Origin of the sequence: Flavobacterium sp. GSP6, assembly GCF_003984855.1 — a bacterium.
Lineage (GTDB): Bacteria > Bacteroidota > Bacteroidia > Flavobacteriales > Flavobacteriaceae > Flavobacterium.
The window spans coordinates 115,343-173,013 of the sequence record NZ_RYDO01000001.1; the positions used below are offsets into that span (position 1 = coordinate 115,343).

Consider the following 57,671-nt stretch of genomic DNA (forward strand, 5'->3'; position numbering starts at 1 on the left):
CTTAGGAGAAATTTTGGCATATCGGAAAAATATTTTTGCTAATTTACTTAATTATAATTCTTTTGTACCCATTTGGAACACTATAAGGAAAAGAAAGTTCTTCATTGAAAGTTACCGTATTGTAATCTAAACTGATTTCGGTAGTTCCTTTCTTCTGAAACGTATTAATTAAAACACTTGTAGGCAATGTTGTCTCGTTGTATACTTTGTTGTCTGTGTATGTAACTTTGATCGTTCGCTCTTCGGCAGTTTGTGTAATTTCTTGCTTTTGAACTAAAAATTTATCGGCATCTAAAAAGAATGATTTTTTCGTGTTTTTGTTCGATGTATCATCTAATCGATAGGTTTGTTCCAATAATGTTCCTAGATATTTTCCTTTAGTCAAATCATCAATAGCCTGACCTAATAACATGTTCTGGATTTTATTATAATCCAAATCCGTTCCTAACCACTGGCTTAAACTGCTGAAATCCCCTTCAAAATAGTTTCCGTTGATTTTTTCGTAATAGCTCACCGTGGAAGGCGTAATCAATGCTTTTGCCATTGTAATTCCAAGAAAACGAATGCTTACTAAAATTTGTTCGTCTTTCTTGATTTTAATTTCTGCGGTAACGTTTTGGGTCTGCTTGTCATCCGCATAACGCGCGCTTGACTTAATGTATAATGTAGAAAATTCATTTTTATTGTTATAATGATTTTCTATTATTTTTTTGGCTGACATATACCCCGCTTCAGCAACGGGCTCATTACTGGCAGCAACCACAATGGCTTTAGATTTACAAGAAATCATAAAAACAGTAAGTAGAACTACTATTGAAATTTTTTTCATTATTTTTTTTCTTTTAATAATTGATTGGCTTTAGAGAAAAACAAGTCTTTTTTCTTGAAATCTCCCAAACCATTATACGCTTCTCCAAGTTGAATATTGAAATTGATTTCCAACTCTTTATTCTCCACTACATAATCCATGCCCATTTCTAAAAAACCCTTCGCCTTTTTAAATTGTTGCAGCTGATTGTTGGCTAAACCCGCATAATAATAAAACTGAGGCTGCGTTGGAAAAGTCTCCATAAGTGCCGAAGCTTTCCTAGCTACTGTATCAAATTGTTTCATCTCCGTATGCGCTTGAAGCAAAAGTAAATTCGTTCCGACGGCATCATCAGATTCCTTATTTGCTGATTTTTCATAATACATAATTGCTTTGTTCCATTGTTTTTTAGCATGGAAAAACTTCCCAATTTCTTTGGCAACATCAACGGAAGTATCCTTGTCAAAATAGCCGACAGCCTTCTCTAAATCAGCCGAATATTGCGGATTTTTATCGGTAAAAACCAGAAACTCATTCAGAATTCGGTGTTTAATTTTCGGATCAATTTTGGCACTGGCCAAAACAATATTCATTGCTTTAATGGCTTTTGGTGCGTCATTAGCATCCAAGTAATTTTTGAATACACTTACTTGTGCCCACTCCGAATCTGGGATTGCTTTTTCGAGTTTTTTGACGGTTTCAAACGCTTTTGACTCTTCATTATTTTTCGAATACAAAAAAATTAAACTGATATAATTGAACTCATCCTGTGGGTTTTTAGCAATCAGATCTTCCAGATTGGTAATCTCCATATTCTGAAATTTTCCTACAGACAGAATCTGGCTTTTGTATAATTCCCTTCTATCTGTTTTTCCGATGGTTTCATTAAGTTCCTGAATCAGTGCCAAAGCTTTCTCATACTGATTAGTCCCCATATAAAGTGAGGTCAAATCTTCTTTGTACTTGGGATCAAATTCAATCAACTTATTGATGACGGTAATTCCCTGAGTAAAATTTTTAGTTTCGTAACTCACATCATACATTCCTATCCAGAACCACTTGTTTTTAGGATCAATTTTAGTGGCGTTTTCAAAGTAATTATAAGCACTTTTATACTCTTTTAATGCTAAATAATTCTTCCCTAACTCATAATATACGGCGGCATCATTGGGTTTAATTTTATTGGCTTTATCCAAAGCTACAATTGCTTTATCATAGTTCTCAATCCCTTTTTGCAACAACGATTCATAAAAAAGTTCCTGAAACTGATCCGTATCGAGCTTTATTTCCTCAGGTTCTGTTTGTGCCCACAGCAAAGCCGAATTGCATTGCAAAACGAGAAATAAAATTATGAAAGCGCTTTTTTTCATGCTGTATTTTTAATCCTGAATCTTTTTTATATAATACCACTTAACATTACAAATAATAACATTTCGTCGCATACTTGTTTAAACATATAAGTCATATAAGTTTTGAATTAATTCAAGTAAAACCAATAGTTCATTTAAGCGAAGCCACATAGCCTTGCAAGACTCGTATGTTTAAAATTAAATATTTTTATTTTTGATTATAGCATTTAAGTAGTTGGACCTATTTAATGTCATACTAAAAAATGAGTGAAATACTATTTGATATATAAGTCATATAAGAATTAAACCTTAAATGACCTTATGATTGTTTAAGTTACATAAGGCCAACACAATTGAAACTTAAACTTACATGACTTATATGGTAAAAAAATGCAACATTGTTTTATTCTTATTTCTTAGTGCATTAATTGAATTTTTTTATTCTAAAATCGAATAATCCCCAATGCTAATACTGGAAAAATTCCCATCAAAACTCGCGTGATTCCCAATCATTGCATTGTCTAAATTCGCATTTTTGATATGAGAGTGCGTTTGTACTAAACTGTTTTTTATCGTGCTGTTTTGAACATGACATCCATCACCTAAAGATACATTCGGTCCAACAGTTGCGTTTATCAAAATTACATTTTTACCGATATAACAAGGCGGAATTATAGTCGAATTCTCTAATTTGACATCAAAATCCACTAAATGTTCGCCATCATTGTGCAAGAATCCTAACATTCTGGAATTGGTTTCCACGGTTACATTCTTGTTGCCACAATCCATCCATTCGTCCACTTTACCGGGAACAAATTTCATGCCTTTAGCCATCATTTGTTTGATACCATCATTTATTTGATATTCGCCACCGTGGATAATATTGTTATCTAATACTAATTGTAATTCGTTTTTCAGCACGGCCACATCTTTAAAATAGTAAATTCCGATAACGGCAAGATCTGAGACAAAAGTTACCGGTTTCTCTACTAATTCTACTATTTCATTTGCTTCATTCAGTTTTACAACACCAAAAGCTTCTGGCTGATCTACTTGTTTTACCCAAATCACGCTATCCGCAGTTGCATCTAAATCGAAATCAGCACGAATTAACGTATCTGCGTAAGCAATAACTGCAGGTCCGCTCAAAGAATCTTTGGCACACATAATAGCGTGACCCGTTCCTAAAGCTTCGTTTTGGTAATAAATAGTGCCTTTGGCGCCTAATTTTTGTGCAATAGCAATTAGTTCCTCTTCTATTTTTTTGCCAAAACTTTCATGAATAATAAAGGCTACTTCTTCGATCGCTTGATTTAATACGCCTGCAATATCCTCTACTAAACGGTGAACAATCGGTTTTCCTGCAATAGGAATTAAAGGTTTAGGAATGGTTAATGTATGTGGGCGAAGGCGTGAACCACGGCCTGCCATTGGGACAATTATTTTCATGTTTTTTTATTGAAAGATTAAACGATTGAAAAATTTAAAGAGTATCGCAAATCTTTAAATTTTTCAATCTTTAAATTATTAAATCTATTTCACTCCCGTACTACCAAATCCGCCTTCTCCTCTGGAGGTTTCTGTCAGCTCTTGTACTTGAATCCACTCTGCACGTTCGTGTTTTGCGATGATGAGTTGCGCAATGCGTTCTCCGTTTTGGATAACAAAATCTTCATTGGATAAATTTACTAAAATAACTCCGATTTCACCCCGATAATCGGCATCTACTGTTCCGGGAGCGTTCAACACCGTAATTCCGTTTTTAGCAGCGAGACCGCTTCGAGGTCTTACTTGCGCTTCGTACCCTATGGGCAATTCGATGAAAAGACCTGTTTTTACAATCGCTCTTTCCAGTGGCTTTAATGTTATGGGTTCCGTTAAATTGGCACGTAAATCCATTCCTGCTGAGGCTATGGTTTCATAGTTAGGCAAGGCATGTTGTGATTTGTTGATTATGTTTATTGTCATTGTTTTTTTCGATTAATAATTTTGATTAATAATTCTTTTTCATTGTGGTATATAAAATACATAAACACCAGTAATAACGTGATTCCTACGTAATAATTCTCTCTGAAACCATAAAAGGAAACTGCCGAAAATCCTACTGAAATCAATAGATACATGAAGATTTTATTGGTATCATACGGAATAGGATAATATTTATTCCCAAAATAGTAGGAAATACACATCATACTTCCATAAGCCGCAATGGTGGCAATTGCAGAACCGTAATAACTCATTGTAGGAATTAAAAGAAAGTTTAATGCTAAGGTAATGATGGCTCCCACTATAGAAATGTATGCACCAATATGGGTTTTGTCGATCAGTTTGTACCAAACGGAAAGATTGGTGTAAATTCCTAAGAAAAAGTTGGCCAAAATAATTAATGGTACTACTTTCATGGCTTCCCAATAGGAATCATCTCGGATCATAATAACTTTGAGCACATCGGCAAAAACGATGACGGACAGTAATATAAACGACCCGAAAATGACAAAATATTTGGTAATTGTAGCGTAGGTTTGTGGCGCATCCTGACTATTAGAATGGCTAAAAAAGAAGGGTTCGATTCCCAAAGTATAGGCCGTACGGTACAAGACCATGAACAAACCGAGTTTGTAGCAGGCGGAATAAACGCCCACTTCGGCATCAGCAATGTCAGGAGGCAATAAGTATCCCAGTAAAATTTTGTCGAATTGTTCGTTGATGGCAAATGCGATTCCAGCGACCATTATGGGCATACCGTATTGCATCATGCGTTTCCAAAGCGAATAATCAAACTGCCATTTGAGTTTGAAATAATTGGGGGACAGCAGTATAAATGTAAGTAAGCTCGCCGCGATATTGGACACAAAAATATATCCTATTTGGAAATCTTCCAGGTACAAAGAGCGTAAAATACTGTCCGGATTTGATTCTGCAATCGCGGGTAAATAACTCAAAAAGAAAAGGTTCAGAAAAAGATTGACGGCTACATTTCCTATTTTGATTATGGCATATCTTACGGGTTGCTGGTTGACCCTTAATTTAGAGAACGGAACAATAACCAATGCATCGAGCACTAAAATCCAAATGGTGTATGTAATATATTGTTCATCAATTCCTGACCAAAGCGCTAATGTGTTTCGAAAAAGTAATGCTATGAATAAAAAGGTAAGTGAAGTCCAGAAGATCGACACTGAGGTTGTTTCAACTACTGAATTTTTGTTGGTTTCTTTATTATAAAACCTAAAAAAAGCGGTTTCCATTCCGTACGCAAGAATGACATTAAAAAAAATCATGCCGGCAAAAATGATCGAAACCTTTCCGTATGCTGCTTTTGGAAGTAAATCAGTGTATAAGGGCACCAAAAAAAAACTGAACATTCGCGGGACAACCGTTGCTAACCCGTAAATCGCAGTCTGTTTAAAAAGATTTTTATATAATCCCAAAATGGTGTATTTGTTTAAATTGATATCGACAAAAATAACCAATTCTTTGGTTTAAATGACCTCAGTACCTTTTTGTTTTTACTGCTGTTTCGTCTTAGAAATATTTGATTTGAAGATTTTAATTAGAGCGGTTTTTCGAAGACATTGGAGATTTTCAAATAATACGTTTTGTTTTTTAGCTTGTATTTTAATACTGCTTCAGTGGATTTGATATCGAATTTGGTCTTTGAAATTATAGGTGCTTTGTTGCAATATTCTTTGGTGGGATTTATATCCATAATCAAATCTTCTTTTTTATTGCTTTGTAAAAATGAAGATTTAAAGTCTTTTGGTGTAATTTCCTGAACTAGAGATTCTTGATTGTGAAAATAGATTTTCTCCAATTTGATGTTTGCCGCAAGCGGTTTTTTGAATTCGATATAAAAATTGATCACGCTGCTTTCCGTATCTTTTTTCACTTTTTGGTAGAATACTGATTGTATTTCTTGAGGGAATTCCGTTTGAAGTTCGTGTTTCATAGCACAAAAAGTAAGGCTGATAGCGGTAATCACAGAGAAAAAAATTATTTTATATCCTTTCATAATTTTCTCTTTAACTTAGACCTTCTTCGTTTAAAATTTTAAGAAAGTGAAACCCTTTGGGTACGTAACCTTGGTTGTAATAAAAGCGATGTGCGGTGAAATTTCCGGTAAAGGCATCTAAAACGATCATCGTACAGCCCGTTTTTTTTGCCAAAGCATCAACATAATCCGTCAACATTTTGCCAATTCCTTTTTTGCGGTGATCTGGGTGTACAATAAAATTATCAATTTCTAAATACTTGCCAGACCAGAGTTTAGTTCCTGACCACAATCCAGAGAGTCCAACACATACATCACCTTCAAAAACGGCAATTTGCTTGTAGTTGTGTGGGATCATCTCTGTGAGATACGCATCGTATTTGTCTAAAGTGAAATTCGTATATAAATGTAGCATAACTTCATATTGAGCTAACATTTCCTGTTTAGTGGTCAGTTCTCTAATTTCTAATTTCATATTTGCTTTTCAAAAATGTAAAATTAGAGAAAAAGGAATGAGATTGAAAGTGATGATAGGGTAAATTTTTGAGAAATCTAATTGAAAATTTTGAAGTTTAATAAGTGTCATTTATCGCGCAACACCTAAAATTAGAGCTTATAGCTTAAATTCATAGAAAAAATCATGTTTTCAAATTATTGATGTTCAGGTATTTTAAAAAAATATTCACGGAATTAAGACACGGAATTCCGTGAATTCCGATAACAAGTGTTTGTATGTTAAAATATATGAGGGTAGTTTTGGAGTCAAGAAAAACAAATAAGTTCTTAGTAAGACGTTATTTAGAATTAAGTTTTTTTTCTAAAATGATATTGTAGCTACTTATCTAAAATTTATCAATTTAAAACAATTAAAACAATCTTAAATGAGAACAAAATTTATAATGAGAAAAAGTATATTCCTACTTTCCTTCTGCCTCTTGGTAATCAGTTGTTCTACTGAAAACAATAGTGAAACACTAGAAAAAACAAATTTAAATTCAAAACAGAAGTTAGTACAAGAAACTGCTATTTTGTTAGGCAAGTTATTAACTGACTCTGAAGTCAAAAACGCTTTAAATAACAAAATGAAAGAAGTTGACAAAGATGCAAATATTGTATCTTTTGCATACTTACTTGAACAAGAAGAAGGTTTAAGAAAAAATGAACAAGCTACGTTCAAAAACCAAATAAATAATTTAAGAAAGCAAAATATTTTTAAAAATGCTTTAAGAAAAGAGTTTGAAAATAATTCTAATGATTATAAAACAATTAAAGAAATTTTGGACAAAAACTTAACTTCTAAGAACAATTTTAGATCTACAGCGTTTATTGCAGATGAATTAACTAATCTTCTTGTTTCACAGGAATTACAAATTTTTTTTCCATTTGATCCTGAATATGAAAATGATGATCAAAATGCACAAGAATATTATGTTTCATTCGATCCGCTAAACAATTCGCAAACAAACATCGGATTTCAATTTAATACAGGCTACAGTGATTATGAAATTATTAATAATCTTGATAACAATTTTTTAGATAACAATCCCGTTTATGTAATCGTACCTATAGATCCATGTGATATTGCTGGTAGACCTTGTAATTTTATAGAACTGTTACCTACACCTTTAGACCAAAATAATGAACTGATAACTAGTGAGAATCAATTCATGGTTTACAATCCTAGTGGATTTACTAATAATAACAATACAATACCAACAACAACATTACTGACAACAAATACCAATCATAATAATATTCCCGAAACAGATGGTATCAGTTCCTATATCCCAAGAATAAGAATAAATGGAACTGGTTACATGGGGTTTGGTGGCACACATCAAAAGTTGAGATTTTACCGCGGCACAACTGATGGTTCTGTCACACAAAACGCAGATGGCACAATAACAGCTTCTCCAAAAGATTATATTGTAAAAGAATTCAGATGTAAAAGAAAACATGTCAAAGATAAAAATTGGGTTGATTTTGGTGCTGAATTTGACCAAGATTGGAACATGAGCGAAAATACACAGGATTTCGCTATTTTTTCCATACATAACTTGAAGGCTACAGCATCTTTTGAACTTTCCATGAAGTCAGGTTTTAAACTTGAAGATGGTAAAATTAAACCAAATGCCGAGGCAAGCGGTTCAGCTAAAATTAATGTTTCAGTCGGTAATGCAAAGTTTAGGACAAATGCAGAAATCTCACGTAGAATTGTTTTAGCAACTATTGTAGGTCTTGGCGCTACTGGTGAAACAGTCAGTGATGGTGGTGTGGATTATAATGTGAAGAAAAATGGCATTGTAGATTACTACTTTAAACACTATTATACCGACCTTTAATTATTAATTAGATGCTGTATCTTTGGTACAGCATCTACATTTATGTTGTTATGAAAAAAAATTTTACAGTTTTATTTATCTTTATTTTTACAATCTCATCTGCTCAAAACGAAAGCGTTTATGTGTCAATTGGCAAACCTTGGTTTCCTGATAAAGAAAGCAACTTAAATAATTTTTCACTAGGTTTAAATTATCAAAATAGATTTTCTCAGTCTTTTGCATTTGATTTGTATTTAGAATACAATCAAAGTAATGATTTTCCTCGTTTTTTTGATGATGCAACAGCAGTCGATAATTATTTAATGGATCAAACCTACTCAGGTGTATATTTTAATTCGCTTTGGTCAAAAATAAATACTGTTACTGTAGGAACTAAGATAGATTATCTATTTGTTAATAATGATCGGTTTTTATTTAATTTTAATTTAGGTGCTGGCTATTTGTTTTCATATTCTAGAGCGCATGATGTAAAAAATTGGACTTATGATTTTAATAATGGACAGATACTTACTTATGAAAATGGAACCACTTCAGGTAATTTAAATACTTTTTATTATACCTTAGGATTACAATTTCAATGTACATTTTATAAGAATTACTTTGTTGGTATCAGTCCGTACTATTTAATGCCTATTGGCGAAAAAAAAATTAACTCAATTCCGGTGTATCCTAACCACTATAACCTTACTTTAAATATTGGTAAAAGATTCTAATTATCATAAAATTATTTTTAGAAAAATGATTCAATAAAACATTCATTAAAATTAAAAAACAGTTACTTATAAAATCTAATCCTATGAAAAATAGACTACTATTAACTATATTTTTTCTTTCAACTTCTTTATTTGCTCAAGAAAACAAAGAACAAAAAATTGAAATTTCGTTCTCTTATGGTCTATCCTACATCGAGTACTCCAAATCCTTTTTAGATGATCCCGTACCTTTTGAATTGCCAAATATTGGCTCGTTTTATGAAATAAATTTTGATTTTAAATTACCTAAAGACCGCTACATTGGATTAGGTTATTCTAGGTTACAGCATGCAAAAAATATAGATGATGGTGTAATACTTACTTCAACCAATACTGGTTTGGTTTTACAAAACTATAGAAACATTCATACCAAAGACTTTTATGATGTTCATTTTAGAACCGTTTTTAAAAACAATTTGCAGTTTACGCTTGGAGCATACTATTTTATTGAAAATATGAACAGAAGCGATATTACTAATATTGATAACAATACTGTGTTTGTGTTAATAAACGAAAAAAATCGAGCAGACAATTTGGGTTTATTTGGATCTTTAGAATATTATTTCAAACTCAATAGTTATGCTGAACTTGGTTTAAAAAGCAAGTTGTATTATTCATTAAATGGTGTTGAAACCATAGCTATATTACCTACTTTAAGAGTAAAATTATAACGTAATGATTGTTACTTGTTATGTAGCAAATCGAATAGAAATGTTCAGTAATTTTGCTATTTTCCAACATAAAAAATGATGGTGCTAAAGTCAATTTTTAAAGGATGCTTACAATGTTTGGGAAGGTACTGCATCAGAGGGTTGGCAAAGAGACAACATCTATTATGGATTGACTCCTAGCAAGCAAAAAGGAGCAATTAGTGGTGGGAAGTATAGAGAATACATAACCTCTTTCAAAATGTCGGGAAATGATGCACAAGGAGCATTTAATACTATTTCAAACACAGATGACCCAAAACAAGTAACTGATTATAGACTCAATAGCTCCTCCGGATGGACAGACGGACAATTTGAATTTATGATTTATTGCTTTTATGGATCAAAAGCATCAAACACTGGTGAATCAGATAAAAAAGGCTTTTTTGCTAAACCGTCTGATTTATTTGAATTAAAACATGAAGCATACAGCAGATTTAATTGGCCTTTCAAAAAAACTTACATTCGTACAACTATAATTGGCTTAAAAACTATAAATTTTTTGAATAATAATTACGGTACAGTGTTAGAATTTCAAACGTGGGATTTAAATAGATTTTCAAATGAATGGAAATTTTCTTTTGAAGAAGTAGATGATCCATTAATAATTGAAACTAAACAATCAATAAGCTCAAAATTCAATGCTAACTTTTCTACCGAATTAAGCGGGACAATTTTTGAGGTTGTTAAAGTGAACACGAAATATGGAGCGTCAATTGAAGAATCAAAATCAAATGATTATATCGTCAAAAGAACAACGAAAAGCAACAATTTATTCGACTCTGTAATTCCTTTTTACGATAATGTAGTAAATAAAAATCCTAATACTGGGCAATTTGCTACAAGAACATATTATACTGGTAAAGTAGAGTTTCAAGTAAGACCAATTCAAGTTCAATGGTAGGCACAAAAAAAAACATATCCACCTACGGTAAGTACTGTAGGTGGTTTTTAATAAAAGCAAATAGTTTGCTTTTATTCCTTTTTATAGCATCTTGTGAAAGAGAAGAAGTTCTTAAAGAAGAAGTTGTGAATTCTCTAAATATTAAAATTGACAATGAACAGTTAAATTTAATAAATAGTCGCATCGGCTCCAACGAAAGTTGTGAAAGTTTATTTTTTAGTTGTAGCTATCAAAACAATAAAAATCCAGGTTTTAGAATTGAATTCTCGCTATTGAAAAATGGTACGTTAAAAAATATTACACTTTTTGACTATAGAAATCAAAATGCACATTTTGAATCTGCCGATTTTAACCCTAAAGGCTTAATGACAATATCAAATTTCAACTACGATGAAACAAAAAAGTACCTTCATTTTGATTTTAAAGGATATCTATTAGAACAATCTTACTATGATGAATTAGACATTGATAAAAAAAGAAAATATATCGAAGGGTCGGTAACTAGTAATAATGTAAGAACTACCGAGTGCCCATATACTTTTACAAATATGAATTTTAAAGGAACTGCTTTAAGTTTTTTTACCGCATTTCATTTTGGCGAATATGATCCGAAACTATTAAATAATCCATATCAAATGTACTTTTACACAGATAACGGATTTAGAGCTTTAATTAAATCTAAAATTAAATTGCCAAATTTAGCAGTAGGCACGTATAAATTTGACCAAAATACAATAGAGAACAGAATTGATTTTGATCAATATGTTGGCATATTTAGAGCTACCCAGTTATTGTGGATTAGAGATATTGATTGGAAAAAATACCAAACAGCTGGCAGTTACACAATTCTTGAGCATACAACTATAAATGAAGAAAAAGTAACTAGAGGCGAAATGAATCTGCAAGTTTATAATAAAGGCGCTTTGATTCACAATATTACAAATGGTAAATTTGTTGTCACTGATTTTTAACTAAAACATTCTATTGTATTATAGAGCAAAAGGGCTTAACTCAAAAGTCAATCCCAATTTTTAATGCCTTCTGAGCTCCTGAGTTTTATAAAACCGATACAAATGGTCGTATATCAGGAGCTCATATTGTCGTTGGCGGGAGGTAAACTGACGATTAACCATCATGTGAATATGGCTGCTTAAAAAATCAAAAAGAGGAATCTCCAACTGACTTTTTATGTTGGAACTTAACAAAGCAATTTCTGATATTTTAGTTTCTATGAAGGGAGTTAATACTTCAAATGGCAAGTCCGTTTTGCCTAGTAGCAAGGCAGTAATTTCTACTTCACGCTTGCGGTATTGGGTATCTAGTCCCTTATTTGTGGCCGCATCGGCATTAAATTCTTTTTTAAAATTCATTTGTAACCGGCGCATCAATTCATGTTTTTCAGACATTGATAACTGAAAACTTTCTAAAAAATGATGAATTGTAAACAGTCCAAACAATAGCTGTGCTGCTACCTCAAAATTGGATTTATGCTTTAAATAGGCTACAATCAACTCACTATGATACCCAAACAAAGTCTCAGAATCTACCATGGTAGCCTCTCCGTACCGCTCCAATTCTCTCTTATAAGTATCCGTTTGTACTTTCCAAACTAAATGGTTGACCAATAACTTCTCAAAAACAGGATGGAATGAACTGATAATGGTAGCTATTGCTTCTGGTTTGGTTACTAAAAAACGAAGACGAAGATGCGAATCAGGATCGTTATACCGAATAAAAAACCATTTGGCAATTATCTTTTCCTTTTGTAAATCTAAAATTAAGGGATACAACTTTTCAGATAATATAAGATCTGCTGTTTTTACTCCAGTGTATATTTTATAATACAGCCATTCACTTCCTATGCAAAAATCCCTTTTCATACTTTACAATTGGTCTTTATAATAGGATAGAATGAACTGATTGGCAAAATTTTCACCTTTTGCGTTTTTCACCACAGATTCCTCTGTAAATAGAAATTCTTCTAAAGTGATTTTAACATGATTTACAACTGATTTCAAAAATAATTGAATCCCTATATTTGTCTCAAAATCAAGTAACAATGTGTTGTCAAAATGAGCCCAATTTACAAGACTAGGAATGCTTCGTTGTTTTCTCCAAATCGAAAAAGCTTCAAATAATAGAATGCCATCCATTTTATAAAAAGGCATAATTTCAGTTTTACTTACGATCCATTTTGATTTTGAAAGTAGTACTCCGTTATATTCAACCCTTGGAAAAAAATCATAATGCGTTTCTAAAACACCCCAACTGAAACTGTAAATAGGCTTTACATCTTGCGACTGTAAATCACATAAAAAATGATAAACAGGCAGCGATTTAGTAACATAATTATGGGCATTTGACAAACAAGGAATAACTTCTTTATTGTGTTTCTTAGATCGCAAAATAATTTTGTTGTTGCGTATCGAAATCATTAAATCATTTAAGTCAATCGTGTAGTCTTTAGTTGCTGCCGAATTAGCCAAATAGGCAATTTCAAATGCTCTTAAAACAGGTCTTCTTAATATATTACCAGTTCTTGATTCCGGAATATGAACAATCTCTGCTAAAATTTTATCAGAATGATAGGTCGCTTCTTTGGCTACAACTTCATTGGTTAAATTGAAAATAGCATCATTTCCATTACAAAAACGCCCTAATAGTTTGGCGGCACTAACATCCCCCGAAGATTCAATTGATATGATTTCTTTTTCTTGATGCAATGCAATTTCAATCATTACCGAGAAAGTAGCTGGTGCATTATTCCAACTAGGATCAAAATCCGGAAAATCCTTTTCAGAAAGCGATACTGCTTCTTCATTTTTAAGAATACATTGCTGAAGTTTCTTCTCCATTATAAAATCATAAGCCGTCCAAGGTTCGAGGATTGTTTCTTGAACTTTACTTTTAAAAGAAAAATGCTCCAAAATCTCATGCGTATCATTCATTTCAGAATTTTGAAGATACCCAATTCCCGTTTCAGTATCTAAAACAGTTGTCAAAGGCATTTCTCTTGATTCATTCCTTTGTGTGAATGCTTTTATAAAATTAGTATGGTTTTCAGACTTCTTTTGCTTTTGAATTCCGTTTAAAAAACGAACCGCTTGGAAGACTTTATTTTGTGAACTAGTACTCAAAGTATTTACGGAAGCGGTCGTATTTAAATCAGTTTGAAAAAGATATTTTTCATCAAACTCCACACCTGTTTTCTCAATTAAATCCTGTATCGCTTCATAGTCTTTTTCAGAAGGAACAAGCGTTTGGTCTAATACTAAAAATTGAGTTCTTATACTTTGCAAAAGTTGAGAATCTTTTTTTAAGTTCGGAATTTTATCGATGATAGAAAAAACGCGTCCCCATTCATCACTACCTGTAACTGTTGCATCCAATTCACTTACAAGAAACTGAAAATCGATAAGCTGATTAATATATTCTAAAGCTTCTGCGGTTTCAGAATCATCATCGGCAAGAAGACAAACCATTTCATCAACAGTCATCCCTGATGTTGCTTTAAGCACTAATTCACTTAAAAGGGCTGTTTTTCGCAATGCTGAAATGGTATGGACTCTTTTTGTTTTTACATAGTTGTAATCAACATAGCGGTAAAAATCCCCAAGAGCATAGATCGAATTATTAGGATAATATTTAAGATAAGGTATAACTTCTTCTCTTTTAGCAAATTCTCGTAATAATGCCACCCAAAATTGCATGTCAAATTGTGTAAAACGACTAAAATTTTCAGTTGAATTGAGTATAATGTTCGTTTCAGAAGCTATTTTTCCAACTGAACAACCCGCAAATAACCCGAAAGGAGTACAACGAGTTGATATTCGCGCAATGTATTTCAGTAAACTAAGCTGCAAACTCTCCCTTTTTTTAGGTGATACACTGGAAGGATCAGCTTTCCATTTTTTTAAAGCTGTTAGTAGTTCCGGTGAAGCCATACGAATGGCTTCTCTAACATAAGGGTTTTCAAACTGCAGCAATAAGGCCTCTTCGGAATAATTTTCCAATAAATCAAAATAGAAAGGCAATGGAAATAAAGGGGTTCTTAAAACATAGTGCGAGAAAGGACGAACTTGATAGTGGTGCATTATCGTTTCTTTTTACTCACTTTCTCAGCGAGTTGCATCGCGTTATAGACATTTAATACTTTTCCTGATTTAGATAATTCACTAAATTTGATTTTTTTGCCCTCTCCACCAGGGACCAAAACGTCTAAATCGTAAGCCGTTCCTGATTCTAGAATAATTTGTTTAACCTCCTTAGCTGTTAGTTTAGGATAATACGACCATATTAAAGCCGCTGTTCCAGAAACCATGGGTGCTGCAAGTGAAGTACCTGAATCATAGCCATAACTATTGCCTGCGGTTGTGGTATAAATTTTATCTCCAGGAGCAAATAAATCTACATTCTTCTTGCCGTAATTTGAATAAGAGGCCACAAAAGTACTGTCTGCTTTTGCAGTAGTGGCGCCTACATTGATAAAATTATCTACGACTTCTTTTGCATCATCCTTAAATTCTGTATCTGACGGATAATAAGGGTTTTCGTCAATATTGAATTTATTGTTACCCGCAGAATGTACAATCAATACATCCCTTTTCATTGCATACTTTAATGCTTCTATTACCAATTCTTTATATAAAGAAAATTCTTTACCAAATGACATATTGATAACCTTTGCACCATTATCTACTGCATAATATATCGCATTAGCTATATCCTGATCGTATTCATCACCTGATGCCGAAATTACTAACGGCATTATCTTGAAATTATTTTTTGCAATCATCGATACAATACCTGATACCTTAGTTGAATGATTATGCGTAGATCTTTTGCCTGCCTTGTTTTCTGAGATAGTCGCATTTCCATATCCTTTACTAACTAAATAAGGATTGCCTTTAATATATATTCTTTCATCAAAATTTACATTTAGATTTCTGTTGACTATCGAATCTATTCGAACCCTTGTATCTAAAGCTTCCTCAATTGTATTCTCTCCTGCTTGCAATCTTGACTTTATAAAACCTATCATTGCACCAATATCATAATCCTTGTCTTCACGTCTTTGTTTAAAAGTTTTATCATTAATTTTATGCTTGAGATACAAACTATCTAATTCCTTGATTGAATACTTTTCATTAGGAAAATATCTTTTTAAGCTATCTTTTGCTATTTGATAATTATCAACAATGTATTGTTGTGATTTTAACCAGTTGTCATAAGCTCCAAATTGCTTGTTATAAGTGTTGATTATACGTTTATATTCATCACCGCCTAGGTTTTGAATAGTTAATTGAGGATTAGAATTAGCGTTCAAAATTTTCAAAAATCTTACAAATTCAAAATTAACCCAAACTAAATAACCATTATCTCTTGTTCCTATAAAATTCCAACCATTAATATCGTCTACATAGCCATTTTTATCGTCATCTATACCGTTAGAAGGAATTTCATGTTTATTGAACCAAATATTATTCTTTAAATATTCATGATTAGTATCTAATGGAGTGTCAATTATAGCAACCACAACATTATTGTTTCGAACTTTACTTTTAGATGTTTTTTTGACTTGAATAAAATCAATGATAAAAGCATTTTGATCTTTATTGACTTTATGAAACCAATTTAAAGAATCTAAACTTCGCCAACCAGAGCTAATTGATTCATTTTTTAAAACATAAACTCCATTTTTTTTTGTGGCACAACTTAAAATTATACAGACTAAAAAAATTAAATAAATATTTTTCATTTTTTTAAGTTAAAGTTATTGGGAGGAGGCATTAAAGAGTCAGTTACAGTTTCAATGTCACCAGTCAATTTTAAAAAACCACCATTTATTAAATGTAAGTTATCCAATTGAGCTACTTTCATTTTTTCTAAATTGAACTTTGATTGCGTTTTTGTTTGTTTTTTTTCTGTTTTCATGTGATAAAATTATTTATTTATTATACAAGTTGCAAAAGTAAAAGCTTGGCCTGATAATAGCTAAAAAAAATTAAAAGTTATTGGCGGAATTCCGTGAATTCCGATAGCGCTATATAAAATAATTAACTGAAAACGAAATAGTTATGAATATTTTTCATTTTCTAGTGCTTTTAGAAAAAAAGTAGGCTTAATCTTGTTTTTCTTATAAAAAGCCGCAGCAAAAGCTTCGGCAGAATTGAATCCAAACTCCTTCGCTAAAAAAGGCATGGTGTAATTTCGTAATTTCGTTTGGGCTTGCAATTGGTCAACCGCATGTGTAATTCTCAAATCGTTAATATAATGCACAAACGTTTTTCCTTTATGTTCATTAATAACATTAGACAAATATTTTGTATTTGTATTTAACTGCAAAGCTACTTTTTGAATGGTAATCGTATTCTCTAAATATCCCTTATTGCGTTCAAAGTAGACTAACTTCTCTAATAATTGCTCCACAACCTCTATTGCTATACCTCGTGATTCTTGTGATTTACTTTCTTGTTTAAAATCATCTTCCTTTTTTATAGCACCAGAAGGCTGAAAATCAACTGATGTAGGACGAATAATTGCTTCAAATCGTTTTTGATATTGTTTTTTTGAATAAAATTGGTAGCCTATTAAGCCTCCAATACCTACTATTAGAATCAAAATCCATATAAAATATCTAGATTCATTGTTTTGCAAGGATTGTACAAGGGATTCTTTTTCTGCAAGTAAACGAGGAGTGTCATATTCTTTGACTAAAACTTTATTTAAATGCTTATAGTTTCTTTGTAATATGCTATCAATACTCATAAACTTATTCAAGAATTTTAATTGATTTTCTTTGTCTCCAGTTTTTTTGTAATATTCAATTAAATAGGAATACCCACTTATAAACTCTGGTGTAATTCTTTTATTTAATAAATACATGGAATCTACTTTGATAAAATTTTGAATCGCTTTCTTTTCACTACTCATACCAGCGTACGACTTTCCTAAATAAAAATAAGACGCCAGTATATTACCAAAATTTTTATCTAATATTATTTGAGGCAATGCCTTATTTATACTATCTAAAGATGCTTTGTAATTTTTCTTTAACATTTCATTTGCACCTTCATTTAAAATAAAATATGGTATATAAAACTTATCGTTGGTTATAATCGATTCTTTGTACCCTAATTTGTTATAAAAACTAGCAGAGTCTAAATTCTTTAATGATTTGTGCGCATCGGCAATCACAAATAAAAGATTGTGATAATCGCTACTGTATTTTAAAGATGATATGTCTTTTTTTCTTATGTAACTTAAACATTCACGATATAGTAGCAATGCCTCCTCTACTTCACCTAATTCCTCTGACCTTAAAACACCAATTGACCGCTTGATATAAAAATTTAAATCTTCATTATTGTCTTTAGCATATTTTTCTGCTTTGAAATAATTAGCTAAAGCCTTGCTATACTTAAATTGCATTCTTAACTCATATGCCTTTCTAGAATAAGACAATGCTGGAAAATTATAATCATTTTGATTAGTTGAATAGGCAATAGATGAATCAAGGTATTGTATTGCTTTATTTCCTTTGTATAATGTTGATAAAAGATAAAAACCCCGTGAAAGACTTAAATTATTTTTTCTAGAATAAGATTTAGAAATGATTTCCGAAATAAATGTTTTCTTATTATTATCACTTTTCTGTAAAATAAACTCTTTTTTTAAATCTTCATACGAATCTTTTCCGATAAATTTATCAGCCGTTTGCGCCAATAAACAATAAGGAAACAGTATTAAAAGCACTATTTTAATAAAACGTTGGTTAGTCATTACAGTAGATTTTGCACAAAAATACAGCAACATCACTAAAATAATCTTAAAAATAATGATTTTTTTACATTATTTAAATAGCATATTTTCAGTGATTTATAAAATACAATTTGTGGAATTCCGTGAATTCAGTATCGGAATTCAGGAATTCCGATAACAACAGTTTGCTTAGAACCTCTTCTTACTCTAGTTTTGGCACAAAGAAAGTGAAAGCGTTTGGAGTAAGACGTTACTTTTAAATGTAGATTACTTTCCTAAATCAATTGGCCAATTACAAGGGAATAATTCAGCTGTACTGTAACCCTTTCAAAAAAAACAGAGCATGAGGTTTTATGTAAAGGTATTTGTTCCTCAAAAAACAAAGCATAAGGGAATAATTCAGCTGTACTGTAACCCTTTCAAAAAAAACAGAGCAAGGAGTTTGAAAGCTATGGTCTCTAAAAAAAACCAAGCACAAAAGTTCTCGAGAAACTTTTTATTGAAATGAAATGTGTAATTTTAAAAACTTAAAAAATGAATTTAGATAATTTGAATTTAGTGGAGCTTAATGCTCAAGAAGTTAAAGGAACAGAAGGTGGGTTTATACCTCTTCTAATATGGGGAATAGCAATATCTGCTGAAACTGTAGCTACTGCATTTTGGGTAGGAGTTGGTGTAGGTGCAGCAGTTGCTCAAGGACAAAAATAATGTTAAATATCAAAAAATTAAAATATGAATTTAGAAGCGTTGAATTTAAAGGAAATTAGTATCCAAGAGTCCAAAGAGACTGAAGGAGGTTATCTTGCTCCAGCAGTGATAGCCGTGGCTGCTGCAGGGGCTACAGTTGTTGGCGTTGTTGTTGTAGGTGCTTTAGTTGGATATGGCGTCTATAAATTTGTAGACTGGGCAACATCATAAAATTAACACAATGACTTATCATAAAATAATGCAATACTTAGCTCCTTATTGGTTTAAGATATTTATCATAGGTATTGCTTTAGGAGCGTTAATTGCTCATATTCAAAAGTTAAAAAATAACTTTTAAATCAAGATTTTTATTGTGAGACTGCCTATTTTATTAGGCAGTCTTTTTAGTATTGAAATAGTAATCAGTTAAAGGAAATTTGTTTGTTGGATTGCAGGTTCTCCATGTTTTTATTATCTATACAAACGTGTCTTATAAATTCACTAAAAAAAATGAACTTCAGTCAAGATCCCATAAACACTCTCGAAAACCTTATCGCAAAAAACAAAACCAAGAGTATTTCTATTTACTTGGTCTTGATTCTGGCTATACTTATTTTTCTGGCACTATTGCCTGTCATCAAAATAGACATTAGCAGTCAGAGTCGCGGTATCGTGCGAAGTACTACTGACAATGTTCCAGTAAGTAGCTTAGTGAATGGCAAAGTAACTTTTATAAAAATAAAGAATAACCAAGTAGTGCAACAAGGAGATACCCTGATTGCCATTACCCAAGAAAATTTAAATACCGAGAAAGCCAATAATCAAGTGACGGCGGCTACTATTCAGGATCAAATTCATGATTTAACTCAAGTTACACAAGGCAGGGCTACGGGTTTTAAAACACTTGCTATGCAGCAAGAGTGGCAGAGTTACAATAATAAAAGAGAGGAATTGCAAAGCAAAATTGCCCAATCAAAAATAGTATATGACCGAAACAAACAGTTGCATGATAAGGGCATAATTGCCAAAGCTGAATTTGAGAAATATAGTTTTGATTATACGTATGCTCAGCAAGCACTTTCTGGTTTAGAAAAAAACCAACGTAGCCTTTGGCAAAACAGCAAACGAGAGCTACAAATGCAACTTCAAAACCTAAACGGCACCCTAGAAAAAATAAAAGTAGAAGCGCAAAACTATTATATAACAGCACCATTATCTGGAACTATAGAAAATTTCTCAGGAATTCAAGCTGGTTCTTTCTTGAACGCCTCTCAACCTATAGCCTCTATTTCGGCAATAGATCAATTGATTGTAGAAAGCACCGTTTCACCAAACGATATAGGTTTAATTAGAAAAAATCAAAAGGTGAAATTTCAACTCGATGCTTTCAATTACAACCAATGGGGTTTGCTAGAAGGAAAAGTAATCGATATTGACCGTAATATTACCATTCAAGGGGAACAAGCTTTTTTTAAAGTACGATGCGCACTGAATACTACCGCAATGCAATTGCAATCCGGTTACAAAACCCAAATTACAAAAGGAATGACCCTAACCACACGATACATCATTACAAGAAGAAGCTTATTTGATTTATTGTTTGACAAAGTCGATGATTGGCTCAACCCGAAACAATTAGAAATTAGCAAGTAGTAATTAGCAATTGCTGAAATTTCTACTTTCTACTTACTAATTACTAGTTCTCTAAGCTTTCTTTCAATTTTTTAGTTATGGCGACCAATAGTTTTAGTATTTCAATACAATCCGCAGACAATGAATCAAATTCCATTTTTGTAATGTATTCCGTTTCAAACAATAGTTCAATCCAATACTGGGTTTCGTTTGCTTCCTTTAAAGCAATGTACAATTTGTTCAGAAAATCTTTTCTGCTTTGGGCAAATTCACTTTCTTTAATTAAAGCACCAATTGCTGTTCCACTTCGAAGCATTTGTTTAGACAAAACAAATTCTTTTTTCTCTGTTTGTAAATACTTAAAAGTATTGATAATTCTAATTGCAAATTTTTTTGACTTTACATGGATAAGATTATCGTTTTTCATAAAGAAATTAATTTATAGAAAATCAAAATTACTAATTTCTAACTACTAATTTCTAATTATATAATGGCCTCTATAAAAATAAAACAACATGATATCAAAGATTGTGGCGCTGCTTGTCTCGCTTCTATTGGCAATCATTACAAAGTTAATCTGCCTATAGCCCGAATTCGTCAATTTGCCAATACCGATAAACGAGGTACCAATGTGCTGGGGATAATTGAAGCTGCAGAAAAAATGGGTTTTTCTGCCAAAGGAGTAAAAGGAGGTATCGATGCTATTGATAAAATTCCGCTCCCTGCTATTGCTCACGTGGTGGTAAAAGAACAATTGCATCATTATGTTGTTATTTATTCTGTCTCCTCCCCTTCGGGGAGGTCGGGAGGGGAAATTACAGCAATGGATCCTGCTTACGGGAAAATGCAAACCTACACTTTTGAAGAATTTCAAAAAATCTGGACTGGCGTATTAATTCTTTTTGCCCCGAATGATGATTTTAAGGAATACAACGAAAAAGTTTCTCCTTTAAAACGCTTTTGGCATTTGGTACAGCCACACAAAACCATTTTAATTCAGGCTTTGGTGGGTGCCATACTTTTTACCGTTTTAGGATTGGCCATGTCCATTTATATCCAAAAAATTACCGATTATGTTTTGGTTGAAGGCAACAGAAACTTACTCAATTTGCTGAGTGTTTCCATGATTTTTATCATCATATTGCAAGCCTACATCGGTTCTCAAAAGAGTGTTTTTGTTATGAAAACGGGGCAATTGATTGATGCCAAATTAATTTTAGGATACTATAAACATTTACTCCATCTTCCGCAACGTTTTTTTGACACGATGCAAGTTGGAGAAATCACATCCCGGATTGGCGATGCGGTAAAAATTAGATCTTTTATCAATGAAGTGGCGATTGATATGATTGTAAATATCTTCATTGTGATTTTTTCCTTTACCTTGATGTTTACCTATTATTGGAAATTGGCCTTGGTGATTCTGTTGGTAATTCCATTTTATGGAGCTATTTATTTTATTTTAAATAAATTCAATAAAAAAGTAGAACGTGTTATCATGGAGAATGCCGCCGAATTACAAACACAATTAGTTGAAAGTGTAACGCATATCAGAACCGTAAAAGAATTTGGAATCGAAGAGTTTTCGAATCTAAAGACAGAAAACAAATTTGTAAAACTATTGTTCACCACCTATAAATCAGGCTTAAACAGTGTTTTTGCAGGGACTTCCACCCAATTTCTGGCTTCGATATTTACTGTTATTCTAATGTGGATTGGTTCGGGTTATGTGATTGACAGAGCCATTACTCCAGGGGAATTATTTTCCTTTTATGCTTTGATTGGATATTTTACTTCGCCTGTTGCTTCCTTGATTGGGATGAACAAAACAGCACAAAATGCACTCATAGCAGCTGATCGACTTTTTGAAATAATGGATTTAGAACGAGAAGAGACAGAAAATAAAGTCGAATTACAAAGAGAAAACATAGGAGATATAAAATTCGAAAATGTAACGTTTCGTTATGGCTCTCGAACAGAAGTTTTCAAAAATTTTAATGCGGTTTTCAAGAAAAATGAAACCACAGCTATCGTTGGCGAAAGCGGAAGTGGTAAAACGACACTGATTTCACTGTTGCAAAACTTATATCCCATAAAAGAAGGAAAAATTTATATTGGAGAATATGATTCTCAATTCATACATTATCAGAGTTTACGGAATTGCATTGGTGTCATTCCGCAACAGCTCAATCTGTTTTCGGGAAATATTATCGAAAACATTGCTTTAGGCGATTCATTTCCAAATATTCAACGCATTTTAGATTTGTCCAAACAATTGGGAATTACAGAGTTTGTGGAGAAATTGCCCAATGGTTTTGAAACTCAAATTGGAGAAAATGGCGCCATGCTCTCTGGAGGACAAAAACAACGTATTGCTATAGCAAGAGCCTTGTACAAAAACCCGGAAGTGTTATTAATGGATGAAGCCACTTCTTCATTAGATACTAACTCGGAACACATTGTAAAAGAAGTGATTGATAATTTTAAATCTCAGGGAAAAACAGTTATTGTCATAGCCCATCGATTGAGTACTATAGCTAATGCAGATACTATTTTGGTAATGGAAAATGGCACTATCGTGGAGTCCGGAAATCATGTCGCATTATTAGAACAAAAAGGAAAGTACTACGATTTATGGAATAAACAAGGATTGGTATAAGAAAAAAAAGATTATTAAACAATTCCCTTAGAAACAAAAAAAGAGTCACGCATAGCGTGACTCTTTATATATTTTGAATCAATAATCTATTATCCATTCAATGCTTCCGCACCACCAACGATCTCTAAGATCTCATTAGTAATAGAAGCTTGACGTGCTTTATTGTACGTTAATTTCAATTGATTTCTCATTTCCGTTGCATTATCAGTTGCTTTATGCATCGCAGTCATACGCGCTCCGTGCTCTGAGGCAAATGAATCCCGAATTCCTTTATACAATTGTGTTTTTAATGATTTTGGAATTAAAGTCAACACGATTTCTTCTTTTGAAGGTTCAAAAATATAATCACCAGTTGAAACTGTAAGATCAGATTTTATAGGTGCCAATGGCAAAAATTGTTCGGTTTGAACGATTTGTGTTGCGGCATTTTTAAATTGGTTATAAATCAACTCAATTTTATCATATTCTCCTGAAACGAATTTCTCCATTAATGTATCCGCAATTTTAGCTACAGCATCAAAAGTCAAGTCATCAAAAACAACGCTTTGATTATCAACCACTGAATGTGTTTTACTCAAAACATCATTTCCTTTTTTGCCAATAGCAAAAATATCCACTTGCTTCCCTGTATAAAATTCAGCGCGATTTTTAGCTTCTTTGATTGCATTCGTATTAAAAGCACCCGCTAAACCTCTGTTAGATGTTATTACAACTAATAAAACTTTCTTGATCTCTCGTTGTATGGTAAACTCTCCTCCTATCTCACCATCAAGCGTGGCAGAAAGATTTTGCAATAATTCCGTTAATTTTTCGGCATAAGGGCGCATTGCTGTGATTGCATCTTGTGCTTTCTTTAGCTTTGCTGCAGAAACCATTTTCATTGCCGATGTAATTTGCATCGTAGATGAAACGGAAGTAATTCTATTACGGATTTCCTTTAAATTTGCCATTTTATATTAGTCTAATGTCGTAAAGTCATAAAGTCTAAAGTCCTCAAAAGCAGATAAACTGACTTTAAGACTTTCGACTTTACAACTTTTGACTAGTTTTAGTTATATTTTGCTGATAATTCTTTTGCCACAGATTCAATTACATCTGTAATTTCGTCTGTTAATTTTCCTGCTTTTAAAGCGTCAAGAGTTGCTCTGTGTTTGTTGTTCAAGAATTCCAAGAAATCTTTCTCAAATTCTCTTACTTTATTTACAGGAACATTTCTCAATAAGTTTTTAGAACCAGCATAGATAATTGCAACTTGATCTTCAACAGTATATGGATCGTTCAAACCTTGTTTCAAGATTTCAACGTTTCTTCTTCCTTTTTCAATTACGTTTAAAGTAACGGCATCAAGATCAGAACCAAATTTAGCAAACGCTTCTAATTCACGGAATTGTGCTTGATCCAGTTTCAATGTACCTGCTACCTTTTTCATTGATTTAATTTGGGCATTTCCTCCAACACGAGATACCGAAATACCTACGTTAATTGCCGGACGAACCCCAGAGTTAAACAAATCTCCATCAAGGAAAATTTGACCATCTGTAATCGAAATTACGTTTGTTGGGATGTATGCAGAAACGTCACCAGCTTGAGTTTCAATAATTGGCAGCGCAGTCAATGAACCACCACCTTTTACAATTGATTTCAATGAATCTGGTAAATCGTTCATGTCTTTAGCAATTCCATCATCTGCAATTACTTTACAAGCACGTTCTAATAATCTACTGTGAAGGTAGAAAACGTCTCCAGGATATGCTTCGCGTCCCGGTGGTCTTCTCAATAACAGAGAAACCTCACGGTATGCAACCGCTTGTTTAGATAAATCATCATAAACAATTAAAGCCGGACGTCCTGAATCTCTAAAATATTCTCCAATTGCAGCACCTGCGAAAGGAGCATACACTTGCATTGGAGCTGGATCAGAAGCATTTGCAGCAACAATAATGGTATATGCCATTGCGCCTTTTTCTTCTAACATTTTAGCAATTCCTGCTACAGTCGAAGCTTTTTGTCCAATAGCAACATAGATACAAAATACTGGTTTCCCAGCATCGTAAAATTCTTTTTGATTTAAGATAGTATCGATACAAACAGTTGATTTACCTGTTTGACGGTCACCAATAACTAGCTCACGTTGTCCACGACCTACTGGAATCATAGCATCTACTGCTTTTATTCCTGTTTGTAATGGCTCAGTAACGGGTTGACGGAAGATAACTCCAGGAGCTTTTCTTTCCAAAGGCATCTCGTATAAGTCTCCACCGATTGGTCCTTTTCCATCAATAGGAAAACCAAGTGTGTTTACTACACGACCTACCATTTGTTCTCCTACTTTAAGAGAAGCAATACGTTGTGTTCTTTTAGCAGTTGAACCTTCTTTGATTCCTGTAGATGGTCCTAAAAGTACCACACCTACATTATCTTCTTCAAGATTCAAAACAATAGCTTCTAATCCATTGTCAAATTCAACTAACTCTCCATATTGAACATTCGAAAGCCCGTAAACACGAGCAATACCATCTCCAACTTGAAGTACTGTTCCTACTTCTTCTAGTGTAGCACCAGATTCAAAACCTTCTACTTGCTTTCTTAATATTGCTGAAATTTCAGCAGGTTTGATTTCCGCCATCTTAATTTATAATTTAGACACTTAAATGTGCAATAAAACTAATTACTTAACTCTCTTTTTAATACTTGTAATCTGTTGGCTACTGAAGCATTGTATTGCTTGTCGCCTATTCTAAGAATAAATCCTCCAATGATTGAAGCATCTACTATATTTTCTATTGTGATTTTTTTATCCGAAAGTGTTGCAATTTTAGCCAAAACTTTAGCTTCTAATGCTGCATCCATAAGAATCGCTGTAGTAACCTGCGCTACTTCAATACCATTCATAATATCCGATAATTTACTATACTCTATGGCAATTGCTTCTAGAATTTCGAATCTTTTGTTTTCAAATAATAAATGAAACAACCCTTGAGTTACGCCATTTATATCGGCAAAAACTTCTAACAGTGCTTTTTCTTTTACCTCCACTTTCATGGTCGGGTTTTGAATAAAAGTACTCAATTCTAAATTACCCTTAATTGTCGAAGCAATCAATTTCATGTCGTTATTTACAACTTCGGCAACACCTTTTGAGTTTGCTAAGTCTAGAATTGCTTTTGCATAGCGAATTGCTGCTCTTGTACTTGCCATAATTGTTAGTTTAACTTTACATCACCTAACATTTTCTCAACTAATTTAGTTTGAGCTTCTTTGTTAGATAATTCGTCTTTCAATATTTTTTCTGCGATATTCAATGACAATGTTGAAACTTGTAATTTCAATTCGGCCATGGCTGCATTTTTTTCACTTTCAATTGCTGCTTTCGCTTGCTCGATCATTTTTAATCCTTGAGCCTGTGCTTCATTTTTTGCATCAGCAACCATTTTCTCTTTTATTTCACGAGCGTCTTTAAGCATGTTGTCACGCTCTAATCTTGCTTCTTGTAAAATACGTTGGTTGTCAGCTTGAAGATTTTGCATTTCTTTTCTAGCGTTTTCAGCAGATAGTAAGGCATTTTTAATTCCTTCTTCTCTATCATTAACTGCATCCAGAATTGGTTTCCAAGCGAATTTTTTTAACAAGAATATCAATCCTACAAATATTACTATTTGCCAAATAAACAAACCAAACGAAAAATCATTTATTAACTTATCCATTATATCTAATTATAAATTTTAAAGTATGAATTGCTTTTAATCGCAATTTGTAATGTTTTAATTTTAAAAACAATAGTTACAACCAACCGTTGTAACTATTGTTTTTTTTAGTTTTAATTAAGATGCGAATAACGCAGCAAAACCAATACCTTCAATAAGTGCAGCTGCGATAAGCATAGCTGTTTGGATTTTTCCAGAAGCTTCTGGTTGACGAGCAATAGCGTCCATTGCTGAACCACCAATTCTACCAATACCTAAACCCGCTCCGATAACGATTAAACCTGCTCCTACAATAGTTGGAATTTCCATAATATATAAATTAAAAATTAAACATTTTTATTAATAGTCTAAAGTTGTAAGGTCGAATGTAAAGTCAAGGTGACTTTTAAACTTTCAACGTTTGACTTTCGACTTAATGGTGAGCCTCTTCGTGATGATGCTCTTCGTTTCCTGCTCCAAAATAAAGTGCGGATAACATAGTGAAAATATACGCTTGTAAAAAAGCTACTAATATTTCAAGAATCATAAGCACAAATGCCAATCCAAATGACAAACTGCTTCCAATCCAACTTTTAAAAATAAACATTAAACCAATGATACTCATCAAAACTACGTGTCCTGCTAAAATATTAGCGTACAAACGGATCATTAATGAAAATGGTTTGATGATGGTTCCCAATAATTCAATTGGCGCCAAAATAAATTTCATTGGAGTTGGCACCCCTGGCATCCAGAAAATGTGTGCCCAGTAATTTTTATTGGCTGAGAAAGTGGTAATTACATACGTCAAAATAGCCAGCGATGCTGTTATAGCAATATTTCCCGTTATATTGAATCCCAGTGGCGTTAACCCTAAAATGTTTAGAAATAAAATAAAGAAAAATATCGTTAACAAGTAACTCATGTATTTCTTATAATTTTTTTCTCCAATATTTGGTATGGCAATTTCGTCTCTGACATACAAAACAATCGGTTCAAATATGCGTCCGGCTCCTGAAGCGATTCCTCCGTTTTTAGTATATGATTTTGCTAAACCTTTAAACAAGATAAACATTAAAATGGCGACAAACAAAATACCAACCACACTTTTAGTGATGGATAAATCAAGTGGCGTTACATTAGTAGGATGACCATGTTCGCCTTCTGTTAAAGTTCCGTCCGCCTCTGTTTTGTATATTTTTTCGTGGTGCAATACGTAGAAGTTTCCATTGTGTTCTGCTGTTTCTTCACCATAATGAAATTTTGAAGAAGAAAATACTTGCAAACCATTGTCCCAAAGGATAACAGGCAATGAGAAACCATTATGTGATCCTGATTCTTTATCCGCATTAAAGGTAAAAGAATGTGAATCTAAAAGGTGATGATTGATAAATTCTTTAATTTCAGATTTTACATCTGTTGGTTCAGCATGAGCTCCTTCAGCTGCCTCATGAGCAACTTCTGTTTTTACTTTCACAGAATCCTGTTCCGGATTTGCAAAACTAATTAAAGGAAGACACGCTACTAAAGTCGCTACTATGAATCTAAGTGGTTTGTTTGAAATCACCATAACAGTTAATTATCTTAATTTATTACGTTTCTGAAATTTGGTGCAAATGTACATCTTTTATTAATATGCAAAAGAATATAAAAAATTATTTTTGATGGATTTGTTCCTTAAAAAATATATTTATTGCTTTTCGTTTAAGATACGTATTGTTAATATGGTTTCGATTGCTAAAAAGAGAATAAACATTATAAAAAAATTAATTTTCTCTATTGATTTAATTTCAATTGTAACCCGCAATATAGGCTTTAAAATCAAATAACAAACTATCATTTTGATACTGGTGCTCAAAAGAAATGACATGCCTACATTATCAAAACTTCGTTCTTTCACTTTCAGCAAAACCACAAATACCATAATTGACAACGCCAAGAACAGCAGGTATAGGGTTTCTATCGAATAGTAAAAAGTGGAGTCATTTATGTGCAAAACATAAAAAATAACTCTATGAATACCGTAAGCCAATCCCGCAAGCACCAATAAAGGCAGCAGTGGTTTGTATTTTTTTAAATTCATTGTATTTGTTTTTTGCCGCAAAGGCACTCAGGCGCAACGTTATTTTAATTTGTAAAATCGGAACGTGTTACGATTGGTTTTTACGCTTTTTATTTTGAAAAATTACTGCGTTTTATTGATTTCGTTTACCTGACGGATTACATTGTACAATGCCAAAACCACGCCAACCATCACTACAATTTTACTGTAATATACTCTTGGATGGGGATAATTCTCGTCTAACCAGTCCCCAAGATAGGAAAACAAAAATATGATAACTCCCATTTGAATTGGAATATTAATGAACTGCAGCCATTTATTCGCTCTTTTCGGGGGTGGTTTGTTGTCCATCGTTTTGCATTACATTTTTAATATTTGTTTTCATGGCACAAGATGCACTAAAATCAGCGCCTGGCTCTACTGCTAATTTCCCTACAATAACTTCTCCATGAATACTGGCCTTTGATTTTACATTCAATACTTCGGTTACCTGAATTTTACCTTCAAATTTTCCTTCGATGTCCGCATTTTTGCATACAATATCTCCAGTGACACTTCCTGCGGGTCCAATCACTATTTTTCCTTCTGACTGAAAATTACCAATTAAATTTCCGTCTAATCTAAAATCAGCCTGCGAAATAATATCGCCTTTTATCGTAGTTCCTTCAACAATCCGATTCGTTTTTCCTAAAAGATCGGTATAGGATTTTGCTTTTTTATCAAACATAATTATTGCTTTTTTGGTACCAAATACGTTTCGAGATTTTTCTTGATTTGGATTACTTTGTAGTTTTCACCTGAAACCACTATTGCGGCATCCGTGATTTTATATTTTATGTTCTCTGCTAAAACCAATGTTATGTCAGTTGCATAAACCCGTGATTTTATACCGTGAATGGTAATGAAATTTTCTTTCTCCGTATAAATATCATAGGAATAATATAGTTTCTGAAGATTTTCACTGGCTATGAACATTTTAATTTTTTCTTCCACTGCTTTTGTATTTTTATCGTCACGAGAACCTACTTGATATAGAATTTTCCAATTATTTGAATCCGTTGTATTCAACTCCATTTTCTCTAAAAACGGGATTTGGTCATTCAAAATAACCTGTGCTCCTTTGCCTTCTTCGCTATTTGGATAATTATCAGCCACCTCTTGTAATGCGTTTTTGTAGGCCGTCACACCTTTTAGTTTTCCAATGGCACTTGCTTTGAGCAATTCGAATTTAGATACAATATCCTCGCCTGAAAATTGAGTAATCAAGCTGTCTGAATGCTCTATAACGGCAATAAATTGCTCTTCTTGGAATGCTTTATACCACTTAGCATAGACGCTTTCCGGGGTTTCAGTTTGAGAAATTGCATCCGGATTGGTGTTGTTAATTATTTGTGCATAACGCGAATCCGGAAACCGAATTGTTATCTCCTTTTTCATCGCAGTTGCCATGTTTACATCGGTGATTTGATATAATTTATACAAATTATACATCGCTGGAAGCACCAGTTTTTCCTCTGGATTATTGTTTAATAATTGTTCCAATTTTGCAATAGCCAAACTATTTTCTTTGAATTTTTCCTTATAAATAATACCCAATTGATAGTAAGCAAAATTACGTTCTTTGGCTATGTTGTCTAACTCGATTTGTGCCGTAGGAAGCTGTTTCAGGTAAAAATCTGGTGTATGTTCTTCTATAATTTTATTTGATTCCGTTTTCTTTTCAACGGATTGACTGTCCTCAACCGAAGCAGCAGCCAAAGTTGGGTTAGCATTTCCTGATGAAAGTCTCCAATTCCCATTTAAAGTCCTTTCTCCCCAATTTTTCTTGAAGTCTACTTTTCCAAAAGCAACTGTTGTAGGATTATAAAAATAGAAACTACCCGCTGATTGGGTCGTCGCGCTGGGAATGGTTGGTGGCATCATGGGTGATTTCCGAATGGGTTTTGCGGACTCTTGATCTGAAGCCGAACCTGCCGATCCAATCGAATTATTCCGCTCTATGTTTTCCTGTTTTGCTTTATTTTGCTCCGCTAAAAGTCTTTTGGCCTCCTCTTTTTCTTTTAGTTGAACGATATACTTTTCAAAATAAGTTTGACGATCCGCAGGGTTCATCGCCACCACATTCAGGATGCTGTCATTTCGCTTTGCTAGCGCTTCATACAAAATCACCTCATCGAGATTGCTTCTTATTTTTTGTATTTTATTAAACTCCCTTGATTTTGTATTCAATTTAACCAAGGTACTATCATAATATTTTGCCGCCACAGGATAATCCGCATTTCTAAAATACAGGTTTCCTAAATTTCTATAATTTGACGCTACTAAATAGGTGTCTTTTGAACTGGTCTTTAACGAGGCGTTATAAAAATCTAAGGCTTGTTCCTGTCTGTTTTGTTTATCATAAAACACTGCCATTTGATGAAAAATCAGATCTTTATAAGGCCTGTTCTCTCTGTCTTCTATTAATTCATCGTAGGTTTCAACAAAAGAATTAAAATCTCCCTTTTCATAATCAAACAATTCGGCTTTTTTGGCATGCGCCTGAATGACAAATCTTCTTTCGGATTTTCGGTTCATGTCAATCACGGATTGATAGGATGCAACCGCGCTGTCTTTGTATCCTAATCCCTGATACAGTTGTCCCAAAACAAAACGGTATCGTGCTTTTTCCTGATTTATTTTAGTGAATTCAATCGCGTTTTTGATCTTAGCAACGGCGCTGTCTTTTTCTTCTAAATTAAAAAAAGAAGCGGCCAAAAGGGCATTTGCATCCGCAAAAACTTGATTTTTCAGGTCGTGATCTTCTACTAATTTACTGATGTTTTTTATGACCAAAGCATCATTTCCCAGACGCATGTTTGTTTTTTCCCGCCAAATTTTGGCTTCATAAATCTTGCTGCTGTTTGGATATTTGTAGAGAATGTAATTGAAAGCATCGAGTGCCGGAACAAATCGCTGGTCGTAATACCTGGCTTTTCCAAGCATCAGATACGCTTCGTCTATTTGACTGTTTTTTTCTCTGCCACCAATGTTCATCGAATGTTTTTGAATGGCTTTGGTCGCTTTGGCTTCTGCCAATTCAAAATCGGTATTTTTAGGTTTTGTTGTGGAAGTAAAATCTTCTACAATTTGCATTTTTTCTACCGGCAGAAGTTGCCAAAAATCATCATCGCTATTGGCATTTACCGCCAGAACTCCTTTATCCAATCCTACTTGACCGTTATATAAAATATTATACTTGGTACTTAACGCGTGTGAATTTCTTGCCATAAAAGTATCTCTCTTGGTAGAACAGGCTGCCAAAAAAGAAAAAAAGAAAAAGAAAAATAACTGCTTGAATCTATTGATTTTCAATGGAAAACGTTTTTTATCAATTAACTAGTAAATACCCGTTTTAGTATATTTAGTGGTAAAAATACATTTCTTTTTGCTATCGTGAAAATTATGGTGTTATATTTCGGTTTTCCTATCGTGCGTAAGGGATGGAAGCGGCATCCCTCGCTTTTTAGCGTGGATACAGCGTACAGCCCGACCCGAAGTTGCGAGGAGGAACGACGAAGCAATCACGGAGGGTTACGCCCAAAAAAAACCGCTAATTCGCAAACTGAACATTTAAATTAATAAATGCAATTAGCAAATTAGCGGTAAAAGTTTAGTCTACGACTGTTGCGTTGAATTTTAAACGGCAAAAAATAGTTCTAATTCCTTTAAGGTTTCCTCCGAAGTTTGAATGTCTTTGACCACTTCGCCTTTGTGCAGCGCAACAATCCTGTTGCTGACCTCAACGGTGTGCAGTAAATCGTGGCTAGAAACCAGAACGGTTACTTCCGGATTATCCGCTAAATCCTTGATGATTTTTTTTAATCGAAATTGGGTCGTGGGATCTAAATTGGCAAACGGCTCATCCAGAATAATGACTTCCGGATTCCCAATTAAAGTGGCGATGATGCCTACTTTTTTCTGGTTCCCCTTGGATAAATCGCGTAAATATTTCTTGTTATTGAGGATTTCTCCGTTGAAAAACTCTTCGTGTGTTGCCAGTAAAGCATCCACATCGGCTTTGTTTTGTCCGCGTAAATCGCCAATGAAATAAAAATATTCTTCGGGCGTCAAGTACCCAATGAGAAAGCTTTCGTCCAAGAAAGAAGCGGTGAACGGTTTCCAGTTTTCGCTGGTGTTTACTTGAACGTCATTGTTGACAATATTTCCCGTTGATGGCTGAATTAAATCCAATAAAAGACTGAAAAAAGTGGTTTTTCCGGCACCGTTATTCCCTACTAATCCAAAGCTTTCGCCTTTTTTTATTTCTAAAGTATCTATTTTTAATACGGTTGTTCCGTTGTATGTTTTCGAAAGGTTGTTTACTTGTATCATTTTTTGAAGTTTAGTCGGTTAACTGGTTGTTTGGATAATGTGATTGCTATTTATCCTTTTTGTTTGTAAGCCGCAATGGTTGCGTATTTCTCTGATTTATAGATTTTTTCAATCAAGGTGAAAACTTTGTCTTTGAATGCAAAACCTATCACTCCTGCCGAAGCCACTATGGCTAATCCCACATTAGCACCGGCTAGAGTAGAACCGGCCCAATACAGTAAAACGGGCAATCCTAATTGCGGCAGTGAAATTAGCATCGTTTTTACATTGAATGCTTTTTTATCTCCAAAAGCGCCTTTCCCGGAACTCAAATCGATTGGTGTTTTAGTGTACGCGCCACCCAATAAAACTAAATGAGAATTGACTCCAATGTTATAAATGGCACCCACAATAATGGTTAAATATACCTGCCATCCAAAGTAAAGATAGAACGAAGCAATGGTTGTAGTCACAATTGTAGCAATTACCATCAGCCACCACTTTGAACTCAAATAGCCTTTGTACGGAATGTTTTGCGTCATCATTAACGGATAATACGCGCTGTCCCAACTCGGTACAAATTGTCCGAAAGTGATTAAGAATCCACCCGAAACGAATATCCCCGCAAAAATATGCATTATAGGATTATTATACGCTTCAATCCCATTAGTGAAGAAAAGAAAGCCATAAAAAAGGAACATGACGCTCAGTCCCACAGTGGTTTTAGAACGTTTGTTTCTTTTGATTAATTTTATGTCGTTTTTCAAGAAGGTTCCTATGGTTCCAAATTGGTTTAACCAAGTCAGCTCTTCTGTTTTGGCTTCATCATGTTTGTTTGACAACCCCGCATCGAGGTATAAATTCTTTTTGAAATACTGAAAAGTAATATAATATAGCACGATTAAAACCAAAACCGGAATAGCGAAAGCCCAGTACGTATTGAAAATAGCATTAAAAAATGGCGCTGTAAACTCCGTAATATTAAAGAGTCCGTAATAGTGTAATCCTCCTAAAATAGCAGCTAGTGCTAAGAAAATGGCAAATAAATTGTCCTTATTACTCAATAGAATATTTAGAAAATTATTGATGTACAGCAATGAAAACAACGCAGTATACCAAAGCATTACGGAAACTACATCATAGCCTTCGATAATTAAAACAACACAAAACGGAATCAGGAAAAAACAGTGCACCAAATTGAAGAAGGACAAAACCGTCTTCCCTAGTGAGAAATGAACAATCGTGGATTTTTTTATGGGGAAAATTAACATGGGGCGAATGTTCATTACCGGAATTTTTTGCAACAGCAATCGGATGATTAAATCCATCAACACATAATAAATCAGGAATTGATTTACGGTAACAATTGGGTCCAGATTCATTTTCTTCAGAATATAAAAGGCCCCGACTCCTAATGCCAAGAAAATTAAAATGAAATAAATGGCAACAAAACCCATCAGGATTTTCAAAGCCAAATTAGTGGCGAAGGAAGCCGATCTAAAAAATGCTTTCCATTCGAGATAAAGAAATTTTTGAATCATAGTTTGGTTATTTTGGTTTAGTAATAGGTATTTAAAAGTAAGAAAACGTTACAAATTTTCTAGTTTATATTCCGGGTAGGTTTGTTTTAAGTAGGCCTCTGCTTTGGAAGGGATTATTTTTAATACAATATAAATGGCCAAAGACATTGAGACTATCAACAGGCTCATGCAAAATAGTGTCAAGTCATGTGGATTTGTTGTTCTATCAATTCTAATGATATTAAAAAAATGAAAGGGCAAAATCATTAACCACGGAAAAGTTCCATAATTAGAAATTATTTTTTCAAAAAGCCAAATTTTTCCCGTTTCCTGCTTACGTTTTTTCATTTTTCTGTTTGCAAAAAACAAAAAAGGCAGCATACTAACTATTAAAAAAAACATGGATATCCTAAAAATCTCTATTGTATAATATTTTTTAAGGAAAAAAAACACTGCCAAAATCAAAAACACTGTCACTATAATTTTAGGTATCGTAAAAAACCTTCTAAAATGACTCCATACAATACGGTTGTATTTTTTCCCTAAAGCAATTTGCCGACTTTCCACCACATCCATAAACCCAAAAACGCCAAACTTCCTGAATTCTTTATTCAGGACTTCGTCAAAAGTAAGTTTGGGATTTTGCTGCCATTCAGTTTCAATAGCGTTTGCTAAATGATCGACCAATTCCGTTTGTAGATCGTAATATTCCACATAATGCTGACGGGTAAAAAGGTAAAGTTGGTCTATTTGTTGGTGGGTTAGTTTCATGTGAAATTAATTCAGTTGGTATTGTTTTTTGACATTTTCCTTTGTTTCTTTTTGAAGGTGAATTGCTGTAATTGAAATCAAAATTCCTAATACCCAAATACAACAAAAGAGTAATACCAACCATTGGTATTGGACTAATTCTTGTTTCAGTAGATTACTCATACTCATTCCCAAATTAGGAAAAGAAAATACCAAAAGATTAGGGTTTAAGGTTTCTAAAGTTAAAAAGTGCTTACCATCAATTTCTTTGTTTTTCCACCAGTAATATAACGATGGCAAACCAATGAGTAATAAAGAACAAAATAATACCGCTAAATATTTCTGAGGACTAACAAAATAAGCTGAAAAAGTATAAGCGAGATATACTAAAAGAATACTTCCAAAAATTTTAGGAAACTTCAAATATTCAGTTATCATTTTCCATTGTACTTTTCTGTACAATTTTTGTAAAATACGTTTTCTTTCCTCTTGAATCGCTTTAAAACTAGAATCCTCTGTAAACTTATTTTCAGCATATTGTTTCACTTGATGAAAAGTAAGTTCGGGATCTTTCTCCCAAATTTCCTCTATACTGCTTACCATGTGATCTGTAAATTCTACTTGCAATTCATACCATTTGATGTCAAAGGATTTGACATAGTTGGACACATATTCTATTTGTTCGGTGGTTAGTTTCATCTTCATAAGATTAAAATTCTAATTTTGGACTTGGATTCACTAAACTCTGCATGTTTCGGATGAAATCTTCGAGTTCTGAAAGTCGGTTGACGGTTTCTTTCTGACCGCTTTCCGTGAGTTTGTAATATTTTCGCATGCGGTTATCCACTTTTTCGATTTCAACATCCAGCAAACCTTCGGCCTCGAGTTTGTGTAAAGCCGGATACAAGGCGCCTTCGGTGATGTTGAGTTCGCCTTGGGTAATTAACTTTACTTTCTGAGTGATTTCATATCCGTACATCTTGCCGTTTTCTTCGAGCAATTTCATGATAATCGTATTCAGACTTCCTTTGTATAATTGTGAGTTTTTCATTTTTTTGTCATTGAGCGTTTTGGAATCATCTCGATTGTACCTAACAAATATACATAAGAAACTTATACATAACTTAGTGATGTATGTTAAATTTCAAATATTTTGAATTCAAAAAACCTATTCTGTTTACTATATTTGCAAAAAAAACAACATGTCGTCATTCTATAAATTAAACATTAAAGAAGTTAAACGAGAAACCACAGACTCGGTTTCGGTCTTATTTAACGTCCCATTAGAATTTAAAGCTTTTTACACCTATCTGGCTGGTCAATACACCACCTTGAAATTGAAACTTGACGGTGAAGAGATCCGTCGTGCGTATTCCATTTGTTCTTCTCCGGAAAGCGGCGAATTGCGAATTGCGGTAAAAGCCGTAAAAGGTGGTGCATTTTCTCAATTGGCTAATACAAAACTAAAAGCGGGAGATACCCTGGAAGTAGGAACTCCAGAAGGAAAATTTACCTTTGTTGCTGATGCGGATCGCGCCAGAAATTATGCAGCTTTTGTAGCCGGAAGCGGAATTACTCCGGTTTTATCCATCATTCAAAGTGTTCTCAGCAGCGAACCAAAAAGCAGTTTTATCTTGGTTTACGGAAATAAAACTCCAGAAGAAACCATGTTTCACCAACTATTACATGATTTACAACAAAAATATGTAGCTCGTTTCTTTGTTCACTATGTATACAGTCAGTCCAAAATTGAAGGTGAATTATTCGGCAGAATTGAAAAATCAACCGTCAACTTCATTTTGAAAAATAAACATAAAGAATTAGAATTCGAAAAATTCTATTTGTGTGGTCCGGAAACAATGATCAATACGGTTTCGGATGTTTTAAAAGAAAATAATGTCAAGGAATCGGCTATAAAATTTGAACTTTTCACTCCGTCTGCCGAAGAAAATCAAATAAAAAAATCATTGGGTGGACATACCAAAATCACGATTATGGTGGATGATGAGGAAACGACTTTTGAAATGTCACAAAAACAAACCGTTCTTGATGCCGCTTTAAAACAAGGCCTTGATGCTCCGTACTCCTGCCAAGGCGGAATTTGCAGCAGTTGTCTGGCTCGCATTACCTCCGGAACTGCCGAAATGACGAAAAATTCCATCCTTACCGATAAAGAAATCGCCGATGGTTTGATTCTTACCTGTCAAGCACATCCAACTTCTGAAACTATTTATGTGGATTATGATGATGTTTAGGAAAACTGTTCCCTTTACGGTAGCTTTGTTTAAAACATCTTGAGAGGCATAATTGAGATGTAATTTTTCTAAATACCTTAATGGTTCAAAAAAACATTTTTATTTTTAAAACTACTGTCCCCGGCAAAATCGTACGCATCGCATCTTCATAACCAGCTACTTTTTTATTCCCGTAAACCGAAGTCGGTAATTTTGGAAACATATTTCTATCGGAAACCAAAGAATTTTCTTTCGGTTGATTAAACGGTGAAAATCCCGCATACGGATGCGTCGCGCCCCACAGTGTAATCACTTTTACGCCTAGCATTGCTGCAATATGTGCATTCCCAGAATCCATGGAAAGCATTACATCAAGATTGCTAATGAGTTGTAATTCCTGTCGCAATTTGAGTTGCCCCGCAACAACAATCATGTTTTCTTTATTAGCAGCAAGCGAATCTAAGATTTCGATTTCCTTTTTTCCACCGCCAAAAAGCAAAATGGTATTGGTTGTGTCCAGAGCTAATTTGTCAATTACTTCCTGCATTAAATCCAACGGATACACTTTAGAATCGTATTGTGCAAAAGGAGCAATTCCAATCCATTTTTGATTTTTTTCTCCAATTATCGCAAGAATTTCTGGACTCAAAATTGCTTTTTGAGGAAATTCAGGTTGTGATAAATTAATTGTAAAACCGAGTTGTTCAAATACTTTAACGTGTCTTTCGAACATCGTAGGGAGTTGCTGGAACACTTTGTTTTCTGGCTGGGTCAGCGCTTTTTTCTCGGCTCTTCCTTTATCCGCAGAAGCTACTTTTTTTCCGCTTAAAGCAAAAAGGTTTCGGATGATTTTAGAGCGCAAGACATTGTGTAAATCGGCAAAAGCATCAATGTTTAAACCTTTTAAATCTTGGAACAAACGCAACAATCCTGCAACCCCTTTGTGTCGTACTTTTTCATCGAAAGCAAAAAAAGAAAGATTCGGAATTCCTTCAAAAAAAGGTTCGAAAAACGGTCTGGAAATCACTGTGATTTTAACATTCGGATGCTGGTTTACAAAAGCGCGTAAAACAGGAACCGTCATGGCGACATCTCCCATTGCGGAAAGCCTCATGACGGATATATGTTGGATTTCTTTTGACAAAAGAGGGTTTAAATTATTTCTTGTTTTGGTACAAAACAGGATTCAAATCATCATCGTTGTACATTTTCATTTGTTTGTACACTTTCATGAATTTATTGCCATTTTCAATGTCTGTTAATAAATCATCAATGGCAGTTGACAAATCTGTTCTTTGTTCCAATAAAATATTCAACTTAGCCTGACATTTATCTCTGTGCTCTTGTGAAGCTTCTGTACGAGTAGCTTCTTCATTCATGTGATAAATTTTTAAGGCTAAAATCGACAATCGATCAAAAGCCCAAGCCGGACTTTCGGAGTTGATTTTTGCTTGGTCTTTTACTTTTACAGCACTGTATTTTTGAAGAAAATAACTGTCAATATATTCCACCATATCGGTACGTTCCTGATTAGAAGCATCGATTCTTCTTTTTAAGGTCAAAGCGGCAACCGGATCAATATTTGGATCCCGAATAATATCCTCAAAATGCCATTGCACGGTGTCAATCCAGTTTTTGTGATACAACAAATGTTCAAATTTATCCTTTGGGAAAGGATTATTTATGGGCTGATCAACAGTATCAAATTGATGATAATCGTTGATACTTTGTTCGAATACGGAGTACGCTAATTTTGAAAACATATCTTTATATATTAAAAGACAAAGATACTTTTTATACTTTTATACCATATAAAAATAACTATAAGTTTAATTACAAAAATACGACCATGCAAATCCATTATTTATCAGAGGAAAACAGCGTCCTAAATCATTTTTTAGGGCAGATTAGAAATGTGAACGTTCACAATGACAGCATGCGCTTCCGAAGAAACATTGAACGTATTGGTGAAATAATGGCGTATGAATTGAGTAAAGAATTACAGTATAAAAGTGTAGAAATCAAAACACCATTAGGCCTTAAAAAAACCACTGAAATCAAGGATCAATTGGTTTTATGTTCCATTCTACGGGCCGGATTGCCATTACATTTGGGTTTTCTGAATTATTTTGACTATGCCGAAAATGGTTTCGTTTCTGCTTTTAGGCACCATCCAAACCATGATGATTCCTTTGATATACTTGTGCAATACGAGGCCATTTCTGACATCAACAACAAAAATTTAGTACTAGTAGATCCTATGCTTGCCACCGGTCAATCTATCGTTGCGGTTTACAATAAATTGATGGAGAGAGGCACACCTAAAGAGATTCACATTGCGGTCGTTATTGCTGCTCCTGAAGGTATCGCACATCTGGAAGCACATTTGCCGGAAAATTGTCATCTTTGGGTCGGTACATTAGATGAAAAGCTAAATGAGCACAGTTATATTGTTCCCGGTTTAGGAGATGCAGGTGATTTAGCCTACGGTGAAAAGCTATAATTGCGTAAAAAAAGCAAACAAGCCGCAGGCAATAAGCACAAATAGTACCATTTCCTGTTTTAGTTTAAGTTGAGGCAGTTCAATGTGACTGGTTGCCATAATGGCCAAAGGAGCAAATGTAAACACTAATAAGTCGCTGCTTTTATTTGATGAAATCAGAAAAATAAGTACCCCAATAAAAAACGAAGCAACAATTTTTTTGAAAGAAGTGTGCACCAATTGTGGCCTGTTAGATAATGTGGCAAACATCGAAACCAGAAAAAATAGCGCGATTGTTGCATAAATAGACAAGGCGCCGTTTTGATAATTGGTAGTGAAATAATCAATTTTAAAATTAATTTTTACACTTTTCAAAACGTAATCAACCACATTCAGGTTGAAAACTGTTGCAAAAAGCAGAAACATAATTCCTGCAATAAAAAAAGCAATAAAAGGCAACATCCAGTTTCTATAATCTCTGGAAACATGAAAAATTATAGATATAAAAACCAATACGATAAAGATTATGCTCCAAAAATGAAATAAAGCAGCCAGAAAAATCCACAATGAGGCATCAAATATTTTTTCTTTAGAAGCTTTCAGGGACTGCAATGAAATCAATCGACGTAGGGCTAATAAAATGAAGAAATTCGAAATAATCAGATTTGTATTGTCGAATATAGTTGGGGAAAAAAGCAACAACAAAAAGTAAAAAAAAATCGTGTAGGTACTGTCTTTGCTCAATCCATTTTTTTTGGCCACAAAATCGGTAATAAAAACAGAAGCCACTACAAAACAGAACAATCCTGCTTTATTTAAGATCGAAAAAAAGGAATTCACCCACGATAAATCTTGAAATTGGTATATAGAAAAGAAAACCAGCATCAAAATTACGACCAATGAAAAATTTAATGGTGTAGATTTTCTAAAAATACTTGTTATCATACGGATATTTTATACTTTTGTGTTCGTAAATATAATACTTGTTTAAAAAGCAAACCCTGCAAGTTCAAAAAGATTCTTCTAAATAAGAATTTTTACCCGTCAGAGTTCCCAAAAGACAACTACTAAAATTAATTTTATACATTATGAAAGCATTTTTCGAAGGAATACAATACTTATTTGTAAATATTTTATTTGCTCCTCTAGACTTTTTACGCTCACTAGAGCTTACCTCTTGGTTTGCTGCAAACACAATTAACTGGATTTTCATGATTATTTGTGCCTCAGCAATGGTATATTGGATCAAACAATTGAAAATTTTTGAAGAAGCAGGAACAGAAAAACAAGATACTACCGCTCACTCTTTCTTAAAATAAGAATTAAAAATGAGCGATAACTGGAAACTATTTTAAGTCGTTTCCAATATCTTTTCTAAAATACATCTTATCAAAATGTAGCTTGTCTATGTTTTGGTAGGATTTTTTTATGGCTTCTTCAAAATCATTTCCATACGAAGTTACAGTCAAAACCCTTCCTCCGTTAGAAACTACATTTCCGTTATCGAGTGTAGTTCCTGCGTGAAAAACAATCGAATCTTCAATGGTTTCTAATCCTGAAATTACTTTTCCTTTTTCGAATTCCTCCGGATATCCACCGGAAACAACCATAATGGTAGTAGCACTTCTTTCATCAATTTCCAGATTAATTTCGTCTAGTTTTTCATTGGCTACAGCCAAAAATAATTCTACTAAATCCGTTTTCAATCTCGGTATAACCACCTCAGTTTCCGGATCACCCATTCTCACATTATATTCTATTACGATTGGCTCATTTTTTACATTAATCAATCCAATAAAAACAAAGCCTTTATATGCAATTCCGTCTTTCTGGAAACCGTCAATTGTAGGTTTTACAATGCGTGTTTCTATTTTTTCCATCAAAACAGCATCAACATAAGGAACTGGAGAAACGGCTCCCATTCCGCCTGTATTTAAACCTGTATCACCATCACCTATACGCTTATAATCTTTGGCAGTTGGCAGGATTTTATAGTTTTTTCCATCCGTAAGAACGAAACAGCTTAATTCTATACCGTCCAGAAATTCTTCGATAACGACTTTAGAACTGGCGGCACCAAATTTTTGATGCACGAGCATATTTCTTAATTCTTCTTTGGCTTCTGCCAAATCTTGAATAATCAACACCCCTTTTCCGGCAGCTAAACCATCTGCTTTCAAAACATACGGCGGTTGCAATGTTTCTAGGAATTTACATCCTTTTTCTACTGTTTCAGCAGTAAAACTATCGTAAGCAGCCGTTGGAATATTATGTTTTATTAGAAATTCTTTGGCAAATTCTTTACTTCCTTCCAGTTGTGCCCCCATTTTTGATGGACCGATAACCGGAATATGACTTAATGTAGCATCGTTTAGAAAGAAATCATAAATCCCTTTTACCAAAGGATCTTCTGGTCCTACCACAACCATTGCTACTTTTTCCTGAAGAACAAACGTTTTTATAGCTTCAAAATCAGTTGGGCTAATAGCCACATTAGTAGCTATTGAAGCTGTTCCAGCATTTCCTGGTGCTACAAAAAGTGTATCACAAAGCGGACTTTGAATCATTTTCCACGCAAAAGCATGTTCTCTTCCCCCCGAACCCAGTAGTAAAATTATCATGTGTAGTTGTGTTTAGTTGTAGTGCAAAAATAATTGCTTTTGTACGTAAAAAATAATTAATTTTTAAAAAGTTGTTCGTTGTCTGTCATTAGTTGTTGGTAAATATTATTTTTGATGAATTATCACTTTAAAATGCTCCCACTTTTCGACTTATCGTTGCAGCTAAATGGTTTTCCAATGAAGGAGGCTAAAGCCGAATTGCAAAAAATTGTAGCCTTTTCTGAAACAGAACTTGAAGTTTTCGTTGCAAATAAAAAAGTGGAAATTGTCCATTTTCATTTGCAAAATAATGCTTTTTACAAAGATTTAGTTGGAAATACAACTTTTACAAACTGGGAAGACTTACCGATTTTAAATAAAAAAAACTTACAAAAACCTTTAAAGGAACGGCTTTCGGAAGGCTATTCCGCTAAAAACAGTTACATCAATAAAACATCTGGTTCCAGCGGAACTCCTTTTATTTTTGCCAAAGACAAATACTCCCATGCGTTGACTTGGGCTTCAAACATGTATCGTTTTGGCTGGTATGAAATTGATTTTAATACTTCCTATCAAGCGCGTTTTTATGGAATTCCAATTAACTTTATTGGCAACAAAAAAGAACGTTTCAAGGATTTTTTGAGCCATCGGTTTCGGTTCTCCATTTTTGATTTATCAGATGCTGTTTTAGAAGGATTTTTGAATCATTTTCGAACTAAAAAATTCGATTATATCAATGGGTATACAAGTTCCATTGTTTTGTTTGCTAAATTTTTACAAAAGAAAAACATCGTATTATCAGCAATTTGTCCGAGTTTGAAAGTGTGCATGGTAACTTCTGAAATGCTTTTTGAAGAAGACAAACTCCTATTGGAAAAACAATTTGGCATTCCTATTGTCAATGAATACGGTGCATCAGAACTTGATTTGATTGCTTTTCAGAATAAGGAAGGAAAATGGCAAGTGAATTCAGAAACGTTATTTGTGGAAATTTTGGATGAAAATAATCGAGTTGTTCCAAATGGTACTTCAGGCCGAATCGTGATTACTTCCTTGTTCAATAAAGCACATCCTTTTATTCGCTATGACATTGGCGATCTTGGAATTCTAGACGAAAAAAGCACATTACAGAAACCCATTCTCAAGAAATTAATAGGCCGGACCAATGATGTTGCCATTTTACCCAGCGGGAAAAAATCACCTGGACTTACCTTTTATTATGTGACAAAAAGCATCATCGAGGACGACGGAAACGTGAAAGAATTTCTGATAAAACAAACCAAAATAGATACTTTTGAAATTGAATATGTGAGTGAAACCGAATTAAATTTGGAACAAATTGAAAAAATTAAAAGGGCGATTGAACAATATCTCGAACCGAATTTGAATTTTATATTTATCCGAAAAAAAAGTTTAGAAAGAAGCAATCGAGGCAAATTGAAGCAATTTAAATCGATGCTTTAATGGTCTTGGAATACCGTGGTTTGAAAATTAACTGCGTAAATAAAAACCCAACCATGCAAAGTGTTGCGCTAATTAAATTCAAATGATGATGCGTTCTGTACACGGCAAAATTATGCTTTACTAACTCCATTTTAGAAGCCGAAATAGAATTTTCTCGGATGCGATAAAAAGCTAAACTTTCCGGAACGGGCTGTGCAGTTTTTATTTTTTTGAGTACTGTAAGCCATTGTATCCAATCCTGACGCTTTCGAATGGGGGAAACAGCGATTTTTCCAAAGTAATTAGCTTCATAGATTCCCGTTAGATTCCCTATATAATTACAAAAAAATAACTGTTGGTAGGAAAGATGCAATGGCGCTTCAATTCTTTTGTTTAACGGGTTTCCCCCTTCGTTTATGCAATCATAAAAAGAAAATGTGAAAGGAAGCTTATTCACTTTCATAAAATCAAGTTGTTTGTCTAGTTTTTCGGGTTTCCACAAATCATCCGCGTCTAAAAAAGCAATAAATTTCCCGCTAGCTTGGGCCAAAGCGGTACTTCTGGCAATTCCTGTTCCGGAGTTTTTTATAAGTTTAAAAAGGTGGATTCTGCTATCTTTTTTTGTGATTTCTTCAACTATAGATACCGTTTGATCCGTAGAGCAATCGTCTACAATAATCATTTCCCAGTTTTTATAGGTTTGATTTTGCACGGATTGAATGGTTTCAGTGATGAATTTTTCCGAATTAAAAGAAGGCGTAATTATGGATACAAGTGGTTTTTCCATTATTAATACGCTTTTTCATCACCTTTTATGGTGTTGTATATTGTGTTAAAAACAATCTTAATATCTAATAAAATAGACCAATTTTCTAAATAAAAAATATCAAATTTTACTCTGTTGATAATATCTTTATCTGTTTCGACTTCACCACGAAATCCTTTGGTTTGAGCAAGTCCGGTTATTCCTGGCTTTACAAAGTGGCGTACCATGAACTTATCCACCTTCAGCGCATACATTTCGGTATGACTTACCATGTGGGGTCTGGGACCTACAACGGACATATCGCCAAATAGTACATTTAAAAACTGTGGCAGCTCATCAATACTTGTTTTCCGTATAAACTGACCTACTGTAGTTACCCGAATATCATTTTTAGAAACCTGATTTATATCAGCTTCATCGTTTAATTCCATCGATCTGAATTTGTAGCAATTGAATTCTTTATAATTTAATCCGTTCCTTTTTTGGATAAAAAATAAAGGCCCTTTGGATTCCCATTTTATAAAAATTGCGAGAATTATGGTAAGCCAAGATAACAACCCTAGAATCACCACAACCGAAAATAAAATATCAAAAACCCGTTTGATCACCTTGTTCAAGCTATCGTCTAACAAGATATTTCTCAAGGAAATTACTGGAATGTAATTGTAATATTCAAAAGTAAAATTCCGGGAAAGAATCTGCTTTTTGTCCGGAATAAATTTTAATGTTTTTAGGTTATTGTCAGCAAAATATACAATTTCATTAATTTGACTTTGCGTCAAATCACTCATCGAACAATACATTTCATCTATTTTGTGTTCCAAAACAAAGGCAAAACTCTCCCTAAGCTTTCGCACTTTATCTTTTTTCAAGTCAAAAACTTTTTCTAATTTGTATCCATAATCTGGATTTTTAGTAAAAAACTGTTGTAATGGCTCCACACTTTTAGAATTTCCTAACAGTATTACAGTTCTAAAATTACCGCCAAAAAGCACTCTGTACCTTTTTAGAAAATAATAAATACACAGTTTAATGATTAGAATTAAGAACAGCGAAACTGAAGTGAAGAGAACGATTCTTTGAAAACTGGAGTTTTCAGAGTCAAAAAAAGCGAAGACGAGACAAAAAAGGGTAAATAAAACACCTTGTTTTAAAGCACAGTTTAATATAGATATCAATTTTGTGTATCTGTATACTTCATAAAACCCAAGATTGGCCGCTATAATAAACCAGCTGGCACTTATAAATAAGGAATAAAAAACCTTATTTACAGGAAAGTCAGTCAAGTATACCGAAAGCACATTGATAAAGATCAAGTCTATTACAAATGAAAAAGGGCGAATGTAACCTGAATACCTTCCCGTTTTGGTTTTCACAAATTTATCTGATTAGAAAAAGTGTAATACTCTTCTTTTACTACTATAATCCATAATTACTCTGATGCTGAATTTTCATACCTAAACTTAGGCTTTTTAAACTGTTTTAAAATCGTTGAATTAAAAGATATATTTTGAGAAATCTTTATGCTCCTCTTTAGAAAGTTCTTCTTTAGATAACGATTTGAAATAATCATAGGTGATTTTCATTCCTTCGGTGCGACCCACTTTAGCTTCCCATCCCAACAAGTTTTTAGCTTTTGTGATGTCTGGCTGACGCTGCAACGGATCGTTTATGGGTAAGGGATGATACACCACTTTTTGATTGGTTCCGGTTAGTTTTATGATTTCCTCGGCAAAATCTTTGATCGTAATTTCGTCCGGATTTCCAATGTTGACCGGATAAACATAATCCGAATGCAGCAATCTGTAGATTCCTTCGACTTGATCGTCTACATAACAAAACGAACGCGTTTGCATCCCGTCACCAAAAATGGTTAAATCTTCTCCGCGAATCGCCTGACCTATGAATGCTGGAATAACACGGCCATCATTAAGTCTCATTCTTGGCCCATACGTATTAAAGATTCTAACGATTCTGGTTTCGACGCCATGAAACGTATGATATGCCATAGTGATTGATTCTTGAAAACGTTTTGCTTCGTCATAAACCCCTCTTGGTCCAATGGTATTCACATTACCATAATATTCTTCGGTTTGCGGATGAACCAATGGATCTCCGTACACTTCAGAAGTGGATGCGATAAGAATTCGTGCATTTTTTACTCTGGCCAATCCCAACAAATTGTGCGTTCCCAAAGAACCCACTTTCAGGGTTTGAATTGGAATTTTTAGATAATCTATAGGACTTGCCGGGGAGGCAAAATGAAGGATGTAGTCTAAATTTCCCGGTACATGGACAAACTTAGTGATGTCATGATGGTAAAATTCGAATTGTTCTAATTTAAAAAGATGCTCAATATTTTTTAAATCTCCCGTTATGAGATTGTCCATTCCAATAACAAAATAGCCTTCCTTGATAAAACGGTCACATAAATGTGATCCTAAAAATCCTGCGGCTCCGGTGATAAGTATTCTTTTCATAGTAATTATTTAAACGTAACAAATGTAATTGATTTGAAGAAAACTCACCCACAAACCGCATCTTTCTTTTTAAATTCGAAGGAGGAAATACAAGGTTTTCTAGGGCATATCGTACCGTGATCTACTATATCTTTGCTTTTTAAAAGAAAAAACAAAGGATACCGCTCCTCCCGGGGCTAAGGAACAACAAATTGCTTTTTCGGATTTGATTTTACATCAATTCTATCTCCGTTTATTGTAAAAGTGCAAAAGAATACTTTATTTTTGTTTCCCACGCAAAAAACAAACATTTGAAAGTTGTACATATAATTGAAGCATTAGGCGGAGGCATTTATACCTATTTTGAAGATCTAACCCATCATTTCGAAAAAGAAATCATTCTTCAAAAAGTACAAACTTCCATCCTATACAGTGACAATCGCAAAGAGATTGACCCAGAAAAAGTAACCCAATTATTTGCTACTATTCCAACTGTCAAAATTGAGATGAGGCGAGAAATAAACTTCATTTCAGACCTTAAAGCATTACAAAAATTAGTCTTTGAACTTCAAAAAATCAAACCTGATATAGTCCATTTACATTCTTCTAAAGCAGGAGTTTTAGGGAGAATCGCTTGCAGTTTTTTGAACCCAAAACCAAACGTTTTTTATACACCGCACGGATATGCGTTTTTGCGTACCGATATTTCTACTATGGCCAAAAAAGGATATTGGTACATCGAGAAATTCTTTCAGAAAATTTTCGGAGGAATCACCATCGCTTGTGGTGACTCGGAGTTTGAAATGGCAAAACAACTAGGAAAAGCCGAAATGATTAGAAATGGAATAGATATTTCTGCCATCGAAAACTATTCACAAGCCGTTGATAATACAAAACTAACCATAGGAATTGCAGGGCGGATTACTGCGGCTAGAAATCCAAGACAATTCAATGCCATTGCTTTGCAATTTCCAGAGTATCAATTTGTATGGATTGGCGATGGAGAAGAACGCGATAAAATTACTGCCCCAAATATCAAAATTACAGGTTGGTTTATAGAAAAAAAACAGGTGTACGAGCAAATAAATGCTTTAGATATCTATCTTCAAACCTCACTTTGGGAAGGATTACCTATCGCGGTTCTTGAGGCTATGGCATTACAAAAACCAATAATTGCGACTAAAATAAATGGCAATAAAGATACCGTTGTTCACAAAGAGACTGGCTTTTTATACCAAGAATTATCGGAGTTATCGCTCTATTTCAAAATCCTTGAAGATTCAAAAGTTAGAGCTCAATTTGGCAACAAGGGCAAAACAAGATGTAAAGATTTATTTAATACAACAATTAATTTCACAGCACTTCAGAAGTTGTATGAACGTTACTTTTTTGCTGCAGCCAAAAACTTCCAAAAATAGAAAACCAAAAGCCGCTAAACGTAATTCCGTCGAAACGCAATAAAAAATCATCAGTCAAATTCGAAGTAAAAAAAAGAAAAAAGAAAGCAAAAATTAATGCGTTTTTTAAATCGATTCCCAGATAACCAATCGTTCCAATAAAAAGCAAAACCACTAGCGGCCCTAAAACACCAAACTTCAACAAAGAGTCTAAAAATTGATTGTGTGTAGGAAAAGCATATTTTGCTAAAAAATACTGATTCGTTTGTTTATAATAATTTACTAATTCTGGTTTTCCATCCGAAGCTCCAACGCCAAAAGGTAAATGTTGCAAAGATAATTCCCAAGCCGATTGCCAGATAGAAACTCTGGTTACGAGAGAATTAAAAACCTTTATTTCGGGATGATCAATTTCGTCAAGCTTCCCCACTTTGTCCATGTAAGCAAAAGTTACCGTGCTATATTTTTCTTTCATATACGAATTTTTTTGAATAAAGAGAAAAAGAACCCCACACACTACACCACCAATAACTACAGTAAAAAGCAATACCTTTTTTAGGTCAAATTGTGCTGCAAAAAACGAAAACAATACCAATAAATACCCAACTAAAACATTGAATAAAGCCATTCGAGTATTAACTAAAAGCACAACAAAAAAAGAGATTACAAATATCAAAAAGGATATAAACACAAGTCCAATCTTCTTTTTCGATTGGCAACTTTGCATTAACAAATACAAGGCTGAAATACTCACAAAAACCAAGTGCATATTGAGAGCTGGAGCATGAATTCCGATAGAATTTGCAAAAACATAGCCCATTTCCCATAGGTGAATTCCATGCCAATACTTAGTGATATGCTCCGGAAAAACAAATACAAAACGCAACACAAAAACAATCATTACTAACGTGGTACTATTTACATAAAATTGTAACAATTTTTGAAATGAAATGCGTTTGTAATTTCCCAAAATAATTAGTGGAAATAAGACTAAAGAGACTGTCTTTTCTAAAGATTTAATACCTTGCGCAAAAGAATCATTGTTCCAAAATAGCAATAATTCTAACAAAAAAGGCGATGCGATTGTACTGGCTAAAATCAATGCCTTTCTAGATAACTTTATTTTCTTGAAATAGAACATATTAAAAATAGCGAAAGCAAAAATTAACCAAGTACAAGGCTTCCTGAAAATTAGCGTACAAGCTATCGCCCCCAAAAAAAAAGAGAAAACTTTATTGAACTGCTTTTCGGAAATGGTCATAATAAAGAGCATAATAAATTAATGGGAAAACACCCATTTTGTGACGAATCGCTGATCCTAAATCAGGTTCAAAAACCCCTTGAATGATAAAAAAAGAAAATATAAAAAGAAGCATCCATAACTCGTAAACATATTTTTTTTTATCTTTTATGCAACGTGCCAATCGAACCAATAAAATATAAAACAGAAATAATTGCCAAATTACGAATAACAAAATTTGTGGAGAAAAAATATGCTTCAACCCGTTAAGGGGGACATTTACAGTAAAAAAACCATACAAAATCCCTATGATTTCACCATACCAAGTGTCTGTTTTTACAGGTGAAACAATGCTTGAATTAGCATCAACAGATCCTAATCGGGCGCTATTTATAAGCTCTCTGCTTTGCTCTGAAAAAAATTCTCCTTGTACAAAGCCATAACTCAATGACAAAAAAATTACAATTACAATTCCGTAAAAAAGAGTTGCAAAAGTACGATTCGGAATCTTGACACAAGTAACCCAATACATTCCCATGGCTACGATAGGCAGTAGCGCAAAATAAGGCCTGTAGATAACTCCAAAAAACACAAAAAGAGACAAGGCTATAAATAAGGTAGTCTGAAAAGTAAAATGCTTATTTTGAAATAAGAAAACGATCACGGAGAGGTACAAAAAAGTAATAAACTCCTTGGAAGGCATTGCCATAAAAATCGCAATCATGATGAAAGCAAAATACACCAAAATATTCTTAATTGTAACTTTCTCAAACGTACTTGGAATTCCTATTTTATACAAAATACCCATTAAAATGGAAAACTGAATCAATGCAATTATTGAAAAAGGCAAATAACGCAAACCTGTAATTTTATAAAATAGAATAGTTAATGGGTAACTTCCAAAATAACCAATTTCGTTACCATTGTCATAAGCAATTATAGCAGCATCATAAAAAAACCGTTTCGGTAAAATAAAACTCGCAGCAAAGGCCACAAATAGATTGAGTCCCACAAGAATTAAAAAAGCTACCTTATTTTTTTTTATGAGTAAAGACATTTAGGTCTGATTGAAAATAGAAGTGACAAACTTAACTCAAAAACAACTTAATCCCGTCTTTGTAATACACAAAAAGAGCTGTTCCAAAATTCCAAAAAATTGCACTCGCCGAAAAAGCGATTGCCCCTCCTAACATTCCATAGGAAGGAATTAACCAATAATTGAGAATAAAATTAAGGCCAAGAGCGCCCAAAACAATACGTTGAAAAATTCGTTGCCGCCCAGTCATGTTTAAATAAACAGGAGCCGACCCAAAAAAGGCACAAAAACCTTGTCCCAAAACCAATACTACTAATGCCTCTTTCGCCGCTAAATAATTGGGGCCAAAAAAATTCAAAACAAACTCCGGAAAAATAAGCAATCCAATAACTGCGGGTAGCGTAATCGCTACAATTAATCGGGAACTATTTTGAACTATTTGCTGTACTTTTTCAATTTCTTTATTCGAAAAACTTGCTGCGATAGATGCCGAAACGGTAATGTTTATTGTCAAAATAATAACAGACAACAATGTCATTAACTTGACCGCCACCGAATAAAAAGCAACTGCTGCGTAACCTTGGTATTTTTTTAAAAACAAGATGTCAAAACTCATCATCAAAAAAATAGCCATTCCGCTTACGGCTATGGGAAAAGATTGAGTGATAATCTCTCGAGCTGAGAAACAATCCGTAGTGCAAATAGCTGTTTTTTTTGTAAAAAAATAAAAAGTTAGTACTGTAGTAACAATTCCCAAAAAAACAAAACTCAACAATAGAGCATCCACTAAATACAATTCTAATTGCCATTGAACTAATAAAACAGCCAGAACAATAATAGGCAAGTATTTAAAAACATTTCGAAATAATTCAGCTACTACTATTTCCTCTAATGCTCTAAAAACCTCAACGTTTAGAATAGCAAGTCCATAAAAAAACATAACTGCGGAGGCTTTGAATAGAAGGAAATAAGTTGTATTATCAGCAAAAAATAGTGTAATAACAGAAGCATCTAATAGTACAAAAAAAAGAAATAAAAGTAAGGATGCTAAAAACAGCATCAAAACCATTTTTAAATATACTTTCTTCAAATGGCCTAAAGAATAATTAGGATACAAACGCCCTTTAAAATACAATATGGATTGGTCAAATCCTAGCAAACAAATACTACCGATTGCGAAAAGAAACGTACGCACAAAATCATATTGCCCAACTAGTTTAGGATCATATTTTTGAGTTAAAAACAAAGTAAAACCAAATAAAAGAACCACACCAAAAACCCGAATCAATAAGGTTAGTAAACTTTGCCGAACTACAGGATTTTGGACTGTTGTAAGTAAGTAGTATCGAATTGTTTTTAACACAATGGCTCTGTTTTGCAAAAGAAAAATATTTTTTTTAAGAAGCAATTACTTTTGATTTTGCTAATTGCTTTTGATAAAATCGAATGAACAAATGAATAAAAACAAATAATAATACTAGCAATACTGGCAATACAAACTTCATAACGCCATTTACTGATTTTGAAGTATCACTATTCAATGTGAATGTTACCTCTCTAATCGTTTTTTGAAAATTGATTAATTTTAATCGGTTTAGCCCTTGAATGTATAACAATTCCTGTTTGGTTTTAATAATATCATTCAGTTGTGTATTTTCATTATAATACATGAGCTTATCATTTTTTAATGCACTTTTTACATTGGCCGTAAACCCATTAAGAACTCCATTTATTTGTTGAATAATCGTGTCATTTTGAGTAATATCCTGTTTTAAATTTGCCAATCCTACCTTTTGTATGGCGGTAAAATATTCAGATTGATTTAGATAATTCAATAATGGTGTAATCAATTTTTTCTCACTAGTAGTTCCATTGGTAACAACCGCAATCGTATGGTACGTATAATTTTTACTAGTAATATTATCTTCAAGTACTTTTTTTACCTCTCCAACTTCTGCCATTAACTTAATCAACTCAAAGTTTCGCTCTTTATCTTCAATGAATTTATAAACATCAGCTATGGGTTTAATTTCAATTTTTATTAGATCTTCAGGTTGGGACAATCCTATTTCATTTTGTAAAAAAACGATATCGCCAGCATTAATTTTAGATTGAATCAAATTGATTTTTGCATACAAATAATCCACACTCCCAAAATTAGGAATTACAGTAATTTCAGTAGTATACAATTTATTATTCTTATCCAAAAACAATCCCAAACCAAAACCGATGATTAGTAATACTAAAACAACCTTCCATTGATTTAAAAAAAACTGAATACAATAGAACAACAGGGTATTCAACCTTCCGAACCCTTTTTTTAGCTTACTGGTAATTTGAAATACATCAATTTCTGAATCGCTATGCGCGTTTAAATTCATGAGCTAATTATTTTACGTTGAAAATTTGTTCTAATATTTTAATGGTAATCAAGTAAGTTGGTTTTACACCAGTGGTTCCTAGTCCGCCTGAAGCTAATGTACTTCCCGTTTCCAGCGGGTTATCTGATGCATAATACGCATATCTGACCTTCACATCATGTGGAACACTCTTTCTAATTTTTGAAGCTGATTGAATGGCTTTCTGGTAATAAGAACCCTCCATTTCCAACCCAATAATTCCCCAGGTCGACTCATGGAAAAACTTCAATAAATCCCTGTTCTGCAATGAAGTTCCTAAAACAGTAACCATGGGTCCGGCAAAAACAGCAATATCATTGCCTTCAAACATCTCAGCCGACAATTCATTATGGAAAAAATAATTATCTGCCGTTCCTTCATTAATGTGTGCATTCGGAATCATAATGTCCCCTTTTCCACCTTCCAGAATCCCAGCTTTCCCCATGATAGAAACCGATTCCACATTCAATAAAGTGTCTTTTTTAAACGGTTTCAGCAACTCATCAATCGTTTCATACGCCTGTTCCCCAAAAGCATAATCCATAACAATCAGTACTGGTTTTTTATCTCCGGTGTTTGCCTTTGGAAATGAGGTTTTTTCCCAGTCAATTTTGGCAGTATCAAAAATCTGAATATCGATATTCGTTCCTGAGGTATCCGGCAACGAAATCATTCCAAATTTCAAGGCTACTTCTTCCACTTGGTTTCGCACAGCATCTGCTCCGGATTTACTCAATTCCTCGTAAATAAAGAAATCTGATTTGTCTTTGAACTTAGTTTTCAACACTTCCGTAGCAAAAATAGAATTCATCACACTGTGCATGTTCGCACTAATCACGTGAATAGGGCGGTCTAAAAGTTCGTTTTCTTCTAGCACTTCTTTAATTTTGGTAGCCCAAATTTCCCCATGAATGTGGTGTCCCAATCGCTCTCTTAAAATAGGACTAAAGGTGATTGTTCTCTTATTATCGTCTACAATTTCTTCAATGGCGAGTTTCCCCAACCAAAAGATAACATGCAAGAAACGATCTGGCGCAGCAGCTGAACCAAATGCGTCATAAATATCCAATACTTCCTCAAATGTTCTTCCCAGAATATTAGCGGCATGCGAAATGGCTTTCTCTTTTTCTACCAAAGTCAGTTTCTTCTTTTGGGAAACTGCTTGTTCTAGTTTGAACCAGTCGCGGGAAACTTCACCGGCGTCATCCAGTAAAACCCTGTTTCTAATTTTGTGTGATTCTATGAAAATAAACGTCAAATGTGTCAGAATATCATAAATATCTGAGCGTCCACGAGTAATCTCCACGTTCATTTGTTCCTCGTCGATACGGTAACAATTGCGTCGCCTTTTTGGCGGTACAATTGCCTGAAAATGCGATTTAGAATACCCTTCATCCGAAGTTAAATTGATAAATCTGCATTCTTCAATTCCAACTGGCAGACGTTCAATTACATATAAAAGTCCGTTCAATTCTACTTTTTCTTCGGCAATATTTCCATAAATTTCTGGTCGTAATGCTAATAATGCTTCGCGCAATGTATCGCCTGAAATTCCCATCGGTTTGTAAAATCCCCTGTTAAAAAGGTGGCGCATCGTGATGTACATTTTTTCAATTGCTGCCGAAGACTCTTGTGCTCTGGAGCGTGATATATTTTTTGTTTCTTTCATTTTCTACTTATTTTCTAACCTTCAAAGGTAAGATATTTATTTACTTCTTAATAAATCCACAATACTTCTGTCATTAGAAAGCCTCGGAATTTTATTTTGTCCGCCCAGTTTGCCAATGGATTTCATATAGTCCTGAAAGCCATTTTTAGCCACTTTGGTAATCACCACTTTTCGCAACACTTTACCAACAATCAAATCATCATAATACATGTTTTGTTTTCGCATGGCATTGTCCAGCGCTTCCGCAAAAGATACGCTGTCTTCCGGGTCGTTTTCAAATTCAATAAACCATTCATGATACGGCAATCCCTCTGCAGGAGTGATTTGTGGTGCCACGGTAAACTCATTGATTCGAATGGTAGTTCCAAGAATTGCTTCCTGTAACGCACTTTCCACTTCTTTCCCAATTACATGTTCTCCAAAAGCCGAAATATAGTGTTTGATTCTTCCGGATACTATAATTCTGTAGGGTTTTAAACTGGTAAATTGAACGGTATCGCCTAAATCATATCCCCAAAGTCCTGCATTAGTAGAAATGATTAAAACGTAATTCACGCCCAGTTCCACTTCACCAATCGTAAAACGTCTTGGTCCCGAACCTTCGGGATTCGTATAAAATTCGTCCGATTTAATAAATTCATAAAAAATTCCCGAGTTTAAAAGCAGTAACATTCCTTTTTCTTTTTGTGAATCTTGGTACGCAAAAAATCCTTCCGAAGCCGGAAACAGCTCAATACTGTCTACTTTTCGACCTATCAAATTTTCAAATTTGGCGCGGTACGGTTCATAATTTACACCGCCGTAAATAAACAAATTGAAGTTTTTGAAGATTTCCCCAACAGGCTTCCCTCCTTTTTGATGCAATTTCTCAAAATACATTTGCACCCAGGAAGGAATTCCAGAAATCACAGCCATGTTCTCGTTGATTGTTTCCTCGACAATTGCATTCACTTTAGTATCCCAGTCTTCAATGCAATTGGTTTCCCAAGAGGGCATTCGGTTTTTTTGTAAATATTTTGGAACAAAATGCGCTACAATTCCAGATAAACGACCAAATTTTATTCCATTATTCACCTCCAGAAGTGGGCTTCCCTGCAAGAAAATCATTTTTCCATCTACAAAATCAGCGTTACCGGTTTCATGAATATAATGCAAAATAGCGTTTCTGGCTGCTGTAATGTGAAACGGCATGGATTCTTTTGTCAAAGGAATGTACTTAGCCCCAGATGTTGTTCCAGAAGTTTTAGCAAAATAAAGTGGCTTTCCTTTCCATAGCACATCAACTGACCCCTTGACCACCTTATCAATATAAGGTTTTAACCCTTCATAATCTCGAACAGGAACCTGATTTGTAAAATCATCGTAATTTTTAATTTGGTCAAAATGATGGTCTACGCCAAATTGGGTTTTATTTGCGTCTTTTATTAATTGTAAAAAAACTTTTTTTTGAGTTTCAATAGGATCAGTAGACCAAGCTTGTGTGGTATTGTAAATTTTTTTTGCAAATAATTTTGCTGCAATTGATTTTAGTGACATTTCTTCCTTCTGATTTTAATTGTTTGAGCCGCTGGGCGCACTCCATTTTATTGTAATAAAAACTATTTTACTTTATTGGAGGTTGACCCTTACCTTTGTTGGAGGATCGCAGGGAATTTACATTTTTCTCTTCCTGCGCAACCTGTTGCCTCAATTCTAATTCTTGTTTTGATGCAGACATATCAACCTGTGAAGGCGCTTCCTCTGCCTCCGCGAGTATTGAATCTTTATTGAATTTTGCATATTCTAATTCTCCGGTCAGCACTTTTTGAATCGATTGGATATAGGCTTCGTTTTGTTTTAATGCGCGTGACAAAGAATCCGATTTTAAAGACAATTCCATTGCATCCTTTTTCAATTTTGAAGAAGAATAGCCCGGTATAAATTCTCGTAAAGGAGTGAATGCAATGATAAAGGTGGTGACAAATGTAATAATTATAGCGCCTAAAG

Annotated in this window: 57 protein-coding genes (2 of these 57 running past the window's edge); 14 read left to right on the forward strand and 43 right to left on the reverse strand. The window is 33.8% G+C overall.

What is annotated here, in order from left to right; translation table 11 throughout:
* The 8 genes from EKM03_RS00500 to EKM03_RS00535 all read right to left on the reverse strand — a co-directional run.
* On the reverse strand, positions 1 to 20 hold the start of the coding sequence (locus EKM03_RS00500; protein WP_126455028.1) for a murein hydrolase activator EnvC. It extends 1,234 nt beyond the left edge of the window; only the first 20 of its 1,254 coding nucleotides appear in the window; the start codon lies at positions 18 to 20; the stop codon falls past the left edge of the window.
* A 23-nt stretch (positions 21 to 43) separates the two neighbouring features.
* Positions 44 to 829, reverse strand: coding sequence for a DUF4292 domain-containing protein (locus tag EKM03_RS00505; RefSeq protein ID WP_126561344.1), 786 nt, complete (start codon positions 827 to 829; stop codon positions 44 to 46).
* On the reverse strand, positions 829 to 2,178 hold the full coding sequence (locus EKM03_RS00510) for a lipopolysaccharide assembly protein LapB (protein WP_126739694.1): 1,350 nt from the start codon (positions 2,176 to 2,178) through the stop codon (positions 829 to 831). Before EKM03_RS00510 ends, EKM03_RS00505 begins: the two co-directional genes overlap by 1 nt.
* Positions 2,179 to 2,595: 417 nt before the next feature.
* Positions 2,596 to 3,606, reverse strand: a complete 1,011-nt coding sequence (locus EKM03_RS00515) for a sugar phosphate nucleotidyltransferase (protein ID WP_126739695.1) — start codon at positions 3,604 to 3,606, stop codon at positions 2,596 to 2,598.
* A gap of 84 nt (positions 3,607 to 3,690) precedes the next feature.
* Positions 3,691 to 4,125: a dUTP diphosphatase gene (dut, locus tag EKM03_RS00520; RefSeq protein WP_126552895.1), complete on the reverse strand. Its 435-nt coding sequence runs from the start codon at positions 4,123 to 4,125 to the stop codon at positions 3,691 to 3,693.
* Positions 4,122 to 5,588, reverse strand: a complete 1,467-nt coding sequence (locus EKM03_RS00525; protein ID WP_126739696.1) for a lipopolysaccharide biosynthesis protein — start codon at positions 5,586 to 5,588, stop codon at positions 4,122 to 4,124. The genes dut and EKM03_RS00525 overlap by 4 nt, the downstream gene beginning before the upstream one ends.
* A gap of 122 nt (positions 5,589 to 5,710) precedes the next feature.
* Complete coding sequence (locus EKM03_RS00530) at positions 5,711 to 6,169, reverse strand: hypothetical protein (RefSeq protein ID WP_126457807.1); 459 nt, start codon at positions 6,167 to 6,169, stop codon at positions 5,711 to 5,713.
* A 10-nt stretch (positions 6,170 to 6,179) separates the two neighbouring features.
* The gene (locus EKM03_RS00535; protein WP_126457805.1) at positions 6,180 to 6,623 is read right to left on the reverse strand and encodes a GNAT family N-acetyltransferase; all 444 of its coding nucleotides are present in this window, start codon (positions 6,621 to 6,623) and stop codon (positions 6,180 to 6,182) included.
* A 406-nt stretch (positions 6,624 to 7,029) separates the two neighbouring features.
* Here EKM03_RS00535 and EKM03_RS00540 point away from each other — a divergent pair, with 406 nt between their 5' ends.
* The 5 genes from EKM03_RS00540 to EKM03_RS00560 all read left to right on the forward strand — a co-directional run bounded on the left by EKM03_RS00540 (position 7,030) and on the right by EKM03_RS00560 (position 11,824).
* On the forward strand, positions 7,030 to 8,490 hold the full coding sequence (locus EKM03_RS00540; protein WP_126552891.1) for a hypothetical protein: 1,461 nt from the start codon (positions 7,030 to 7,032) through the stop codon (positions 8,488 to 8,490).
* Positions 8,491 to 8,540: 50 nt separating this feature from the next.
* Positions 8,541 to 9,203: a hypothetical protein gene (locus EKM03_RS00545; RefSeq protein ID WP_091259556.1), complete on the forward strand. Its 663-nt coding sequence runs from the start codon at positions 8,541 to 8,543 to the stop codon at positions 9,201 to 9,203.
* An 83-nt stretch (positions 9,204 to 9,286) separates the two neighbouring features.
* The gene (locus EKM03_RS00550; RefSeq protein ID WP_126457799.1) at positions 9,287 to 9,913 is read left to right on the forward strand and encodes a hypothetical protein; all 627 of its coding nucleotides are present in this window, start codon (positions 9,287 to 9,289) and stop codon (positions 9,911 to 9,913) included.
* Positions 9,914 to 10,082: 169 nt separating this feature from the next.
* The gene (locus EKM03_RS00555; protein WP_126552889.1) at positions 10,083 to 10,853 is read left to right on the forward strand and encodes a hypothetical protein; all 771 of its coding nucleotides are present in this window, start codon (positions 10,083 to 10,085) and stop codon (positions 10,851 to 10,853) included.
* The gene (locus tag EKM03_RS00560) at positions 10,847 to 11,824 is read left to right on the forward strand and encodes a hypothetical protein (protein ID WP_126457795.1); all 978 of its coding nucleotides are present in this window, start codon (positions 10,847 to 10,849) and stop codon (positions 11,822 to 11,824) included. Before EKM03_RS00555 ends, EKM03_RS00560 begins: the two co-directional genes overlap by 7 nt.
* 60 nt (positions 11,825 to 11,884) lie before the next feature.
* Here EKM03_RS00560 and EKM03_RS00565 read toward each other — a convergent pair whose 3' ends face one another.
* From EKM03_RS00565 to EKM03_RS00585, 5 genes are all read right to left on the reverse strand, one after another.
* Positions 11,885 to 12,733, reverse strand: a complete 849-nt coding sequence (locus EKM03_RS00565; protein WP_126457793.1) for a thiopeptide-type bacteriocin biosynthesis protein — start codon at positions 12,731 to 12,733, stop codon at positions 11,885 to 11,887.
* 3 nt (positions 12,734 to 12,736) lie between these two features.
* A complete protein-coding gene (locus EKM03_RS00570; protein ID WP_126457792.1) occupies positions 12,737 to 14,947 on the reverse strand; it encodes a lantibiotic dehydratase family protein in 2,211 nt (736 codons plus the stop codon).
* Entirely contained in the window at positions 14,947 to 16,611 is a 1,665-nt protein-coding gene (locus tag EKM03_RS00575; protein WP_126457791.1) for a S8 family serine peptidase, read from the reverse strand. The genes EKM03_RS00570 and EKM03_RS00575 overlap by 1 nt, the downstream gene beginning before the upstream one ends.
* Positions 16,608 to 16,787, reverse strand: coding sequence for a hypothetical protein (locus EKM03_RS00580; protein ID WP_126457790.1), 180 nt, complete (start codon positions 16,785 to 16,787; stop codon positions 16,608 to 16,610). The genes EKM03_RS00575 and EKM03_RS00580 overlap by 4 nt, the downstream gene beginning before the upstream one ends.
* Before the next feature lie 141 nt (positions 16,788 to 16,928).
* Complete coding sequence (locus EKM03_RS00585) at positions 16,929 to 18,635, reverse strand: AraC family transcriptional regulator (protein WP_158614838.1); 1,707 nt, start codon at positions 18,633 to 18,635, stop codon at positions 16,929 to 16,931.
* 513 nt (positions 18,636 to 19,148) lie between these two features.
* On the opposite strand from EKM03_RS00585, the gene EKM03_RS15140 reads away from it, so the two are divergent.
* The 3 genes from EKM03_RS15140 (at position 19,149) to EKM03_RS00600 (ending at position 20,954) form a co-directional block, all read left to right on the forward strand.
* Positions 19,149 to 19,322, forward strand: coding sequence for a bacteriocin (locus tag EKM03_RS15140; RefSeq protein WP_231507447.1), 174 nt, complete (start codon positions 19,149 to 19,151; stop codon positions 19,320 to 19,322).
* Between the two features lie 24 nt (positions 19,323 to 19,346).
* Positions 19,347 to 19,532 carry a hypothetical protein gene (locus tag EKM03_RS15060; protein ID WP_091259184.1) on the forward strand — a complete coding sequence of 62 codons (186 nt, stop codon included), beginning with the start codon at positions 19,347 to 19,349 and terminating at the stop codon, positions 19,530 to 19,532.
* 279 nt (positions 19,533 to 19,811) lie between these two features.
* The gene (locus EKM03_RS00600) at positions 19,812 to 20,954 is read left to right on the forward strand and encodes an HlyD family secretion protein (protein WP_199739563.1); all 1,143 of its coding nucleotides are present in this window, start codon (positions 19,812 to 19,814) and stop codon (positions 20,952 to 20,954) included.
* A 43-nt stretch (positions 20,955 to 20,997) separates the two neighbouring features.
* Here the strand turns inward: EKM03_RS00600 and EKM03_RS00605 are convergent, their stop codons facing one another.
* Positions 20,998 to 21,360, reverse strand: a complete 363-nt coding sequence (locus EKM03_RS00605) for a four helix bundle protein (protein ID WP_126457788.1) — start codon at positions 21,358 to 21,360, stop codon at positions 20,998 to 21,000.
* Positions 21,361 to 21,423: 63 nt separating this feature from the next.
* Between EKM03_RS00605 and EKM03_RS00610 the strand changes: the two genes are divergently transcribed.
* Positions 21,424 to 23,592 carry a peptidase domain-containing ABC transporter gene (locus tag EKM03_RS00610; RefSeq protein WP_126739697.1) on the forward strand — a complete coding sequence of 723 codons (2,169 nt, stop codon included), beginning with the start codon at positions 21,424 to 21,426 and terminating at the stop codon, positions 23,590 to 23,592.
* Between the two features lie 89 nt (positions 23,593 to 23,681).
* Here the strand turns inward: EKM03_RS00610 and atpG are convergent, their stop codons facing one another.
* The 15 genes from atpG to EKM03_RS00685 all read right to left on the reverse strand — a co-directional run bounded on the left by atpG (position 23,682) and on the right by EKM03_RS00685 (position 37,011).
* Positions 23,682 to 24,542, reverse strand: a complete 861-nt coding sequence (atpG, locus tag EKM03_RS00615) for an ATP synthase F1 subunit gamma (protein ID WP_126577092.1) — start codon at positions 24,540 to 24,542, stop codon at positions 23,682 to 23,684.
* A 98-nt stretch (positions 24,543 to 24,640) separates the two neighbouring features.
* On the reverse strand, positions 24,641 to 26,218 hold the full coding sequence (atpA, locus tag EKM03_RS00620; RefSeq protein WP_126457785.1) for a F0F1 ATP synthase subunit alpha: 1,578 nt from the start codon (positions 26,216 to 26,218) through the stop codon (positions 24,641 to 24,643).
* 38 nt (positions 26,219 to 26,256) lie between these two features.
* Positions 26,257 to 26,790, reverse strand: coding sequence for an ATP synthase F1 subunit delta (gene atpH / locus EKM03_RS00625; RefSeq protein WP_126739698.1), 534 nt, complete (start codon positions 26,788 to 26,790; stop codon positions 26,257 to 26,259).
* Between the two features lie 5 nt (positions 26,791 to 26,795).
* On the reverse strand, positions 26,796 to 27,296 hold the full coding sequence (locus EKM03_RS00630; protein WP_126455009.1) for a F0F1 ATP synthase subunit B: 501 nt from the start codon (positions 27,294 to 27,296) through the stop codon (positions 26,796 to 26,798).
* 117 nt (positions 27,297 to 27,413) lie between these two features.
* The gene (gene atpE, locus EKM03_RS00635) at positions 27,414 to 27,605 is read right to left on the reverse strand and encodes an ATP synthase F0 subunit C (RefSeq protein WP_073353856.1); all 192 of its coding nucleotides are present in this window, start codon (positions 27,603 to 27,605) and stop codon (positions 27,414 to 27,416) included.
* Positions 27,606 to 27,708: 103 nt separating this feature from the next.
* On the reverse strand, positions 27,709 to 28,845 hold the full coding sequence (atpB, locus tag EKM03_RS00640) for a F0F1 ATP synthase subunit A (protein WP_126457783.1): 1,137 nt from the start codon (positions 28,843 to 28,845) through the stop codon (positions 27,709 to 27,711).
* A gap of 120 nt (positions 28,846 to 28,965) precedes the next feature.
* Positions 28,966 to 29,358, reverse strand: a complete 393-nt coding sequence (locus EKM03_RS00645) for a hypothetical protein (protein ID WP_126561349.1) — start codon at positions 29,356 to 29,358, stop codon at positions 28,966 to 28,968.
* Positions 29,359 to 29,460: 102 nt separating this feature from the next.
* Complete coding sequence (locus EKM03_RS00650) at positions 29,461 to 29,688, reverse strand: AtpZ/AtpI family protein (RefSeq protein WP_126455003.1); 228 nt, start codon at positions 29,686 to 29,688, stop codon at positions 29,461 to 29,463.
* Complete coding sequence (locus tag EKM03_RS00655) at positions 29,654 to 30,064, reverse strand: polymer-forming cytoskeletal protein (protein ID WP_126457781.1); 411 nt, start codon at positions 30,062 to 30,064, stop codon at positions 29,654 to 29,656. The genes EKM03_RS00650 and EKM03_RS00655 overlap by 35 nt, the downstream gene beginning before the upstream one ends.
* Before the next feature lie 2 nt (positions 30,065 to 30,066).
* Positions 30,067 to 32,691, reverse strand: coding sequence for a lipopolysaccharide assembly protein LapB (locus EKM03_RS00660; RefSeq protein ID WP_158616359.1), 2,625 nt, complete (start codon positions 32,689 to 32,691; stop codon positions 30,067 to 30,069).
* Positions 32,692 to 33,015: 324 nt separating this feature from the next.
* Positions 33,016 to 33,711, reverse strand: a complete 696-nt coding sequence (locus tag EKM03_RS00665; protein ID WP_126739699.1) for an ABC transporter ATP-binding protein — start codon at positions 33,709 to 33,711, stop codon at positions 33,016 to 33,018.
* A gap of 50 nt (positions 33,712 to 33,761) precedes the next feature.
* On the reverse strand, positions 33,762 to 35,231 hold the full coding sequence (locus tag EKM03_RS00670) for a DUF5687 family protein (RefSeq protein ID WP_126457779.1): 1,470 nt from the start codon (positions 35,229 to 35,231) through the stop codon (positions 33,762 to 33,764).
* 48 nt (positions 35,232 to 35,279) lie between these two features.
* Positions 35,280 to 35,981 (reverse strand): hypothetical protein, encoded by a 702-nt coding sequence (locus EKM03_RS00675; RefSeq protein WP_126457778.1) that lies wholly within the window; start codon positions 35,979 to 35,981, stop codon positions 35,280 to 35,282.
* Positions 35,982 to 35,987: 6 nt separating this feature from the next.
* Positions 35,988 to 36,659 (reverse strand): hypothetical protein, encoded by a 672-nt coding sequence (locus EKM03_RS00680; RefSeq protein ID WP_126457777.1) that lies wholly within the window; start codon positions 36,657 to 36,659, stop codon positions 35,988 to 35,990.
* 10 nt (positions 36,660 to 36,669) lie between these two features.
* Positions 36,670 to 37,011: a PadR family transcriptional regulator gene (locus EKM03_RS00685; RefSeq protein WP_091259149.1), complete on the reverse strand. Its 342-nt coding sequence runs from the start codon at positions 37,009 to 37,011 to the stop codon at positions 36,670 to 36,672.
* A 151-nt stretch (positions 37,012 to 37,162) separates the two neighbouring features.
* On the opposite strand from EKM03_RS00685, the gene EKM03_RS00690 reads away from it, so the two are divergent.
* Positions 37,163 to 38,215 (forward strand): ferredoxin--NADP reductase, encoded by a 1,053-nt coding sequence (locus EKM03_RS00690; protein ID WP_126454992.1) that lies wholly within the window; start codon positions 37,163 to 37,165, stop codon positions 38,213 to 38,215.
* A gap of 85 nt (positions 38,216 to 38,300) precedes the next feature.
* Here EKM03_RS00690 and EKM03_RS00695 read toward each other — a convergent pair whose 3' ends face one another.
* Positions 38,301 to 39,308, reverse strand: coding sequence for a glycosyltransferase family 9 protein (locus tag EKM03_RS00695; RefSeq protein ID WP_126739700.1), 1,008 nt, complete (start codon positions 39,306 to 39,308; stop codon positions 38,301 to 38,303).
* A 43-nt stretch (positions 39,309 to 39,351) separates the two neighbouring features.
* Positions 39,352 to 39,957 (reverse strand): DUF4254 domain-containing protein, encoded by a 606-nt coding sequence (locus EKM03_RS00700; RefSeq protein WP_126561354.1) that lies wholly within the window; start codon positions 39,955 to 39,957, stop codon positions 39,352 to 39,354.
* 86 nt (positions 39,958 to 40,043) lie between these two features.
* On the opposite strand from EKM03_RS00700, the gene upp reads away from it, so the two are divergent.
* The gene (gene upp, locus EKM03_RS00705; protein WP_126561355.1) at positions 40,044 to 40,697 is read left to right on the forward strand and encodes a uracil phosphoribosyltransferase; all 654 of its coding nucleotides are present in this window, start codon (positions 40,044 to 40,046) and stop codon (positions 40,695 to 40,697) included.
* Here upp and EKM03_RS00710 read toward each other — a convergent pair.
* A complete protein-coding gene (locus tag EKM03_RS00710) occupies positions 40,692 to 41,621 on the reverse strand; it encodes a DUF6427 family protein (protein WP_126739701.1) in 930 nt (309 codons plus the stop codon). The genes upp and EKM03_RS00710 overlap by 6 nt on opposite strands.
* Before the next feature lie 143 nt (positions 41,622 to 41,764).
* Between EKM03_RS00710 and EKM03_RS00715 the strand changes: the two genes are divergently transcribed.
* Positions 41,765 to 41,995 (forward strand): uracil phosphoribosyltransferase, encoded by a 231-nt coding sequence (locus tag EKM03_RS00715; protein ID WP_126454980.1) that lies wholly within the window; start codon positions 41,765 to 41,767, stop codon positions 41,993 to 41,995.
* A gap of 27 nt (positions 41,996 to 42,022) precedes the next feature.
* On the opposite strand, the gene purD is transcribed toward EKM03_RS00715, so the two are convergent.
* Entirely contained in the window at positions 42,023 to 43,297 is a 1,275-nt protein-coding gene (purD, locus tag EKM03_RS00720; RefSeq protein WP_126457773.1) for a phosphoribosylamine--glycine ligase, read from the reverse strand.
* A gap of 132 nt (positions 43,298 to 43,429) precedes the next feature.
* On the opposite strand from purD, the gene EKM03_RS00725 reads away from it, so the two are divergent.
* Positions 43,430 to 44,740, forward strand: a complete 1,311-nt coding sequence (locus EKM03_RS00725; RefSeq protein ID WP_126739702.1) for a phenylacetate--CoA ligase family protein — start codon at positions 43,430 to 43,432, stop codon at positions 44,738 to 44,740.
* Here the strand turns inward: EKM03_RS00725 and EKM03_RS00730 are convergent.
* The 3 genes from EKM03_RS00730 to EKM03_RS00740 all read right to left on the reverse strand — a co-directional run bounded on the left by EKM03_RS00730 (position 44,724) and on the right by EKM03_RS00740 (position 47,965).
* Positions 44,724 to 45,506, reverse strand: a complete 783-nt coding sequence (locus EKM03_RS00730; RefSeq protein ID WP_126739703.1) for a glycosyltransferase family 2 protein — start codon at positions 45,504 to 45,506, stop codon at positions 44,724 to 44,726. The genes EKM03_RS00725 and EKM03_RS00730 overlap by 17 nt on opposite strands.
* Positions 45,507 to 45,508: 2 nt before the next feature.
* Positions 45,509 to 46,861, reverse strand: coding sequence for an exopolysaccharide biosynthesis polyprenyl glycosylphosphotransferase (locus EKM03_RS00735; RefSeq protein ID WP_126457770.1), 1,353 nt, complete (start codon positions 46,859 to 46,861; stop codon positions 45,509 to 45,511).
* A gap of 120 nt (positions 46,862 to 46,981) precedes the next feature.
* A complete protein-coding gene (locus EKM03_RS00740) occupies positions 46,982 to 47,965 on the reverse strand; it encodes a UDP-glucuronic acid decarboxylase family protein (protein ID WP_126457769.1) in 984 nt (327 codons plus the stop codon).
* Between the two features lie 290 nt (positions 47,966 to 48,255).
* Here EKM03_RS00740 and EKM03_RS00745 point away from each other — a divergent pair, with 290 nt between their 5' ends.
* Positions 48,256 to 49,362: a glycosyltransferase gene (locus EKM03_RS00745; RefSeq protein ID WP_126567827.1), complete on the forward strand. Its 1,107-nt coding sequence runs from the start codon at positions 48,256 to 48,258 to the stop codon at positions 49,360 to 49,362.
* On the opposite strand, the gene EKM03_RS00750 is transcribed toward EKM03_RS00745, so the two are convergent.
* From EKM03_RS00750 to EKM03_RS00780, 7 genes are all read right to left on the reverse strand, one after another.
* Positions 49,298 to 50,482 carry an O-antigen ligase gene (locus EKM03_RS00750; RefSeq protein ID WP_233584040.1) on the reverse strand — a complete coding sequence of 395 codons (1,185 nt, stop codon included), beginning with the start codon at positions 50,480 to 50,482 and terminating at the stop codon, positions 49,298 to 49,300. The genes EKM03_RS00745 and EKM03_RS00750 overlap by 65 nt on opposite strands.
* Before the next feature lie 91 nt (positions 50,483 to 50,573).
* The gene (locus EKM03_RS00755) at positions 50,574 to 51,638 is read right to left on the reverse strand and encodes a hypothetical protein (protein WP_126739705.1); all 1,065 of its coding nucleotides are present in this window, start codon (positions 51,636 to 51,638) and stop codon (positions 50,574 to 50,576) included.
* A 31-nt stretch (positions 51,639 to 51,669) separates the two neighbouring features.
* Positions 51,670 to 52,980: an MATE family efflux transporter gene (locus EKM03_RS00760; RefSeq protein ID WP_158616360.1), complete on the reverse strand. Its 1,311-nt coding sequence runs from the start codon at positions 52,978 to 52,980 to the stop codon at positions 51,670 to 51,672.
* Positions 52,981 to 53,014: 34 nt separating this feature from the next.
* Entirely contained in the window at positions 53,015 to 53,998 is a 984-nt protein-coding gene (locus EKM03_RS00765) for a hypothetical protein (RefSeq protein ID WP_126739707.1), read from the reverse strand.
* 7 nt (positions 53,999 to 54,005) lie between these two features.
* Positions 54,006 to 55,685, reverse strand: a complete 1,680-nt coding sequence (locus tag EKM03_RS00770) for a hypothetical protein (RefSeq protein WP_126561364.1) — start codon at positions 55,683 to 55,685, stop codon at positions 54,006 to 54,008.
* Positions 55,686 to 55,721: 36 nt separating this feature from the next.
* Positions 55,722 to 57,221 (reverse strand): GH3 auxin-responsive promoter family protein, encoded by a 1,500-nt coding sequence (locus tag EKM03_RS00775; protein ID WP_126552844.1) that lies wholly within the window; start codon positions 57,219 to 57,221, stop codon positions 55,722 to 55,724.
* A gap of 67 nt (positions 57,222 to 57,288) precedes the next feature.
* Positions 57,289 to 57,671: the 3' portion of a peptidase gene (locus EKM03_RS00780; RefSeq protein ID WP_126552842.1), read on the reverse strand. The gene runs 139 nt beyond the window's last position; 383 of the gene's 522 nt are visible here — the last part of the coding sequence; the start codon falls outside the window, past its right edge — the gene reads right to left on this strand; it ends in the stop codon at positions 57,289 to 57,291.

Coding starts and splice junctions, on each gene's coding strand:
- EKM03_RS00715 (WP_126454980.1), top strand. CDS start 41,765: ATGAAAGCATTTTTCGAAGGAATACAATACTTATTTGTAAATATTTTA.
- EKM03_RS00630 (WP_126455009.1), bottom strand. CDS start 27,296: ATGGATAAGTTAATAAATGATTTTTCGTTTGGTTTGTTTATTTGGCAA.
- atpB (WP_126457783.1), bottom strand. CDS start 28,845: ATGGTGATTTCAAACAAACCACTTAGATTCATAGTAGCGACTTTAGTA.
- EKM03_RS00575 (WP_126457791.1), bottom strand. CDS start 16,611: ATGAAAAATATTTATTTAATTTTTTTAGTCTGTATAATTTTAAGTTGT.
- EKM03_RS00770 (WP_126561364.1), bottom strand. CDS start 55,685: ATGAAAGAAACAAAAAATATATCACGCTCCAGAGCACAAGAGTCTTCG.
- EKM03_RS00580 (WP_126457790.1), bottom strand. CDS start 16,787: ATGAAAACAGAAAAAAAACAAACAAAAACGCAATCAAAGTTCAATTTA.
- atpH (WP_126739698.1), bottom strand. CDS start 26,790: ATGGCAAGTACAAGAGCAGCAATTCGCTATGCAAAAGCAATTCTAGAC.
- EKM03_RS00610 (WP_126739697.1), top strand. CDS start 21,424: ATGGCCTCTATAAAAATAAAACAACATGATATCAAAGATTGTGGCGCT.
- atpE (WP_073353856.1), bottom strand. CDS start 27,605: ATGGAAATTCCAACTATTGTAGGAGCAGGTTTAATCGTTATCGGAGCG.
- EKM03_RS00685 (WP_091259149.1), bottom strand. CDS start 37,011: ATGAAAAACTCACAATTATACAAAGGAAGTCTGAATACGATTATCATG.
- atpG (WP_126577092.1), bottom strand. CDS start 24,542: ATGGCAAATTTAAAGGAAATCCGTAATAGAATTACTTCCGTTTCATCT.
- EKM03_RS00775 (WP_126552844.1), bottom strand. CDS start 57,221: ATGTCACTAAAATCAATTGCAGCAAAATTATTTGCAAAAAAAATTTAC.
- EKM03_RS00665 (WP_126739699.1), bottom strand. CDS start 33,711: ATGATACAAGTAAACAACCTTTCGAAAACATACAACGGAACAACCGTA.
- EKM03_RS00535 (WP_126457805.1), bottom strand. CDS start 6,623: ATGAAATTAGAAATTAGAGAACTGACCACTAAACAGGAAATGTTAGCT.
- upp (WP_126561355.1), top strand. CDS start 40,044: ATGCAAATCCATTATTTATCAGAGGAAAACAGCGTCCTAAATCATTTT.
- EKM03_RS00545 (WP_091259556.1), top strand. CDS start 8,541: ATGAAAAAAAATTTTACAGTTTTATTTATCTTTATTTTTACAATCTCA.
- EKM03_RS00605 (WP_126457788.1), bottom strand. CDS start 21,360: ATGAAAAACGATAATCTTATCCATGTAAAGTCAAAAAAATTTGCAATT.
- EKM03_RS00540 (WP_126552891.1), top strand. CDS start 7,030: ATGAGAACAAAATTTATAATGAGAAAAAGTATATTCCTACTTTCCTTC.
- EKM03_RS00755 (WP_126739705.1), bottom strand. CDS start 51,638: ATGTCTTTACTCATAAAAAAAAATAAGGTAGCTTTTTTAATTCTTGTG.
- EKM03_RS00560 (WP_126457795.1), top strand. CDS start 10,847: ATGGTAGGCACAAAAAAAAACATATCCACCTACGGTAAGTACTGTAGG.
- EKM03_RS00765 (WP_126739707.1), bottom strand. CDS start 53,998: ATGAATTTAAACGCGCATAGCGATTCAGAAATTGATGTATTTCAAATT.
- EKM03_RS15060 (WP_091259184.1), top strand. CDS start 19,347: ATGAATTTAGAAGCGTTGAATTTAAAGGAAATTAGTATCCAAGAGTCC.
- dut (WP_126552895.1), bottom strand. CDS start 4,125: ATGACAATAAACATAATCAACAAATCACAACATGCCTTGCCTAACTAT.
- EKM03_RS00505 (WP_126561344.1), bottom strand. CDS start 829: ATGAAAAAAATTTCAATAGTAGTTCTACTTACTGTTTTTATGATTTCT.
- EKM03_RS00700 (WP_126561354.1), bottom strand. CDS start 39,957: ATGTTTTCAAAATTAGCGTACTCCGTATTCGAACAAAGTATCAACGAT.
- EKM03_RS00675 (WP_126457778.1), bottom strand. CDS start 35,981: ATGAAACTAACCCACCAACAAATAGACCAACTTTACCTTTTTACCCGT.
- EKM03_RS15140 (WP_231507447.1), top strand. CDS start 19,149: ATGAATTTAGATAATTTGAATTTAGTGGAGCTTAATGCTCAAGAAGTT.
- EKM03_RS00645 (WP_126561349.1), bottom strand. CDS start 29,358: ATGAATTTAAAAAAATACAAACCACTGCTGCCTTTATTGGTGCTTGCG.
- EKM03_RS00565 (WP_126457793.1), bottom strand. CDS start 12,733: ATGAAAAGGGATTTTTGCATAGGAAGTGAATGGCTGTATTATAAAATA.
- EKM03_RS00680 (WP_126457777.1), bottom strand. CDS start 36,659: ATGAAACTAACCACCGAACAAATAGAATATGTGTCCAACTATGTCAAA.
- EKM03_RS00550 (WP_126457799.1), top strand. CDS start 9,287: ATGAAAAATAGACTACTATTAACTATATTTTTTCTTTCAACTTCTTTA.
- EKM03_RS00510 (WP_126739694.1), bottom strand. CDS start 2,178: ATGAAAAAAAGCGCTTTCATAATTTTATTTCTCGTTTTGCAATGCAAT.
- EKM03_RS00515 (WP_126739695.1), bottom strand. CDS start 3,606: ATGAAAATAATTGTCCCAATGGCAGGCCGTGGTTCACGCCTTCGCCCA.
- EKM03_RS00600 (WP_199739563.1), top strand. CDS start 19,812: ATGAACTTCAGTCAAGATCCCATAAACACTCTCGAAAACCTTATCGCA.
- EKM03_RS00530 (WP_126457807.1), bottom strand. CDS start 6,169: ATGAAAGGATATAAAATAATTTTTTTCTCTGTGATTACCGCTATCAGC.
- EKM03_RS00650 (WP_126455003.1), bottom strand. CDS start 29,688: ATGGACAACAAACCACCCCCGAAAAGAGCGAATAAATGGCTGCAGTTC.
- EKM03_RS00725 (WP_126739702.1), top strand. CDS start 43,430: ATGCTCCCACTTTTCGACTTATCGTTGCAGCTAAATGGTTTTCCAATG.
- EKM03_RS00655 (WP_126457781.1), bottom strand. CDS start 30,064: ATGTTTGATAAAAAAGCAAAATCCTATACCGATCTTTTAGGAAAAACG.
- EKM03_RS00670 (WP_126457779.1), bottom strand. CDS start 35,231: ATGATTCAAAAATTTCTTTATCTCGAATGGAAAGCATTTTTTAGATCG.
- EKM03_RS00740 (WP_126457769.1), bottom strand. CDS start 47,965: ATGAAAAGAATACTTATCACCGGAGCCGCAGGATTTTTAGGATCACAT.
- EKM03_RS00690 (WP_126454992.1), top strand. CDS start 37,163: ATGTCGTCATTCTATAAATTAAACATTAAAGAAGTTAAACGAGAAACC.
- EKM03_RS00710 (WP_126739701.1), bottom strand. CDS start 41,621: ATGATAACAAGTATTTTTAGAAAATCTACACCATTAAATTTTTCATTG.
- EKM03_RS00730 (WP_126739703.1), bottom strand. CDS start 45,506: ATGGAAAAACCACTTGTATCCATAATTACGCCTTCTTTTAATTCGGAA.
- purD (WP_126457773.1), bottom strand. CDS start 43,297: ATGATAATTTTACTACTGGGTTCGGGGGGAAGAGAACATGCTTTTGCG.
- EKM03_RS00585 (WP_158614838.1), bottom strand. CDS start 18,635: ATGACTAACCAACGTTTTATTAAAATAGTGCTTTTAATACTGTTTCCT.
- atpA (WP_126457785.1), bottom strand. CDS start 26,218: ATGGCGGAAATCAAACCTGCTGAAATTTCAGCAATATTAAGAAAGCAA.
- EKM03_RS00750 (WP_233584040.1), bottom strand. CDS start 50,482: ATGTTCTATTTCAAGAAAATAAAGTTATCTAGAAAGGCATTGATTTTA.
- EKM03_RS00570 (WP_126457792.1), bottom strand. CDS start 14,947: ATGCACCACTATCAAGTTCGTCCTTTCTCGCACTATGTTTTAAGAACC.
- EKM03_RS00695 (WP_126739700.1), bottom strand. CDS start 39,308: ATGAGGCTTTCCGCAATGGGAGATGTCGCCATGACGGTTCCTGTTTTA.